Below are 57,671 nucleotides of genomic sequence, written 5' to 3' on the forward strand. Positions count from 1 at the left end.
AGGGCCTCTCCCCGCGCTACGGCAGCAACAGGCCGCCCCAGCCGGAACCAGTCCCGGGCAGGAACATCGCCTTTCGCAATCGCGAAGAACGAAGCGAGCCGTGCTTCAGACGCAAGCAGGTCGTAGCAATTGTCGTCCAGAACCCCGTCATTGACGACGTACCCAATCGACAGCAGACCACGCTCACGATTACGGAGAAAGCCAAACTCCATATCAAGCGCCATTGTCCGGGCCTGCTCGGCCAGTTCCCGCAACAATCCGGCTGTCTGTTGTACGGTGGCGCCGTCTCTCTGATCGCTGCGGATGGTGTTCTGTGCAGCCTGCAACCAGAAGAGGACACCCTCTACTCCTCCTGCCAGATCAATATCCCTGTCAGCCACCTTCTGCCCTCTGCTCCCGTTCAGAGACTGCGCTGCTTCCCCCGCACGCGCGACAAGAGCCATCAGCTTTTGTTCTACAAAAATCTGCCCGGCAGCATTCTCCAGCAACTCATGCAGCAGCGACCGGATATCCTGCGCAATGCTGGTCATACGAAAAGCGTTACCATTCGCGGACAGTTCTTCCTGAGCCAGAGTCAGAGCGTCCTGAACACCCCGTCTCCAGCCGTCAGGCGAACGGCCCTTATGCTCCCATTCCACAAAGGTCCGGCCCAGCGTGATCAGATGGCCTGCCAGATTGCCGCTATCGACAGTCGAGACATATACCGGTGCGAGAACGGAAAGGTCTTCCGTGCTATACCAGTTATAGAAATGGCCCCGATACTTCGGCAGACGGGCCATCGTCGTGAGCGTTTCCTCCACGCGCTCCACCGCTTCCGCCATGCCAATCCAGCCAAAATCATGCGCGGCGACAACGCATAGAAGATACAGTCCCATATTCGTGGGCGATGTTCTGCGTGCAAGCAGAGCAGCGGGCTCTTCCTGGAAATTGTCGGGTGGCAGGAAATGATCCGATTCCGTGACGAAAGTCTCGAAATACTTCCATGTTCTCCGCCCCTGAAGGCGCAGAACAGCCGTTTCGTCCACGGTTGCTTCAAGCCTGCGGGCTGAGACGCTGTACTGGCTCGTCTTCCAGGCAAAAACCGGCGACAGAACCCAAACACAGGCAAATGGCAGAATCACAATCCACACAAGAGGAGCCATCAGAGGCATCAGGACAAAGGCGAAAGCGCCGAGAAGGATGGCTCCGCCCATCTGGCGCACATATCCCATCAGGCTTTCCCGTGGTGCCTCGGCAGCCTGTGCCGCCGTCACCCATTGCAGGAGATGCCTCCGTGTGACGAACACCCTTGCAAGTGTGCGAACGATCGCATCTCCCATCAGGCATGCCTGATCGGCCAGAAACACCAGGCAGAGCGCGGTGGTCAGAACGGTGCGTTTCAGGTCTGTGCCGAGCAGGGCCAGATAACTGTCAAGCGTTTCTCCCTGTCGGAAGCGAAACGCGTCAATCAGCAGTGGCAGAATGGCGGGAATGGCGACGGTTGCAACAATGCACATCGTCCAGACGAACGCATCATGGCCTCCCAGCATCCAACCTGCGAACAGGGCCGCGACGGCCATGGGTGCGGACAAACTGCGCCGCAGATTATCGAGCATTTTCCAGCGCGCGATACCCGTCATAGGCGTTGAGCATATACCGATCGTCGGAAGCCGTCCCATCCATGAAAAAATCCATGGCAGAAGCTGCCAGTCCCCCCGTGCCCACCGGTGCAGGCGGGAAGCTGAAACCAGATAGTCCGTCGGGAATTCTTCGATGACCTCAATATCGGTTACAAGCCCGGCGCGGGCGAAAACGCCTTCAAACAGGTCATGACTCAGCAGTGTTCCTTCAGGCACGCGTCCGGCCAACGCAGCCTCGAACGCATCGATGTCGTAGATCCCTTTTCCGGCAAATGAGCCTTCAGAAAACATGTCCTGATACAGGTCAGAAACAGCGGCGGTGTAAGGTTCGATCCCGTTGGGGCTGGAAAAAACCCGCTGAAACAGCGTGCTGCTCCGCGCCTTCGGCAGAGAGGGCGTCACGCGCGGCTGGAGGATGCCGTAGCCTTCCACGACAGCACCCCGCTCCGGATCGAAGCTCGCCTTATTCAGAGGATGCGCCAGTTTACCGACCAGACGCCGGACCACTTCGTAAGGCAGACGCGTGTCGCTATCGAGCGTTACGACATACCGAACTCCTTCTGGAATCCGTTGCCCAGGAAGCAGCATGAAACTCGTATCCTGCGCCCCACGCAGAAGACGGTTCAACTCATGCAGCTTGCCACGCTTACGCTCCCAGCCGATCCACTTGCCTTCGCCTTCCGACCATTTCCTGCGACGGTGCAGCAGCAGGAAACGGTCGGGAGCACCATCAATCGCTCCGTCAACCCGTCCGTAAATCCGGTTCAGCCGCTCAATACCCTGCGCGGCCTGATCCAGCAGATCTTCATCTCCGGCGCGGTGTTCGGAAGACCAGTCCGTCCAGTCCGTCAGCAACGCAAAACAGATATCTCCGTCCCGGCTGGCGAGGTAATGTTTTTCAAGACGATCAACCATTTCCTGGACCGCCTGACGGTGCGTCAGAAGGGTCGGCACCACGACCATTGTCCTCAGCTCCGCCGTAATGCCCTGTTTGAGTTCCAGCGCCGGAAGTTCTGAAACCGTAATGGCCCACATCAGAAAACGGTTCATTCCGGAAACCACGGCATCCGAAGCCGGGATGAAGCCCAAAACAAGCAGAAGCAGGAACGCGCGTCCCGGCAGATAGCCGTTCATGAGCGACAGAAACGCCGCCAGCAGAAGAAGTGTCAGAAGCGTAACCGCAATACTGTAGCCGGTAATGCCAAGCTGGCGGCTGATCTTCCCGACCTGAACCCGCAACGGCGCACGAAACCCGAGTTCCTGCTCAAGAGCCGGACGTCCCTCCGCAATCAGATAATATCCGGGGTCAGCACGCCGTGGCTCCGCAGGGTATTCAACGCGGGCGTTCTGCGCTTTTGCAACCGCCAGAGTGGCAATGTCACATTCTGAGAACTGTGATCCTTTCGCGAGTTTTTCGACAGCCCGGCAGTAGAGGTGGCGCGTCGTCAGATCCATCCCGGCAAATTCGCCGTGGGCCGCCAGCGTCCTGCTGACGAGGCTGACATCCTCGACCAGATCGTTCCAGTCGGTCGTCGTCATGAGCCGGATACTGTTGATGATATTGCGGATTGTCGCGTTCAGTCCCCCCTGCTCCTGCATCTCCTCATGAACGATCGTCTCCAGATCTGTTCCTTTTTCTTGGAGCACTCCGTCAAGCCACAGAAAAGCAGGGTCCTTCTGCGGGTCATGTCCTCGCAGACGATGGGCGAACTGAACGAGAAAAGCGCGCGAGAGCGTGCGGATCTCAACGCCGGCCAGAACCTGCATGGTCTGCGGACCATTGGCGCCCCCGTTTTCCGTCAGGGCATCGACAAGAGTATCAGCCTTCTCCCGCGCTTTCAGGTCAGCACTGATCTTCTGTGAAATACGCCGCAGGTTTTCGATCAGAACGATGCGCATATTGATCGGAACGGCCCAGAGTTCCCGGATCAGCAGAGGCTGGGTCTGCTGGTAGGTTTCGAGAAACTCACGGATCGTTTCCGTACTGATATGGCTGTCCGTATGCGCCACCAGCGCCCAGGCGATCTCGAACACGCGGGGCAGGCCGGAAAACGCGCCATCCACCAGTTTCGGGAGGTCACGGTAATATCCGACAGGCAATTCGACCTTAATGGTCTGGATCTGCATATCCATCAGATAATAGTTGTCGATCAGCCATTCGGCTGCTGATGTCAGTTGCTTTCCCTGCTCCGATGCGTGGGACAGAACGATATTGGCGTCCTGCAACACTCGTGCATTGTCGTTCAGACGGGCAATCAGAGGGCTGCCATGAGTGCCAAACCCGGTCCGGGCATGGGAGACCGCCAGACTGTGAGCATGCACCCGCATCCGGTCCATCCCGAACAGATCTGCCCGGATAGGGTTTTCATTCGCCCAGCAGCTCCGCACATACGCTTCTGCTTTCGACGCCCCCCGGAACCGAGAGGAGACCGATGTGAATGATGCCTGCAATTTGAGAATTTCTGTTCTGATCGACATCTTACCGCCTCCATCTCCGGAATGGAGAACCATCCAGACGTCTGCAACCGAATTGAGAAGGCTGTTTTCAGCAACAGGTTCTTGTTATTTCTTTTGTGACTGATCACGTTTCCTTGCTGTTGAGGAAATGTCTGGTAAAAACTGCAACTGTTTGAAAGCGTTACTGGAGATACTTCAGAACTGTCTGACTGCGGGGATGACGAGACATTGTACGATACGAAGCAAAAACGACCCACGGCCATGGTCGTCAGAGTGTTCGCAAGCGCCTTGGTGGGTGTCGCGCTAACGGTTATTTCATCCCATGCGGAAGCAGCGCCCGACCGCACCCTTCAGCCCCTCGCTCATGCCGAGTTGGAAAATAAATCCCATACCACCCTCTCCGCGCGGGGTATTGTCGCGGCACTGGATGTCAGACACACAACAAACTGCAATGTGCCCGTCGTCTGGGCGGATGCGAATTCCAGCCCGACATCTCCTTGCAGCATGGCCTTTCTAACACTTCGCACGCCCGGCGACACACAGGCGCACGCATCTTCTTTTCCGCTGACGCCCTACGGAACGGAAGACGACGGCATGGCGCAGCTCAGAATGTCTTTTCGGCAGCTTGACGCTTCTTCACCGTTTCCGCAGGTCATGGTCTCCGCCTATACGGGTGGGGCGCATTGCTGCTCCCTCACCTCCATTTTCGATCTGCGTTCCAACGGGCGCTGGCAGCATCTCGAACTGGGATCCATGGACGGTGATGGTGAGCCAGAGGTTGTAGATGTCACGGGGAATGGGCAGCAGGAGATCCTGACCGTTGATCAGTCTTTTCTCTATGCCTTCGCATCGCATGCTGGATCGGAAGCACCTGTTGTGATTTCGCGTTATCATGATGGCGTTCTGCAAAACGTGACACGCGATCCGGCCTACCGGGACTATCTTGCCAAAGATCTGGCAGACAGGCGCCGTAACTGGATACGATCCGGGCGTTTCGAGCCGAATGGTTTTCTGGCCTATGAGGTCGCGACCATGGCCAATCTGGGCAAATTCTCCGAAGGCTGGCGCGATATGCTGGCTCATGCGCAATCTACGAAAGAGTCCGGATTTGGGCTGTCGTTATGTGATCTCAAGCCCGCCGCAGAAAAACAGAATGGCCACGGCTGCTCGGTCAAAGAAAAAGAACTGCTTCCGTTTCCCGAAGCTCTCTCGGCTTTTCTTGTCCAAAGCGGCTATATAACGCCTGAACAGGCTGCTTCGGTCAGAGAAAACCAGAGTTCTGCTAGCGCGCCTCCACCGTCAATGGCATCCGCCCCGCAGAACCCGCCGCCCCCATCATCTGCGGTCGCCCGACCTACGGCAACGGATTCCGACACCGCTGTTTCGGAAAAATCGACCAAATCCGGCAGCTTATTCGTCACTCTCGCCGGCTTTGGACTGGCTCTTTATCTTCTCCCAATCCTGATCGCTTACAAACGCGATACTGTCGATCAACGAAAAATTGCGATCATAACGGTCCTGCTGGGCTGGACGATCATCGGATGGATCGCAGCTCTTGTCATGGCTCTCACCCAGCATTCACGAAAAGCATAGACAGCGCTCAGTTTCTGCTTCGCGCCTCTCGCAGCGTCATGGCCCCGACCCGCTGTGAGAGGTAAATCCCGGTCTTTCCGGAAAAAGCGCAGGCCACGAAACATCCGATCGCGAAATAGGCGATATCCGCTGCCCCAAATAACTCCACACCCATTAGAGTACAGGCCAGAGGCGTGTTCGCCGCGCCAGCAAAGACCGACACGAACCCCACAGCAGCGAGTAGGTCCACCGGCATATGCAGCGCATGGGCAAGAGCATTGCCCGACGCAGCCCCAAGAAAGAATAGAGGCGTGACTTCCCCGCCCTTGAACCCGCTCGCCAGAACAACAACCGTAAACACCAGCTTCCAGAACCAGGACCAGGGATAGAATGCAGGCCCGAAAAAACTGACAATGGACGCTCCACTGGGTTCTGCCGGAAGAACGCCCAGCCCAAGATAATCCCTGTTCCCAACGACCATCACCAGAAGAATGGTCGCAATCCCCCCAATGGCCGGGCGCAGCCATGATCTCGGACAGTTTTTTTTCATGAGCGCCGCCAGACGATGCACGCTCTCGGCAAAGATCCAGCTCAGGCAACCGAAGACAACAGCCGCACCTGCAACCTTCGCAGCCAGCACAGGATTAACGTGCAACAGCGAGCCGTCGGCGGTCAGTGTTCCCTGAAACATCAGAGGATAAAAAACGTGGTGCACACCCCATGCCCGGCAGGACCAATCGGCTATGACAGAGGTCATGACCGCAGGCAGAAGAAACCGGTAGTCAAGCCGACCGAGTGTCAGAACTTCAAGAGCGAAAACCGCTCCTGCCACGGGGGTTCCGAAGACGGAACCAAATCCGGCAGCAATGCCACAAACCAGCAGGGCGCAGCGTTCTGAAGAACGAAGTCTGAGCAGCCGCGCCGTCGCACTCGCCAGACTGCCTCCAACCTGTATAGCGGTCCCTTCCCGCCCGACAGACGCTCCGAAAAGATGGCTCACAACCGTCGCGATCAGCACGAAGGGCGCCATTCGGAGTTGAACCCCGGCCCCCGGCTCGTGGATTTCGTCCACGATCAGGTTTGCCCCGCCTTCCACATCCCGCCCGAACCAGAAATACCATAGCCCGACGGCCACCCCAGCCGGAGGAAGGCCAAATAGCAGAACCGGATGAGCGATCCTGCAAGCAGTTACGACATCCAGAAGCCACAAAAACAGGGCGCAGACGCTGCCGATACACACCGACAGCATGATGAGGACAGCACCCATCCGGCAATAGTCGAGAATACTGGAAAAACGGAACTGATTTTGAACGTCGTTCATGGCGGACGCATGTCTCCTGTCTTGTGCCGCGCAGGGCGCTGGACAGGAATCATCAGCTTCCGGATGAAGCGGTTCGACCGTGAACGGTCAGGCAGAATCCATTGCCTTCAGATAGGAAAAAAGCCTCTCAACGCCCGATCTGTCAAGAGATCCGCTCGCCCGGCAGATGACAAGGTTTTAAGGGGACGGCACTTTCCAGCATGACAGGGGTATGCCACCGTAACCGTAACAAAAACGAACGGCCCGATCCGTTCTTCCATCCGGCTGATTTTAAGGATCTGCATATCATGCGTCGCCTTCTGGTTCTCACCACCCTTCTGGCAGGGCTACCCTTCACGGTCCCAGCGCATGCCGAAGGAACCTTCTCCTTCGCCACGACACCGGGGCAGCTTCCCAAAACCGTTGTCCCGACGGATTACGTCATCGACCTGACGACCGACATGGAGCATCTGACCCTTCAGGGTGAAGAAATCATCCGGATCGAAGTCCAGACCCCGACTGCGGATATCACGCTCAATCAGGCGGGCCTCAAGCTGGCGAGCGCTCTGCTCGACAACTCCGAGAAAGCCGTCATCCATCAGGACGACGCCGCAGAGACGGTCACACTGCACTTCCCGGCCCCCGTTCCGGCTGGCGTGCATACGCTGGCCATCAAGTATTCCGGTCCGATCCTGAAGACGCCCAACGGCATTTACGTTGACGACTACACGGACCCCAAGGGCAATCCGCAGCGGATGCTTGTCACACAGTTCGAAGTCGCCGATGCCCGCCGCATGTTCCCCGGATGGGACGAACCGGCCTTCAAGGCGACATACCAACTGAACGTGACGCTTCCGTTCGAATATGCTGCCGTGAGCAACATGCCGATCATCGGCACGACACAGCAGGATGAAAAGACAAAGCGCGTCTCCTTCACCGCGACCCCACGCATGTCGAGCTATCTGCTGGCACTGGTGGCGGGCGACATGGCCTCCGTCGATGGCAAGGCAGACGGCACACCTCTGCGCGTCTTTGCACCGACCGGCCTTGAAAATCAGGGCACCTACGCTCTGGGCGCTGCCGAAAAGATCCTGCCCTATTACAACGACTATTTCGGCATCAAATACCCACTGCCGAAAATGGATATGCTGGCCATCCCGGGCAACTATCAGGCCGGTGCGATGGAGAACTGGGGGGCGCTGACCTATATCGACAACGTCCTGCTGTTCGATCCGAAGAACAGCACGCCCCGCACTCGTGAACTGATCTATGAAGTTGTCGCACACGAAATGGCGCATCAGTGGTCCGGCGATCTGGTGACCATGGGTTGGTGGGATAATATCTGGCTGAACGAAGGCTTTGCGTCGTGGATGGAAATCAAGGCGACGGACAAGATGAACCCGGAATGGGACATCTGGCCGCGCCAGCACGAAACCCGTGAAAGCACGATGGCGACGGACGCCCTGTCCACCACCCATCCGATCCAGCAGACCATTCACAATGTGAGCGAAGCCAACTCTGCCTTTGACGGCATCAGCTACGGCAAGGGCGAACTTGTCATCCGCATGATGGAAGGCTGGCTTGGCGAAGACCATTTCCGTGACGGAATGCGCGCCTACATGAAAGCCCATGCTTACGGAAATGCCACCAGTCAGGACCTCTGGAACGCCCTGTCACAAGCGTCGGGTCAGGATGTCGGCAAGGTGGCCCGCAGCTTCACTGAACAGCCCGGCATCCCGCAGGTCAATGTCGCGGCGGTCTGCCAGAATGGCCAGACGACATACACCCTGACGCAGAGCCGTTTCACGATCCACGATCCCAACGCGAAAGCCCTGACCTGGAACATTCCGGTTGTCGCGGGCGGTCCTGGACTTGAGACCAAGAAGCTGGTCCTCGGTGCTGAGCCCGTAACCTTCACCCTCCCCAGCTGCAACGCCCCCCTCAAGCTCGATCTGGGCGAGAGCGGTTATTACCGCGTGCATTACGACGACGTCGCCTTCGCACCGATCGCCGCCTCGATTTCGAAATTTGCGCCGGTGGATCGCGCGAATATTCTTGGCGACCAGTTCGCCCAGTTCCGGGCTGGCCATGGCAACCTGTCCTCCTATTTCGATCTTGTGGACCGACTGACGGCAGCGCATGAGAGCGACATCGCCACGCTTGAGGAAATCATTGGCAAGCTGGAAACGCTTGATACCTATGAAATCAACAGCCCGGACCGCGCGGCATTCCAGGCCTATGCCCGCAGCCGCCTCGCTCCCGTGCTGAAGCGTCTGGGCTGGGACCAGAAGCCACATGAAAGCGTGCTGGACACCATGCTCCGTCCGTCCGTGATTTCGGCTCTTGGGAACTTCAACGATCCCGCAGTCCTTGCAGAAGCCAAGCGCCGTTTCGCGGCATGGCTCAAAAACCCGGCCTCCCTGCGTCCGGATCTGGTTGGCACAGTCTCGGCTCTGGCGATGAAACATGCCGATGCCGCAACCTATGACATCATGGCAAAGAAGGTCCGCGATACGCAGGCCACGGAAGTCAAACTGCGTCTGTTCCAAGCTCTTGCCAACGCCACGGACCCCGATCTGATCCGTCGCAATGTCGAACTGGCCTATAGCGGCGCTATCCCGAACGGTCGTATTTCAATGGCCCTGTCATCGATCGCCTCTGCCAGCGAAAACCCGGATCTCGTCTGGAAGCTCGTTCGCCAGCATGAAGCCGAAATCCGCACGCATCTGGCCCCTTGGTCACAGGACGGGTTCCTTCCAGCCATCGCAGCCCATTCCAACAATCCGGATATTCTCGCCGAACTGCAGAAAGACCCGTCTTCCAGCATGACAACCGGTGCGAAAATCGCCACGGCCCATGCAGTCAATGCCGTTTCAGCCCGCAAGGAAGCCGTTCAGGCAGCCCAGAACCAGATCCACGACTGGCTTGCCGCTCACACTCACTAACACTCCAACGAGGCGGAAAAGATCCGCCTCGTCCCTGTCCGGGGCGGTAAAACTGCTATAGACGTGGCTCTCTTGTTTTACCCGCCACCGGACCATCCTGCCCCATGCTTCAGATCGAAAACCTTGTCTTCAACGCCTGGGGACGACAGTTCTTCAATCGTGCAAGCGCGAATCTTCCCAACCCATCCAAGGTTTCGCTGGTTGGCCGGAATGGCGTCGGAAAATCCACGCTTTTCAAACTCATCAAAGGCGAGCTTCAGCCGGATTCTGGCGAAATCGTCATCCCACGTGCTGCCCGTGTCGCAACAGTGGATCAGGAACATCCCGCCACCCCCATCAGCCTGATCGATACGATCCTCGCAGCCGATACGGAACGCGCGACCCTCATGGCAGAGCTGGAAACAGCCGATCCTGAGCGGATGGGCGATATCTGGATGCGCCTGATCGAAATCGATGCAGACAGCGCCCCTTCCCGTGCGGCAGAAATCCTGAATGGTCTAGGCTTCTCCACGGCAGACCTCGACCGTCCGATGGCCGAATTCTCGGGTGGCTGGCGGATGCGCGTAGCCCTCGCCGCTGCCCTCTTCGCCGAACCCGATCTGCTGTTGCTCGATGAGCCGACGAACTATCTCGATCTTGAAGGCGCCTTATGGCTGGAAGCGCGCCTCGCCCGCTATCCCCATTCCGCACTCATCATCAGCCATGACCGCGAACTTCTGAACAATTCCGTAGACTTCACCCTGCATGTTACGGAAGGCAAGCTGGAACTCTACACCGGCGGATACGACGATTTCGAACGTCAGCGGGCCGAGAAAATCCGCCTGCAAAGCGCCACCCGCGCCAAGCAGGAAGCCGAACGCGCGCATCTTCAATCCTTTGTAGACCGCTTCAAAGCGTCGGCCGCAAAGGCGGCACAGGCCCAGAGCCGCGTGAAGCGTCTCGCCAAACTGGCTCCTATAGAAACCACGATCGAAGCCTCCGTCTCACCATTTCTTCTCCCGTCCCCTGCCCGCCCACTCGCACCGCCCCTGATCCGGCTGGAAAACGTCGAAGTCGGCTACGGAGACGACCCCGCCATCCTGCGCGACCTGAATCTCAGACTGGATGTGGACGACCGCATCGGCCTGTTGGGCGTTAACGGTGCCGGTAAATCCACCTTTGCCAAAATGATCGCAGGCGCTCTTGAAGTCCGCTCCGGAGAAGTCTCGCGCTCTCCCCGCATTGAGGTGGGCTGGTTCCATCAGCACCAGATCGAGGCGCTCGACCCCGAACAGACCCCTCTCGATATCATGCGTGAGGCCCGCCCCACAGACAGTGATCAGTCTCACCGCTCCCGTCTGGCTCAATTCGGCATCCACTTCGAAAAACAGGGTACCAAGGTTGAAGCCCTGTCTGGCGGTGAACGTGCCCGCTTGCTGCTGAACATGGTGGCTATGGCTGCTCCGCACCTGCTGATCCTCGATGAGCCCACCAACCATCTGGATATCGACAGCCGCCGCGCCTTGCTGGACGCCCTGAACAGCTACGAGGGCGCAGTCATTCTCATCACCCATGACCGTTCGCTCATGGAGTTGGTCGCAGACCGTCTCTGGCTTGCGGCAGACAACCAGATTGTGCCTTTCGACGGCGATATGGACGACTACGCCAAATTCGTTATCGAGCGCGCAAAAGGTGGAACATCTGCTCCGTCTCAAAATGCTGCCAAGGAAAAACGTTCAAAGAATAAGAAAAATAAAAGCAAATAATAATATTGATTTGAAAAAAAATAAAGTGATCTACAGAAAACGTAGATCACTTCAATCCATCTAATGAATATAGGTTATAATAATATAATTCCTATTATAAATTATATTTTAAGAATTATTTCAAAAAAAACCGAAATTAAATTTATTAAACATTAATTAAGAAGAAAATATAATTACCAAAGTTATTCAATGCCACATCGATATCATTTACCATAACACATTGAAGCTATAATGAGTATTTTATAAGATTAGCACAACCCGCACATCAGACACTGTATCGAGAAAAATCAAGATAGGATGTCAGCCTGTTTAAGAGCATTTCTTATCTATTATTATAATAAAAAATATGAAATATCGCCCTGACAATCAAAACAAAAAACCTTCCAAACGATAGAAGAGTATTCGATCATCCTAATACGGACCAAGCGTGCACGTATCAGCATTAACGGGATTAAATCAGTTATTATTCACCCTTCAAAATACTCATACCATCAATATTTTACAAATTTCGTGCTTACATCACATACTAGATCATGTTGACAAAATGTCTATACGATCTGCGTGAGATCTGATTCACTGTTTGCTTCAACGAAGGCGATAAGGTGGAGCGGGGATGGCACGAGGGGATCTGACGGATCGTGAATGTGCGCTGATTGGTCCGCTTTTGCCATCCGAGCGCGGGCGTTGGGCTCGTCCAGCCGGAGACAACCGCCGGTTTTTCAATGGCATGTTGCATGTTCTGCGCACAGGCTGCTCCTGGCGGGACATGCATGAGTGCTACGGCAAGTGGAACTCGGTCTATGTCAGGTTCCGGCGTTGGGCTGAACAGGGTGTCTGGGATGCCCTGTTGCAAACCTTGGTAGATCTTGGGCTGACCGATAACTGGCAACATATGGTCGACAGTACGGTAGTCCGCGCCCATTCACAGGCCGCTGGCGCAAAAGGGGGGCTCATTCGGAAGCTTTTGGTCGATCACGCGGCGGCTTTACGAGCAAAATCCACGCCCGATGCGACAATCAGGGGCGTCCTCTCGGGTTTGTCCTCACCGAAGGACAGGTCTCAGACTACAAGGCCACAGGTGCCCTGATGGCACTGCCTGTTCCGAACCTCAGAGCCATGCTGGCCGATCGGGGTATGACAGCGACTGTTTCCGCCAGGATCTGCTGATCCACGGGATCCTGCCGGTCATTCCATCACGAAAAGGCCGCAGCGCTCCACAGAAAACAGACTGGCGGCGTTACAGGGACCGCAACCGCATCGAGCGGATGTTCAACCACCTCAAGCAGATGCGCCGCATCGCAACCCGCTACGACAAGACCGCCTTGTCCTTCATGAGCTTCCTCGATCTCGCCGCCGCAAGGCTCTGGATCAGTCTTTTGTCAACGTGATCTAGGCTCAGGACTCATTCTTTGAGGTAGAAGATGAAGGTTGCTGCGATATGGATTGCGGACATGAAGATATGAGCGCAGCGGTCGTATCTGGTCGCAATACGTCGCCAGTCTTTGAGTTTCGCGAACATGTTTTCGATGAGGTGGCGCTTTTTATACAGATGCCAGTCGTAAGGCAGCTTTGATTTCCGGTTCTTTTTCGGGGGAATACAGGCAGTGATATTGCGTTCTGCAAGCGATAACCTGATCCGGTTGCTGTCATAGCCTCTGTCCCCGATGACTTCTTCTGTCTCTTCGGGGAGATCTGCCAGCAGCACGTCTGCGCCTTTGAAGTCACTGACTTGTCCTGCTGTCAGATAGAGGCGAACAGGCCTGCCCTGACTATCGCACACGGCATGGAGTTTTGAGTTCAGGCCGCCTTTTGTCCGTCCGATATGGCGGGGAAAAGCCCCTTTTTGAGTAGAGACGCCGCCGTTCTGTGTGCCTTGAGGTGTGTTGCATCGATCATCAGGCGCTTTGAACGGCCAGCCTGTTCTGTCAGGGCGACAAAGATCCGGTCGAAGACACCCAGGCGGCTCCAGCGAATAAAACGATTGTATAAAGTCTTGTGCGGGCCATACGCTTTCGGAGCGTCTTTCCACTGAAGCCCGTTGCGGATCACGTAAACGATTCCGCTCAAAACACGCCGGTCATCCACACGGGGCACTCCATGCGGCAGAGGAAAAAACGGCTCAATCCGCTCCATCTGGCGTTCAGACAGCAAAAATACGTCACTCACAGCCTTACCTCCATCGGTAAGCCTGTGAATCACAACGTCTCGCTCAGTTCAATATTTTAATAGGTCCTGAGCCTAGTTACATTGACCAAAGGCTTGTCGGTCTGGGGCAAGATCCGATTCACTATTTGCCTCTGTGAAGACAGAGAGGGCTCTGGCCCCATTGTTTTGAGGTGGAAAACCTGTTTCAGGCTCTGCAAAGAGACTGAAGATGAGTGACCTGTTTTGGCTGACGAATGATGGATGGCCTGCCTGCTGCGATGGCCGGACTTCGGGCCATAATGATTGATCCGACCCACCTCAAAACACACGGGACGGATCCAGCGCTGCGGTTAAAGGATGGGGCTGAATCCTGAGCCTGAGCCGCCTGATCGGTCGCACCAAAGGCAGTATAAACACAAGGCTACCATGCAGTCACCGATCAGAACGTACGACCTCTGAGCTTTTTCATGACAGACGGACACGCCAGTGATTACATCGGAGCCTCTGCTCTGCTGGACAGCCTTCCCATGGCACAGTGGATGCTGGCGGACCGAGGGTACGATGCTGACTGGTTTAGGAATGCCCTAATGAAGAAAAAAGTAATCAAGCCCTGCATTTCGGCAAGAAGATTTCGCGAAAACCAGTCAATACGACAAGCGAAAATACAAAAGACGCAATCGTATTGAAATCATGCTCGGTCGCCTCAAGAACTGGCGGCGGGTCGCAACACGTGCTGACAGATGTCTAACAGCCTTCTTCTCAGCCATCTGCCGCGCTGAAACCGTCGTTTTCTGACTATAATTCCTGAGTCTACCGACCGTTCAAAAATGAGAAACCTTTCCCCTCACACAAAAGTGGCGCGCCACGACGTGCAAACGGGTCCAGACTTAGTGCCCAATGTAATGGCGGGGCGGTAGATGTATATCGGAATCGATCTAGGTACATCGGGAGTAAAGGTGGTGCTCGTGGACGAGGCACAGCGTGTTCTGGCCTCAGAAACAGCAAAGCTGGAGGTCTCGCGCCCGCATGAAGGATGGAGCGAACAAAACCCGGAGGACTGGCTCGCAGCTACGCTCGCCGCCATAGACGCGCTGGCAAAGGCGCATCCGTCCGAAATATCGCAGGTAACGGGCATAGGGCTGTCGGGACAACAACATGGCGCCGTGTTGCTCGACGGCGAGGGCAAGGTGCTTCGGCCTTGCATATTGTGGAATGATACGCGAGCAGAGGCTGAGTGCGCGGTATTCGAGCAGCGCTTCCCCGCGAGCCGCGCGGTGACGGGCAACATCGCCATGCCGGGCTTCACCGCGCCAAAGTTGATTTGGGTGGCGGAGCACGAAAAAGACGTTTTCGCAAAGACACGTCTCGTACTTCTGCCCAAAGCATGGCTACGCTTTGCCATGACGGGAGAGACGATCGAGGACATGTCCGACGCATCGGGCACGTTATGGCTGGATGTCGGACGGCGTTGCTGGTCAGAAGAGGCTCTGTTGGCGACTGGGCTGTCATTGTCTCATATGCCGGAATTACGAGAAGGAAGCGAAGCTGCTGGCTTTCTCAAACCCGCACTGGCGCAGCGCTGGGGAATGCGAAAGACTCCCATTTTTGCGGGAGGCGCTGGAGATAATGCGGGTGGAGCGGTTGGGTTGGGCGCCACCAAGCCGGGTGACGCCTTCCTCTCGCTCGGTACCTCCGGCGTGGTATGGGTGACGACAGATTCGTATCGCGGTGGTGGTCGAGATGCGATTCATGCGTTCTGTCATGCCGTACCTGGGGTATGGCACCAGATGGGCGTGACGCTCTCGGCGGCAGCGTCGCTGGCGTGGTGGTCGCGGGTGACAGGTATGAAAGAGGCAGCGCTTCTGGCCGAGTTGCCTGAAAAGCCAGTGGGGCCTTCCCCCGTCCTATTCGCCCCTTATCTTTCGGGCGAGCGCACGCCACACAATGACGGAGCGGTACGGGGCGGCTTCGCACTCCTCTCGCAGGACACGACCCGTGCGCAGATGACACAGGCTGTGCTGGAAGGCGTCGCGTTTTCGTTCCGCGATGCGTTGGAGGGGTTGAGGGCGTCCGGGTCTGAAGTAACGGAGGCATCGGTAATCGGCGGTGGGTCGCGCAGTGCCTTTTGGGTGAAGATCCTCGCCTCAGTACTGGGAATTTCCTTGCATCGTTTGACGCATGGAGAGACAGGGGGCGCATTCGGCGCAGCGCGATTGGCGCGTCTGGCTGTAACAGGCGAGGCTGTAGAAGCAGTATGCTTGCCCCCAGAACGCGCGGGTATTGTTGTTCCGGATGTGTCGCTGCGTCAGGCGTATGACACTGCCTATGCGGGATACCGCGCGCTGTATCCTGGTCTTGCAGCAGTGAAAACAGCTTCTTCGAAAAAGAAGGAAGGTATCGTCCCCTGATTTCGGGGCTGATGGGCTTTAATGGATGGTTCTGCTTGCTGAATCAGTCATGATGAAAAAAAGCTGTCAGTCTATAAGTGGTGCAGGAAAAATTTGCTGAACAGGCGTTGCGGTGTGCGCCATATTTCTTTCCCCAAAACGGCGAAGCCGGAGCCGATCGTGCCGGCTGAGTCTTGAGCCTGAATTTGCGGTCCCCATTGCAAGCGTGTCGTATCGATATAAGCTTGGATGACATTTTTCCTCTCCTACATCCGAGCCAACGGGAGATTGATATTCATGCCAAGCCCATCGCCTGATTGCCCTCAGCCAATTTCTGCATAGGTTGCATTCAGGAATAATACGTCTAAAAAACAGTTTGCATCTCTTAAAAATACAAACTTATTGATCCAAATCAATATTTAAACTTCTGCGACCGCGTAAGTATTCTCTGCGACTGTGTCCGCCGATAACTCTTGCGAGATGCAGACGTGAAGCATGGTTGAATGTGTAGAAAGGATAAAATGTGTTTCCTTTTGGTGGCCTGAAGATCGTAGGGCAATATCTGCCCAGACGGTGCAGACTGCTATTGAGTGCTGCAATTTTCATCGGGGGGCCCACGACGGCATTTGCCCAAAGCACTGACGACCAGGAACTGGCCGCCATCAAAGCCGAAATGCGCATGCTGGAAGGCAGGTTGCAGGCTATCGAGGAGCGTCGACATGCTACGACAGCTTCACGAACAGTCCATCCCGGAACCATAAAAACACCTTTTGCGGCCCACAGTATGACAGCAGGGTCCGAAAAAAAACGCATCGCGATGCCTCCTTCACCTCACGGAACCGGGGTTATACCGGTCTCAACGACAGGCATTTCTCCGACCAGCGTACCTGCGGCTTTTACTCCCGCCCCTGCCCCCACGCATCAGACACCACCACCGCTTTTTCAGTGGTTGGGAAACCAGCATAACGAAGCTCACAGAACATCCATTGACCTGACGTCATCCAGCCCACTGGCAATCACACAGACGGAAGTGGATCATCTTCCGCCCGTTTTCCAGATCGGCAACCTGACCGTGCGTCTTGGCGGATTCATTGATTTCTCCAATATCTGGCGAAGCTCCAACCTGACCAGCGGACCGGCAACGGCGTGGAATGCTTTTCCTTATGCCAACAGTCCCAATCACGGATTGAGCGAAGAGCGTTTCTCCGCACAGCTCACGCGCTTCTCCACCCTTTTGGAAGCGAATCCGACCAAAGCCGTTCGCCTTCAAGCCTATGTCGAGGCCGATTTCGGTGGGTCCGGAGGCACGACGAACAGCGTGCAGATCAACGGCTACACCCCTCGGCTGCGTCAGGGTTACTTCACCTTCACTGAGAAGGACTGGGGCGTACATGTTCTCATGGGACAGGCATGGAGCCTTACAACCAACTACGCCAAGGGCGTCATTCCCCGCCAGGAGCAACTTCCTGCCGTTACGGATAACAACCAGATCCCAGGCATCACCTTCACCCGCGTTCCACAGATCCGCATCGCCAAGGACTGGGACAAGAAGTACTGGCTGGCGCTGTCAATTGAGGACCCTCAGGCTACAGTTGGTTTTTCGGATGCTCTCAGTTCAGGCGGCACGCTTCCGGCAAGCTATGGTCGACTTGCAGGACCACGCGTCTTTTACTCCAATGCAGGGGGTGTATTGCTGAATCCCAACACGCAGTACAGTTACAATCCAGCGCCCGACATCGTTCTCAAGACGGCTGTTGATACGTCTTTCGGACATTACGAAGTCTTTGGGCTGGCCCGATGGTTCCGAGGGCTGATCCAGCCCTCAGGTGAGAATCACACCCATAAAAGCACCCAGTTCGGTGGCGGTGTGGGTGCTGGCATGACCGTCCCTCTCGGAACGGACAAGCTACAACTGACAGGTAACGTACTGGCAGGTCAGGGCGTGGGGCGTTATGGACCGACCCTCATTCCCGATACGACATTCGACAAAAACGGAAATCCCAGCCCAGTCCCGGAAATCATGGGTTCTCTCGGGCTTGTCGGCCATCCGGCGCGCTCAGTTCTACTTTACACCTATGGGGGTGTGGAAAGTGCAGGACGTCGCACCTATCTGGGCGCGGACGGAATCCAGCACGGCTATGGCGCAACAGACCTGAACCTCTCCGGCTGCGAATACGAATTCGGAACATGTTCCGCTCAGACGAAAACATTAGCCTCCCTGACAACGGGCGGCTGGTGGCATTTTCTGGACGGTCATTATGGCAGCGTCATGGGAGGTCTTCAGTACACCTATATCCGGAAATTCGCCTTCAAGGGTAATGACGGTGCAGACCATGCCGTCGATCCCACGACTTATGGACATACAGTGTATGTGACATTCCGTTACTATCCGTTCCAGCAATAATATCAGGTGAAATATCCATAACCCCTGAAAAATAACCTCCTTTCCCCAATTAAGCCGTCGCGCCACTCACGATCATGCTGTCCGGTCTGACTGACCGTCCATGACATACTGGAGAATTTCATGTCTGGTACATTACCTCAGGCGGCTTCCCAGCCCCTGAACCCGTCACCGGCGCAACCACAGAAACTTCAGCCGCTCTACGTGCTGTCATGGTTCTTGTGCGCGCTTTTCTATTTCTATCAGTATGCCATCCGCTCTGCTCCCGGGATCATGCAGGATGAACTAACCCAGGCTTGGGGCAACAGTCATCTCGGCCTGATGATCGCATCCTATTACATCGTTTATGCGCTAATGGCGCTTGCCGTGGGCGTGCTGCTGGACCGGTATGGCGCACATGCGATCATGCCGATGTTCATTGCCGTAACAGGTGTCGGGTGCCTGATTTTCGGTCAAGGCAGTTTGGTCGCCGGTATTGGCGGCTATATCATTCAGGGTATTGGCGCGATCTGTGCCTTCGTGGGGGCGTCCTATGTTGCGGCGCGGTATCTTCCGGCCCGGACGCTGGCTCTTTTCGTGGGGCTGACGCAGTGCATGGGCATGGCAGGCGCCGCTTTCGGCTCCAAACCGACCCGCATCCTGATTGATCCGCACGGCTCGTTCCATCTCCCCTGGCAGTCCGTCTGGCTGGGCTTCGGAGTTATCGGTCTTCTGCTGGCCGTCGCCGTCTTTTTCGTCATGCCACGCGATACCGGAGACAGCGACCACCATCACGGCGACATGTCCGTTGGAAACCTGCTGCGTCCTTTCAAAATCATTTTCTCCAACCCACAGAGCTGGATCGCGGGACTTGCGGGCGGTCTGCTATTCGTACCGACGACGATCGGCGCACTGGGCTGGGGTGCTCTGATGCTCAGCAAGGGCGAGCATACGACGATGGGTTTCGCAGCCACGGACGTCTCGATGGTTCCCATCGGATGGGTCATCGGATGCCCGCTTCTGGGCTGGATTTCCGACAAGATCGGCCGTCGCAAACCCGTTCTGATCGGGGGCGCAGTGGTCCTGCTGGCAGCGTCGCTCTGTGCGCTTTACGTCCCGGTCGGCGTTCTGCCGCATTACTCCGTGGCGCTGATCATGGGGATCGCATCGGGTGCCGCTATGATACCGTTCTCTTCGATGAAGGAAGTCAATCCGCCAGAGGTCAAGGGAACGGCCGCAGGCGTCATGAACTTCCTCGTTTTCGGCACAACCGGCATTATGTCTCCGCTCGTCTCCGCCCTGATGGGCAAAACGGCGCCCGAGACGATGGAACAGTTCCATACGGCTTTTCTGCCGCTGGTCATCGGGATCGGAATTGCCATTGTTCTGGGGTTCTGTCTCAAGGAAACTGGCTGGAAAGTCCGCAAGGCTTCCTGAGTGTTTCGGACAGACGAAACAAAAAAACGGCCCATGGAAATGGGCCGTTTTTTTGTGTTACTTCGCAACCGTCTTTTCAAACGCTCCGGCAATCGTCAGCGTCACGTCATCACCGACATAGGGAACATATTTCTTCACCCCGAAATCGCTCCGATGGATCGTTGCCTGAGCCTGAAAGCCAACCGTATAAGCCTTGTCCATCGGATTGACGCCTGCTCCCACGAAATGGACGTGCAAAATTTCGGGATGCGTCACGCCATGTAGCGTCAGGTTACCAGTGACCAGCGCTTCATCCGCACCTGTCTGGCGAACCTGCGTCGAGACAAAGGTTGCCTCCGGATATTTCGTAACATCGAACCACTCGCTGTTTTTGAGTTCGTCCGTCAGAACCGTGCTCGTCGTCGAAACACTTGAAACCGGAATGGTCACGTTCAGATGCGAGGCATCGGGATGAGCAGCATCAAGCTGGAGCGTTCCCGTAACGCCGGAGAACTGGCCGGAATAATAGGTGAAACCAAAATGCAGGACGGAAAATCCGATCTGCGTATGGCTGGTCTCGACCGAATAGGCGCCCGACGGCACGCTTGCTGGCGTGGCAGCGAAAGCGCTGGAAGATAGAAGTGCCGCAGCGAATACGGCACCAACGCTCTTAAGAAAATACGTGTTCATGAGTTTGCGATCTTTCATGTGTGAAAAGGTAAAGGCGTCAGCCGAACCGGAAACCGGACAGGGCTTTTCCCATAATGACATCGCTATAATCGCGATGCCCCGTATCAGTTCCCGCGGCTCCCGCGGCAAACATCAACGGCAGAAGATGTTCAGGCTGAGGATGGCAATCCCGTGCGAAGGGAGCATGCTCCCAGTCCACAAGACGACTTCTGCGAAGGTCGGAGGGCGCTTCGATCGCGCTCTGAAGCCAGTTATCAAACGCGACGGACCGGGCATCTGAAACGACATCAGGCCGCATCAGATAATGCATGTTGTGATACGTCATGCCGGTGCCCACCAACAGAATGTTTTCACTCCGCAAAAGCTCCAGAAGCTGTCCAAGCCGCAGGACATCCGCCGCATCCATCGTTCTGGGCAGGGAGATTTCCACGACCGGGATACTGGCATCTGGAAAGGCCAGCATGAACGGAATAAACACCCCATGATCCAGCCCTCGGTTGGCATCTGCGGCGCAGTCGACCCCTGCATCCTTCAGAAGACCGAGCACTTTTTCCGAAACATCAGGGGCACCCGGCACAGGATATTCAAGCTGGTAGGTATGAGGAGGGAAACAGTAATAGTCGTAGATCAATGACGGATGAAGGGCGGACCCAATACGCATTTCGTCCGTTTCCCAATGTCCGGACATAACAACAATGGCGTCCGGCCGACGAGGAAGCGTTCCACTGACAGAGCGAAGATAAGCGGCCATGCGGTCCCATGTGTTGCCCCACTCCATGAAGAAACATGGGCCGCCACCATGCGGCAGAAAGAGAACAGGCTGTCGGCTCTCCTGATTGTCCGGCGTCATCTTCATGGCCTCCCTCATCCTTCGGCAAAGCAGATGTTGCCATCATGCGCTGGAAAGAATAATTCCCTGTTTTAGAAAATGATCTGACACCAGGAGTGTGAGATAAATGCTCGATCGTTTCACCAGCATGCAGGTGTTTGCAAAAGTTGTGGCTCAGGGAAGCTTTTCCGGAGCGGCGCGCGCACTCGGCCTGTCCCAGACGATGGTCACGAAACATATCGCTGCTCTGGAAAGTCGGCTTGGCATCTCGCTGTTTCACCGCAGCACGCGCAGGCTTTCCCTGACGGAACCCGGACGCCTGCTGCTGATCCACACCCAGAAGATCCTCACGGATCTTGAAGAAATGGAGCAGGAAGTCTCCGCAGAAAATCAGGAGCCCCGGGGCGTTCTACGTCTGAATGCGCCGGTCTCGTTCGCTATCCGGCATGTCGGCCCCATCATGCCGCAATTCAGCCAACGCCACCCCCTCGTTACGGTCGAACTTGGGCTTGATGATCGAAGGATTGATCCGATCACGGAAGGATGGGACCTGACCCTCCGTATCGGGCGAATGCCGCCAAGTGCATTACGCTCACGCCCTCTGGCCCGGGTAGATTTCGTGGTCTGTGCCGCACCATCCTATCTTGAACAGCATGGCACGCCTCACACCATTGCCGAACTTCAACAGCATCAATGTCTGGGCTACACACTGGGCCAAGAGATCGGTGCTGCCCGCTGGAGCTTTGGCCCGAAAGGCGAACGGACTGTCACGGTCAGCGGGCCGATGAGCGCCAATAATGGCGATATCTTGCGAGAAGCCGCCGTTGCGGGACAGGGGATCATTTATCAGCCGCTTTTCATCGTCTCAGAAGAACTGAAATCCGGCAGCCTCGTGCCGCTGTCACTGGACGTGTCCACGATGACAGGGCCGGAACTGCACGCAGTGTATGCCCCGACGCCTCATGTCCCGCTCAAGATCCGGGCGATGATCGACTTTCTGTCAGAACAGTATGGGCCGGTCCCGCCTTGGACACTCTGACGGAACCGGCAAAGACGCGTTAGTGAACGGTCGAAGGCGCAGTTTTCTGGCGGATCGCTGCGAATTCCGAACCGGCACTCCACTGCGGCCAGTCATGCGAGAACGCCACGTCATGCCCGACCTTCCAGACGGCCCAGACGTCCTGCGCAGCGCCCCTGACATCCCAGTCCGGGCTCCAGGCATCACAGGCCTGATGATAGCAAGCCATATAAGCCGTCAGCCATTTCCCGCCCGCTTCCGTCCCGCCTTTCACGAGATCAAACTTCCCGGCCATATCCATCACCGCGAGAACCGGTACACCCGCGCGTGCAAACGGCAGATGATCGGCGCGATAGAACGCCCCGCGCTCAGGCATCGCTTCCGGCTGGGTCGTGCGCCCCTGAAGGGCCGCAGCAGCAGCGAACTGATCCTGCAACGTGTTCTGCCCTGCCCCAATAATGAAGGCGTTATGCGCAGGCCCAGCCATCTGAAGAACATCCATCGTCAGGTTGGCCGCCGTCTTATTCAGCGGGGCTAACGGATGGGCCACATACCAGCCTGAACCCAGAAGACCCCGCTCCTCGCCCGTCCAGGCTACGAAACTGACCGTCCGATCGGGTTTCGGTCCAGCTTTGAAAGCCCGGGCGATTTCAAACAGCGCCGCAATGCCGGAGCCATCGTCAATCGCACCGCGCCGAATGACCGTGTTGCCTTGGGCGTCCGTGCTTTTGCCGTAAGCATCCCAATGCGCGCCGAACATGACCGTCTCGTCCGGATATTTCGCACCCGTGATCTTCGCGAGTACGTTCTGGCTCTTGAGGCGATCAACCGTGACCGGAAGATCGGCGGAGAATGCTGTATGCTCCAGAGTGACCGGTCGGAAATCCTCCGAACGCGCCTTGATGCGGAGCGCTGCAAGATCCAGACCCGCCTGACGGAACAGTGCATCTGCGGCTTTCCCCTCAAGCCAGCCCTGAACGGGCACGGGGCGGCTTTCGCTGGCCGTGTGTTCCACGTCATAGGCTTCACCGCCCGGCGCCACGACAGTGCTCCAGGGGTAGGAAGCCCCTGCCGTATCATGGACGATCAGAGCCGCAACCGCACCACGACGGGCAGCTTCCTCGTATTTATACGTCCAGCGCCCGTAATACGTCATGGTCTTTCCGCCAAAGCGCCCGGCCACGGGCTCGCCGGGAGCGGCATCGAAATCAGGGTCGTTCACAAGGAAGATCGCGACCTTGCCCTTGAGATCCACGCCTTTGAAGTCATCCCAGTGCCGCTCCGGCGCATGGGCACCATAGCCGACAAAGACCATCGGCGCGTTTTTAACCTTAAGCCGATCCTCAGGCAGCAGGGTTGAAAGATAGATATCTTTGAACTGGACCAAGGAGAGCGTCTTGCTGCCCGTATGAGCGGCAATCGATCCCGTCGCCCCCGTTCGGGTTCGGAGCATGGGAACATCCTGCGTCCATCCCCCGTTTTCCCCGGCAGGCTCAAGTCCCAGCGCTTTGTATTGTTCGATCAGCCAGGGAACCGTGATCTTCTCCCCATCTGTTCCCGGAGCACGGCCTTCGAACCGATCCGAAGACAGGACTTTCATCGTCTCCGACATGCGCGACGGACTGATATCGGCAGAAGGGTCTGCATATCCCATGACGGGGGTTAGCAAAGCGGCTGTCAGCACAGTTGCAAGAAAGAGAATGCGGCGGGAAGAGGTTTTCTGCTTCATGACAGACGATACTTTCAATGGATATTTTGAGACCGTAAGGCCGGGTCTCCGGCTTCTAAGGCGTCACGCTCCAACCGGTCGCGGCGGACATAGACACTCTTTTCAACCGGATCGCGCTGATAGTCGCGCGCAAGAATTTTCAGAACGCAGGGCATGTAATCTGCTGCGCTCCATCGCCCCCAGACACGATAATCGTCAAAATATATGACGGGCGGAAGGTCACGTGGAAGATCCACGCATAAATCACGCTCATATCCAAACCAGGGATGGCGGGCATAGTCTGCTTCCCACGGAAGATATTCATGGTATTTCTTCATGGAAAGACGACCGGCATAAATATAAACATCCGGATTATACGGAATAACCAGAATACGTTCCTGCGGCCCGGAATATTTCTGAATGACTTTGACAAATCCGACAGTCGCATTTTCATGAATGGGATGGAATCCAGCCTGCCGCTGCTGCGCACGATTCATTCCATAAGGCGAGGACGTCGCCTGCCGCACGCCCAGAACAAACATGAGGCAGAACAACCCTGCGATCAAAGCTCCTACGACCTCGCGAGACTGCGTCACCCGCATCAACATCAGAACGCAAAGCGTAAGGGCTCCCATGACGAATGCACCATCCTGAAAACCAAAGGCACCACGCACCTGTGTCATGAGGATGCCGCCCAGAAGCAGCAGGACAGCCACCCTGTGCCGGGATGTCACAAGCAGAAAAATACTGCCGCAATAAAAACAGATCGTCGCCAAGGACTGAACGAGAGCCTCATGCTGAAGAGAGGGAATCAGACTCAGCACCAACGGCTTCAGGCCAACATCAATATAAGGTGCGTAATAGAACTGGTTTGCAACGAAATGATAGGCGATCATTCCTCCCAGATCGCCATAGAACAACATCCACACCAGACAGGCCGCAAGCGCTCCTCCAGCCCCAGCTACAAGGTTAGGGATAATGCTCCTCGATCCGCGACGACGAGTAGCCAAAGCAGACAGAACCAGCAGAATAGCAGTCGGAGCAAAAGAATAGGCTGTCAGAGGTAAAAGTGCGAGACAGGCACCTCCACATCGCGCCTGCCAGCGTCCGATGTCTTCTCCGAGCAAAAGCGGAAGAGCCACAAGGGCTATCACACCGCCAAGAAGATCTCCGCCAACGGTCCAGTAGCTGTCCATGTTGAAAGCCTGAACGGTCCATTGGGCACCCATCGCAGCAAACCACATGCCAACAGCAAGATACCGTGCAGAGTTTTTCTGAAGTGCAGGAGAGCAGAATACTGCGATAGCGGCTCCTATCGTGCAGAGGATAGGAACAAGACGCATCAGATAAGCGGAGTGGAAGTCAGCAAACAGACCAACACACCATGACAGAATAAAAATCAGGGGACCATGAGCGTCGATATAGTCCCGATACAAGACATCACCTTTCGCTACGGCCAGACCGCCCAGGATATGTCCGGATTCATCTCCGAAAGAAGGCGTTCCCAAACCATAAAATGCCTTGAGAGCAAAATACAGCACACCCAGAAAAGCGAAGAGTGGGCCACAAGACGACAGGACGTTCATTCTGCGCATGGACATCGTCTATTCTACGCCTTGAACGAAAAGTTGGGAAGGAAACTGTAGTCCCCTTCCCAACTGCGATTACTTACCCGTTTCTGAAACAAGCCCGCGATGCACAAGCATCGGAGTGATGTCAGGATCTTTGCCGTAGAAAGCTTTGAACATGGGGCCGTAATCCATCGTATGTCCCTTGGAGAGGATCATGTCGCGAAAGCGCTGTCCATTCTCGCGCGTCAGACCCCCATGATCCTGAAACCAGGCGAATGCGTCCTGATCCAGCATTTCCGTCCACAGATAGGCGTAATATCCTGCGGAATAACCATTGGACCAGATATGCAGGAAATTGCTGGAACGATAACGCGGCGGAACAACCGCAACGTCCAGTCCCGTGCTATCCAGTGCTTCATTTTCAAACTTGTCCACGTCCTGACGCGGAGCTGAAGCCGGCAGGCTGTGCCATTTCATGTCCAGTTCAGCGGCCGCAACGATCTCACCCAGCGCATAGCCCTGATTGAAATGCGCAGCCTTGCGGATTTTCTCGACCAGCGCCGCTGGCATCGGAGCGCCAGTCTTGTAGTGACGCGCGTAGTGCGACAGGACTTTCGGGTCCAGCGCCCAGTTCTCGTTGAACTGCGACGGAAACTCCACGAAATCCCGTGCCACACTGGTGCCTGAAAGTGACGGATAGGTCTGGTCTGCAAACAGACCGTGCAGGGCATGGCCGAATTCGTGGAACATGGTCGTCACATCGTCGGACGTGATGAGCTGCGGCTGCCCCGGAGCAGCCTTGGTGAAGTTGGCGACGTTATAAATGACCGGTTTCGTTCCCAACAGCTTCGACTGCCCAACGAAGTTGGACATCCAGGCACCGCCAGACTTGTTGTCACGCTTGAAGTAATCGAAATACATCAAACCAAGCGGTGATCCATCCTTGTCATGAACTTCGAACACCATGACATCCGGCTGATAAACAGGAATGTCCGTCCGCTGCTGGAATGTAATACCGTAGAGCTGATTGGCAGCGAAGAACACGCCATCCGTCAGGACCGTCTTGAGTTCGAAATACGGTTTGATTTCATCTTGGTCGAGGTTGTATTTCGCACGACGCACCTGACCGGAATAATATTCCCAGTCCCAGGGCTTCAGATCGAACTTGCCACCATCCTTGCGGATGGTCTCCTGAAGAACCGCTGCTTCACGCTTCTGTTCCGCAGCCGTGGCCGGCACAAGTTGCTGCATGAAGTTTTCCGCAGCTTCCGGCGTCTTGGCCATCTGGTCATACAAAGTATAGGCGGCAAAGTTCGGGTAACCGAAAAGCGCGGCTTTCTGCGCGCGAAGTTCTGCAAGCTCGGCGATCGTGGCGCGGGTATCGTTCTCGTCCCCTTTCTCCGCGCGTGTCCAGCTCTGGTCGAACAGAGCCTTGCGCGTATCACGGTTAGTCAAGGAGGACAGATCAGGCTGCTGCGTCGTGTTCTGAAGCGGAATAACCCATTTTCCGCTCAGTTTACGCTCCTGTGCAGCCTTGGCAGCGGAAGCGATCGCATTGGCGTCCATGCCTGCCAGCGCTTTTTCGTTATCTACAACCAGAGCACCGGCCTTGGCACTCGCGATCAGCTTCTGTTCATACTGGGTTTCGAGATTGGACAGCCGCGTATTGATCGCACGCAGCTTCGTCTTGTCTGCCGCAGAAAGCTGCGCACCAGCGTGCACGAACTGCTGGTAATAAATGTCGAGAAGCTGCGCCTGTTCAGGGGTCAGCGTCAGCTTTTCCCGACGATCGTAAAGAGATTTCACACGCGCAAAGAGCTTGGCGTTCAGATAGACTTCATCTTCATGAGCCGTCAGGCGCGGGGCTTCTGCGCTCTGAACCTTATCCAACACGTCATTCGTATTGGCCTGATAGACGCCATCGAACGTCATCTGCACACGGTTGAGAGTCTGACCGGCCCGCTCCATCGCCCCAATGGTATTGTCGAAAGTCGGAACCGCGCGATTATTTGCAATCGCATTGATCTCGCGCAGATGCTCAGCCATGCCACGCTCGAACGCCGGGGCGTAGTCGCTGTCCTTGATCTGATCGAAGCGGGGTGCCTGAAAAGGCAGCGTACTCGCTGAAAAAAACGGGTTTGTTGCAGCCGCATGTGCTTCAGCCGAAAGAGAGAAAGCTGAAACCGCAACAACTGCGGCGAGCCTGAAATTGAAAACCATGAAATCGCCTGTGACATTCGTGATGATGCCGAACCGTATGGTGTTCACAGCGGATCGTCAAACGCGAGCCCCGGCCTTGGGAAAAGATGCAAAACCAGTCAGTTGGTACTTGACGCCATTTTCTCCTTGGCGCGCGCGAACGCCCCTCCCTAGACCGTGAATGTGTGTTGGCACAGCCGCCTTCGGGGCGGTGTTTTCATCATCGGAGACAACAATGGACTGGACATCGCTGTTCCAGACAATTCTGCCTTATCTGCCCGCCAGATATGCTGGCGATATCGTTTCAATCGTAACCTTCCTGATCGCTGCCGCTGCCTTGGCTCTTCGCTTCTGGAAACCGCCCTCCAGCACCTCGAATCTGTTACCTCTTTTTCGTCTCGTAAGCGCCCTGGCACAGGCCAAAGGCTGGAACACCAGTGCATACCAGCCAGGAGCAAAGGCCATCATGGTGCCGGTCGGATCGTCACGTGCGAATGAGGCGGCAAAGCTGGGTCTGGATACGACATCGACACATCCAAAAACTGGCGGAATCCCTAAATCCGCCGAATGATTTTCAAAATTTTTCATTGATTGCAGCCGCCTTTCAGGCGGCTTTTTTTATATGTGGAGCATTTGATGATGCGTAATCGCTTTATTGCCCTGAGCCTTGGCACTGTTCTGCTCGTTTCCATGAGCGCCTGCACCACCACCGCGAATACGGCCTCGTTCAACACCGCTGCCCTGAGCAGCGATGCGGCGGCCATTGCCTACGCGGTTCAGGCAATCGAAAGCATTCCCGAACTGGAAAACCACCTTTCCGCCAAAGACAAGGCAGAATTCGACAACCTGATCGCCCAGATCAAAAGCGTTTCGGCACAGGTCGCGGCCAATTCAAACGGTACGATTACGGTCACGACCGGAAAAGACTGGGCCAAGAGCCTCGGAACGGATTTGCAGACTCTGCTAACCATCGCAACGCCAATCGTGAAGGTCTACTCGCCGTCGACAGCGGGTTACATGTCCACAGTTTCTGCCATGATTCCGCTGATAGAAGCTCTTGCTGGCGTGACGGCCGCTCCCTTTGCCGCACCAACGGAAACGCCGGAACTGATCCGCGCCCGGATCTATCAGGGCGTCTGAACCGCAATCCAACTGTCGAGATACGGGAGCGGTTCATCTGAACTGCTCCTTCCCGATGTTCCTGCCCCTGCTTCTCTGCTGGAGTTTCCCGATGTCCCGATGCCTTGGCAAACGCGCGCCCAAGCATGATCCACGCACCTATCGTCTGGCACCCATGCTGGCCTCACGCCTCCCAGCCGCTCCGGCGCAGAAGGACTGGTCTGCTGGGGTGCCCTATCAGATGTGGGGCAATGACCGGTATGGGTGCTGTGCTTTTGCCGCGCAGGCAGCATTAACGGCAACCTGGACCCAGGCCGCACAAGGGCTGGTCGTGCTGCCCACGAGTATGGTGCTGAACAATTACGCAGCTGTTACCGGTTTTGATCCTCAGACAGGCGCACGGGACAACGGGACGATACTGCTGGACGAGCTGAATTTCTGGCTGCGCGAAGGCCTTCACCGACCAGGCCAGACACTCGACTACCTAACGGCCTATGGCACGATTGATCCGCAGGACTGCAACAGCATCCGTCGTAGCATCTGCTATCTTGGGGGTGTACTTGCGGGCGTTCAGGTTCCACAGGGATTCATGGACCTTCCCCTCGGCGCGACGTGGGACTGGAACACAATTTCCAACAGAACCCCGGTTGGCGGCCATGCCATTGCGTTGGTGGGCTACGATCCCGAAGGACTTTTCTTCAACACCTGGGGAACACGGACCTTCATGCCGTGGGATACATTCACGAAAATCGCTGATGAAGCCTATGGTCTGCTTTCGCGCCAGAACTGGGTCGGCATTCCCGGAACATCTCCAAATGGAGAGACGTTCGACGCCCTCCTTGCGGAAGTGAGGGGGCTATGAAAAACACCACTTCCATAGGTCATCTCAGTCTCGCGATTGTGGCTACTGCGCTGCTGAACGGCTGCTCTACTGGAACGGTTTCTCCCGTAACGATCAGTGAAGCCCTCTCTGGCATCCAGATGAACCTGACGAAAACAGGCGTCGTCAGTACGTCCCATGTTCAGGACTGGACGGCAGAACAGGAAGCCGCCTTCGACACAAACGTTCAAACCCTGCAATGCAACCAGCATGCCTCAGACCCGGTTGTGGCCATGATTTCCGGGCCAGTGGTGCTGTCGCTGTCTGGAAGTTTCACATCCTCGGGCAGCTTTTCGGTTGGACATTCCGGCACGATGCCAGTTTTTGGCCTTCAGGCGGATGCGAGCCGCACAAAGACTCAGGACCTGACCCTCCCTGTCCAGTTCGTCCCACTTTCAGCGCTGCCAGATGCAGAGATGGCACGGGAAGTAAACTACGCTGGAGCTCTTCTTGCTCAGAGCGATGGTGTTCGCGAGACTGAAGGACGACGGGTCACAAGCAGCCGTGACGCACTGGCCCGCCATGTGCAGAAGCTGATTGGTCAATTCTCTGGCACATGCCCTGAAGGCCCGACCCATCCTTTTGTAGGAACCTTTAAACGGGAGCGTTGAGGCCAAGCGCCCTTCCAGCTACCGTAGCAACATCATGACGCAGTCTTACGACGCTGTGCCCCCCCGCAGGATGAACCCTGTTGGTCAGGATCAGGACGTAGCTGTCACTGTCAGGATCGATCCATAATGATGTGCCGGTAAAACCGGTATGACCAAAAGAGTGTCGGGAAAACACATCGCCACGCGGGGAGGAATAATGGGTGTCGATATCCCAGCCCAGTCCCCGCAGCTCCGTTTTCCCGGCCGGCTGATGCGGCGTGGTCATGAGCACAAGCGTTTCCTGCCGGAGTGGAAAGCGGCTTGGACGCCCTTTCAACCGGTCCAGAAGGGCTTGCGCGTAAAGCGACATATCCTGTGCATCCGAAAAGAAACCGGCATGTCCAGCCACGCCTCCCATCCTGCGGGCCGTCGGATCATGTACCACACCGCGCAGCATGACGCCCTGTTCATCATACTGCGTAGGAGCAATAAGCGGTCTTAGGCCGGAGGGCGGCAGGTAGCCGGACTCCTTCATCCCCATAGGCTCAAGGATATTGAGGCGCACATACTGGTCGAGAGGGAACCCGCTCAGCTTTTCGACCAGAAGCCCGAGCATGATATAGTTGATGTCACTATAAACAAATTTTTCACCGGGCGGATTGATGAGTGGGGACGTCATGGCACGCCTGACGCCCTCCACCTTGCCCGTCCATGGATCATTCAGAGACACATCGGGCGGCAGACCGGAATAATGAGTCATCAGCAGACGGATGGTGATGTCACCTTTACCGTTACACGCAAATTCCGGAAAATACTGACTGACCCGATCTTCCAGACCTACCCTACCCTGCTCAACAAGCTGCATTACCGACAGAGCCGTCATGGTGGGTTTGGTCAGAGACGCCATATCGAAATGCGTGTCCCAGCTCAGAGGCTCAGAAACGGGAAAAATCGCCCGCCTCCCATACACGAACCGGTGCACAATCTTTCCGTCATGTCCGATGACGACAACGGCGCCCGGCGCTTCCCCTTTTCTGACGGCATCACGAACCAGAACGTCCACCGCATCGAAAGACCGTGCCGGCCGCGCACAGGCTACAACCTGACTGAAACAGACCGCCGCACCGCCCAGCAGGACATGCCGGCGCTTCAGAGGAACGCATGTTTTTTGGGCGCATCTGTCTGACATATTCCTGCTTTTTACCTCTCTGATCCTGCGCCTGAAGAGTAGCCGGTTTTTTCGGGCACGCAACAGAATGGCCAGCAAGAAACCATCAGTCATGGTTTTGAAAAAGCTTCTCCTGTATGACGCCATTCGGTCCTGAAATAACCTTTCAATGCGAGTACCGTCATTTGTCTGAAAAGCACCTGATCCTAAAGCCATCCACAAACAGGTTTGCAGTTTACACGCTGTCATTAATGTTTGGTCTTTTTCAGGCGCTGCAATGCTTTCCATTAGCGTTGATCCGTGGAAAACTGCCGAGTTATGCTTCAGGAGATTTCGCCCAGCACATCATTGGGCAGATCTATTTTCTGCGCCAAGGATGGCACTGGCCACTTCTACTGGACCAGAAACTGGATGTTCCTTCGGGCACCAATATTGCCCTGACGGACAGTATTCCTCTGGAAGCGCTCCTTCTGAAAATCGCTCATCCAGTCTTTCCGAACATGCTTCAGGGGATTGTTCTCTATCTCGCCCTATGCTGGACACTACAACCAGTCTGTGCGGTTTTTGCGCTGCGGTCTTTAGGCGAAAAACGATTAATCCCGGCACTGGCAGCCGCTGTTTTCGCTGCCTGTTTTCCAACTTTCATCTTCAGGATTGGGCATGCTGCCCTTTGTGGACAGTGGATTTTACTGCTCGCGATTGGTCTCTATTTCAGAGCTACTCGACCCGGTTCAGGTTCTGGACCCGTCTGGCTGCTGACGCTCATAAATACTTTGACGCTTCTGGTCCACCCTTATCTAATGGTCATGACTGGTGCTATTCTCGGCGCTGCCCCTCTGACGCTCCTGCTGCGAGACAGAAACTGGAAAACCTGCGCGCCAGCTATGATCGCCACAGCGACGTCTGGAGTGGGCATTGTCGTCATAGGCTCAGTCTTGGGATACTGGGGCGGCGCGAGCGGCGGCGGCTACGGGTTCTACTCCATGAACCTCGCCTCTCCGTTCTGGCCAGTTCACTCCAGTCTTTTTCCTTCCGTTTCCTCCAGTCTCGTAGAAGCAACGGGCGGCCAGTATGAAGGATATCAATATCTTGGCGCTGGCGTATTGCTGGTCCTTGGAATGCTCCTGCTGAGCCGTCGAGGTATTAAGCTTCTCACACAACTTCCGAAACAGCATGCTGGCCTGCTTCTGGCCTGTCTGGCGCTGACGCTCATCGCAGCGTCAAACCGCATCTACTTTTTGCACGTTCCGGTTTTACTGACACACTTCAGGGTTCCAGGCGCAGAACAGATGCGGTCTTCAGGACGAATGTTCTGGCCGGTTGCCTATCTGATAATGCTCGGGGGTATTTACGGTCTTTGCCGGGCATGGCCCCGGATATGGCCTCTCGTGCTACTGGCAGGAATAGCACTTCAGTGGCAGGACACTCGCGACATCCGCTTCAGCGTTCATCAAACTGAGCTCGACCTTCTTGCGCCCCCGTCAACCGAAAGCAGACAGCTTGTTTCGCTGATGCAGCCTTTCGACAGGATCGAAATCCACCCGCGTCTGGAATGCGATGGCGTTGACTCGCCTTATGTCATGCAATTTTTGTATGTTGCCGCGCTAAAGAATGCGCCGGTTAATACGATGTACACGGCCAGAACGACGTCAGAATCTGCCTGCCTGCCTTCAGCAGAACAGCCTCACCCCTTGGATCGGCAGACTCTTATAATCCTGACCGGCGCCTCGCAGCGCCTTCAGGCCCTGCGCTGGAACAGCCTGCAACACGCACAATGCGGCGTCAGGGACAAAGCCATGTTCTGCGTCGCAGCCGATGTGCCGCTTCCGGCAGGTCTATCCTCCCCGCCACCGCCCCCTGTCCTACCGATCGATCAGGAGATTGTTACGGCCGGTCGGCAACTCAAACATAACGAAATTCTCGAAAGTGGATGGTCCAACCCCGAAGACTGGGGCGTATGGAGCGAGGCGCCTGAAGCCAGTCTTTATTTTAATTTACCCACCGACGTCCGCAAGGCAGGTCTCGTAATGCGGATGCACTCCACGCCCGGCACTCCCCAACACGTCCGGGTTCTCTTGAACGGCACGCAGATTGCCGAGTGGGACGTAAAACCCGAAGATGCCGATTACCAAACTGCGTTCTCCCTCCCTTCAGACATACAGGCTACAAGCCTGAAACTACAGATCAGCAATCCGGTTCAGATCGGACAGGACCCGCGCCTTCTCGGAATCGCGCTCCTCAGCCTCAAAGTCACCAAAATGGATTGAAAGCTTTGGAAAACCGGGCATGGTCACGCCCGGTATGCCTGTTTAGTATTTCCGGCGCAGAACATAGATCGGCCGCTGCTTCGTCTCCATGTAGATGCGGCCGATATATTCCCCAAGCATTCCGATACTGATGATCTGAACACTGCTGAAAAAGATGATTGCCACGAACAGTGACGCATATCCTGGCACGGAATTGCCCCAGAATATCGTACGGAACACGATGAAAATTGCGTAAAGAATGGCGAGAAAAGCACCGATTGTGCCCAGATAAGTCCACAGCCGAATGGGAACCGAAGAAAAGCTGGTGAAACCTTCAAGGGCAAAATTCCATAACGAATAACCCGAGAATTTCGTTATTCCTGCAGCTCTGGGCGCACGGACGTAATCGATGGTGACCGTCCGGAAACCAACCCAGGCAAACAGGCCCTTCATAAAGCGCTGACGTTCGGGAAGCCTGCCCAAAGCTTCGACCACACACCGGTCCATCAGACGGAAATCCCCCACATTTTCGGGAATCCGGATATGGGCGAGTCGATTATGCAAAGCGTAAAACCACGATGCAGTTTTGCGTTTGAGTATACTATCGCTGGACCGGTCAATTCGCTTACCTAAAACGACTTCTGCCCCCTCCCGCCAGGCCTGCACCATTTGAGGGATAACTTCGGGCGGGTCCTGAAGGTCGGCATCAATGATGACAACGGCACCCCCCGTCGCCGCATCAAGCCCGGCTGTCAACGCAGCTTCTTTCCCAAAATTTCGCGACAATTCAAGAACCCGGAACCGCCGGTCAGTTTCCGAAAATCTGACCAGTTCCCGCAAGGTGCCGTCACTGCTTCCATCATCTACACAAACAATTTCCCAATCCGTCTCAGGAATACCGTCGATAACAGGAAGGATACTCTTCACAAAGTGACCGATAGCGGCCTCTTCATTGTAAAAGGGAACAATCAGGGAAAGCTTGCTGGCCATACAGGTTTTAACATTCCAAATCGTGAACGTCTGATTCTATCAGAAATGTCCTGACAGCATGCAGGTTTCACTTCACTCAAAACATAGAAATAATCCAAAAAAATACACTTAACGGTTTCGACTTAACGGGAGTATTGATCTTTCCCCTGCAATCGATAAGGTGCTCCTTCAAGATAGCCGTATGCCTTATCTTGCCGTTTCGCCCGTCAGCAACCATCGATTTTTTTTCAAATGTTACCTCCAGCCAGCCTTTCCGTTCTTTTATAGAATCAGGAAATGTCAGGACCGGAAATGCAGAGTCCATGACAGACAAGACCAATACAGGACCGAGTTCCAATGCACCCGAAAATGCCCCGCAATGGCGTCTTGAAGGTGAACAGAACGCCACTGTGATGGTGCTGAGTGGAATATGGCAAGCCAGAACCGGCACAATTCCGGTCTTTCCAAAAGAAGGGCTGCCCAAAACTCCAGAAGGGCATCTGTCTTTCGAAACTTCCGGCATTCAGGCGTGGGACACAGGGCTGATCGCTTTCCTGTGGGATCTCAAACGCGTCGCTCATGACGCCGGCATCAGTCTCGATATGCAGACACTGCCCGGCCCGATGCGCCAGCTTCTGGAGCTTCTGCCGGAAGCCCCCGACGATCCGGTCCACCACAAGTCACCCCGCCCCCCTCTTCTCGAAGCCGTCGGGCGCAGTTCCATCGCCTCAATGACGGAAGTGGGCGTGGTGTCCGAGCTTGCGGCACTGACAGCAAAAGGGGCCGTTCAGACCATCCTCGGCCGAAGCCGGATGCGCCTGAGCGATCTTCTGGCCAACACCAGCGATGCCGGCCCCTATGCCCTGCTGATTGTGGGCATCGTCAATTTCCTGATTGGTGCAATTCTGGCCTTTGTCGGAGCCGTTGAACTCCAGAAATTCGCGGCCGGAGTTTATGTTGCCAGTCTGGTCGGAATTGCGATGGTGCGTGAAATGGCTGCCGTCATGACCGCCATCATCATGGCCGGGCGAACGGGGGGTGCCTATGCCGCTCGCATTTCCACCATGCAGGGGAACGAAGAAATCGACGCGCTGAATGTTTTTGGCATTCAACCCTCGACCTATCTGATCCTGCCCGCTGTCCTGTCCCTCATCATCACGATGCCGTTCCTCTACCTGTACGGATGTCTTATCGGGATGCTGGGTGGCTTCGTCGTCTCCATTTCGATGCTCGACATCACGGCAGCAGGCTACTTCCATCAGACGGTCACATCCTTTGGAATCGGCCAGTTCATTTTCGGTTTCGTCAAAAGCATCGTTTTCGGTGCCTTCATCGGCCTGACAAGTTGCCGGATCGGCCTCAAGGCCGGACGTTCGGCTGCAGATGTCGGTATTGCCGCCACACGCGCCGTCGTTGTGGGAATTGTGGGCGTCATCGCCATTGATGCAATCTTCGCCGTCATCGCCGATGTTCTGGGGATCTGACCGACATGCCTGACCAGACCGTCCTATCCCTGCGCGACGTTACACTCTCCTTCGGTCCGAAGATCATTCAGAAGAACATCTCTCTTGATGTCCGCAAAGGCAGCATCTTCGCGGTCATGGGCGGTTCAGGTTGCGGCAAAAGCACGCTCCTCAAAAGCATGATCGGCCTCCTGCGCCCCTCTGTCGGCGAATACCACGTTGGAGATGAAAACTACTGGGCTGGCAGCGACGCCCATCGCACCGATCTGAACCATCGCTTTGGTGTGCTGTTCCAGAGCGGCGCGTTATGGAGTTCCATGACCATCGGCGAGAACATCGCGCTGCCTCTGCAGATGTTCACGAACCTTAAGCCCCCCGTCATCCGTCGCCTTGTGGAACTCAAACTGGGTTTCGTCGGCATGTTGCAGGCGATTGATCTTTATCCGTCAGAAATCAGTGGCGGCATGCGCAAGCGTGCCGGTCTGGCGCGTGCTCTGGCCCTCGATCCGGACATCCTGTTTTTCGACGAACCTTCTGCCGGTCTCGATCCGATCACATCAGCCCGCCTCGACGACCTGATTCTGAACCTGCGGGACGGCCTTGGTGCAACAATCATCATCGTCAGCCATGAGCTGTCGAGCCTGTTCCATATCGCCGATGACGGCATCTTTCTGGATGCCAAAACCAAAATTCCCATCGCTCATGGCTCCCCCAGAGATCTGCGCGACAACTGTACGGACCCACAGGTGCATGCCTTCATGCACCGCGAACGCGACGAAGAAGGAAATAAGTGATGAACAGGCAGGCTCTTGTCGGTGCTTTCGTCCTTGGAGGGACAGGCCTGCTCGTTGCAGCGTTCGTCCTGTTCGGCAATTTCCATCCTTTCGCCCGAACGACGAAAGCCGTTCTGGTGTTTCACGGCGCGTCGTCGGGTCTGGCTGTGGGCTCTCCCGTCACATTCCGTGGCGTTCAGGTGGGTGCGGTGGACCGCGTCGTCATTGAATACAACCCGGCCACAAAAGACGCCTATATCCCGGTCTACGTCACGATGCGACCAGACGACATCATCCTGACCAACAGCACCCGCCATCTTCCCAACCTGCAAGAGCTTATCAAGCAGGGGCTACGCGGCGAGATGAATCTCAAGAGCTTCGTGACGGGCACATCCGAAATCGATCTGGATTTCTCTCCGTCAACGCCTGCGGTTTTTCATCCCGACATCGCCCGCATCACGGAAATCCCGACCAAACAGTCCACCATAGCTGCCATGACACAGAGCCTTCAGGACCTGCCCCTGAAACAGATCGGCGATAACGCCGACGCCACTCTAGCCTCTGTCCGTCAACTTTCAGACAAACTCGACAAGGATCTGCCAGCCCTGATCCAGAGCATCCGCGAAACCTCGGATCACAGCCGCGACATGGTCGATGCGACCCGCAAGGCGATAACGGAGTTCGAACCTGCCATAACACGCACGCTTCTTAGCGTGGACCGTCTGGCCAATGAAGGAACGACGCAACTCGATGCGCGCGGACGTGAACTGCGAACGGTTCTCCAAAGCAGCAATGAGGCGGTTCAGCAGGCCACGAAAAGCCTCGCCAATCTGGAAAACATGACCTCTCCACGCTCGGCGGACCGGACCAATCTCGAAGCCAGCCTGCGTGATATCGCCGCGGCGGCCTCGGCCCTGCGTGGATTCGCCACAGACGTCGAACATAACCCGCAGCTCCTTCTCACAGGACGCCGGCAGTGAGCCGCACCACCCGTCTTTCCCCGATTTCTCCGGAGACCACCCCCGTGACACGGCTCATGATACGATCTGCGGCTCCTTCCGCCCTTCTGACGCTGACCCTGCTGTCGGGCTGTGCTGCCCCGCCAGTGCAGTTCTATACGCTTGGCGCACCGGCCATTGCCCAGACCAGCAACACTGCCCTTCCTGCCGCGGCTCCGGTCCTGAACGTCGCGCGTGTTGCTCTACCGGATTATCTGGACAATCAGGACATCATGACCCGTCATGGCGACCAGCTTGACCGCAGCCCTAACGGACGCTGGGGGAGCCGCCTGTCGCAGGGCGTGACGGACCTTCTGGCCGCCCGTCTGGGTCAGGACTGGCCCCATTATATCGTGACCACACAGCCACTGGCCGAAACCCCCGCGCTGCGGCTTGCTGTCAATATCAACCGGCTGGATCTCGACAGCAGCGGTCAGGGCTCTTTGCAGGCCGACTGGGCTTTGGTCCCCTCGGACACCCATCGCCCCATCCTGCGCAGCCGGGGCTCTTTCACGGCACAGGGTTCCGTAACGACGGATGCAGGAAAAGTCGCCCTGACGCGAGACCTCGTGGAACAGCTTGCCTCCCGGATCGAGAGCACAATCCCACATCCCTGAAAGCCCCCTCTTTCACTCAGGCCGCGAACGCCCTATTTTCCGTGTCCCTGCGCCCTGAGGCTGCAAGTTCGCGGAGCGCCTGATTGAAAACCCTGCTGACCATTCTGCCATTTCTGGTGATGAGCCTTACTGGGTTTACCCGGGCGGCTGATACACGGGATACGCTTTCGATCGGTCTGGCCATCGAGCCACCGGGTCTCGATCCCACACGCGGCTCGAGTGAAGCCATCGGAATGGTGACCTACAACAACATCTATGAAGGGTTGGTACGTCTGGACGAACAGGGCGTCATCAAACCGCTTCTCGCACAGGACTGGAACATTTCGCCAGACGGCCTGATCTACGATTTCGCACTCCATGAAAATGTGCATTTTCACGACGGAACGCCCCTGACCTGCGAGACTGTGAAATTTTCCCTTCTTCGCGCAGGAGCGTCAAGCAGCACCAATCCGGACAGGAACACTTTCAGCCAGATTGCCGATATTTCCTGCCCCGACAGCCTGCACGTTCACATCCGTCTTCAGCGCCCCTATGGGAGTTTCCTGTACCAGTTGGCATGGAACGACGCGGCCATCCTTTCGCCAGCATCTGGAGCGCAGAACATCAGCCATCCTGTCGGCACGGGGCCTTTCGTTTTTGGCGAATGGCAACGCGGCGATCACCTGACGCTGACCCGCAATCCGGAATACTGGGGCGCCAGACCTGCCCTGCGCTCCGTAACCTTTCGCTTCATGCCCGACCCACTTTCGGCCAGCAACGCGCTTCTGGCCGGAGAGCTGGATGCGTATCCGTCTTTCCCGTCGCGAGAAATCCTGAGCCGTTTTGCCAACAATCCGCAGCTTGAGGTCGTCCGGGGAAGCTTTCCCTTCAAGGCCATTCTCGCCCTCAACAATACCCGCCGCCCGTTCAACGATCTACGCGTCAGACAGGCCATTGCACAGGCCATTGACCGGAAGGCGCTGATTCAGGCTGTAGCGGAGGGCGACGCAAAGCTCCTGCAATCACACATGGCGCCGGATGATCCCGATTACGTCGCCCTGCCCGACCGTTATCCCTACGACCCCGACCATGCCCGCGCGCTTCTGAAAGAGGCAGGGATTGCACCTGGTCTGCATCTGACGCTGGCATTTCCACCCATCGGCTATGCCCGCGACAGCAGCGAACTCATCGCCGCCTATCTGGAACAGATCGGACTGAACGTCACGCTCCAGCCTGTGGAATGGCCCGCATGGCTCAGCCAGATTTACGGACAGGGCGCCTTCGACATGACCGTCATCGCCCATACGGAGCCGCATGACATCGCGATCTATGACCGCACACCAGTCTATTTCCACTATCACAGTCCCGTCTTTCATGACCTTCTGGGGCGCTACGAAGCCACGGCCGATCCTGCTCTGCGCCATGCGCTTTCCGCGCAGATGCAGACACAACTTTCACAAGACGAACCAAACGTCTTCCTGTTCTCGATCCCCCGTGAGACCGTTCTGAATCGCCATCTTAAAGGCCTGTGGACCAATCAGCCCATCGCAGGCTGCCCACTGGGCAGCGTGTTCTGGCAGCCATGATGAGAAGGAACGTCCTGTTTCTGCTCTTTCAGCGGCTCCTGCTACTGGTCGTTGCAAGTCTTGTCATTTTCGCAGCCATGAACCTGCTGCCCGGCGACCCGGCCTCCGTCATGCTCGGACTGGATGCAAGCCCGGAAAGCCTCGCTGCCCTGCATCATCAGCTCGGGCTGGATACCGCCCTGACCACACGATATGCGCACTGGATCAGCGATTTGATGCGCGGAAATCTGGGTCACAGCTACGTTTACGATGTCCCCGTGAGCAGCCTGATTGGCGAACGCCTGCAAAGCACTCTGCCCCTGATTCTGCTGGCCATGCTGCTCTCGCTCGGCGCAGGCATCCCGCTTGGCATGACCGCCGCTGCAAACCGAGGGAAAATGCCCGATATGGGCCTTATGGCGATGCTTCAGCTTTTGAAGTCCATTCCCGATTTCTGGCTGGCAATGATGATGACGTTCCTGTTCTCCCTGACCCTGCACTGGCTGCCAGCCAGCGGGTTTCCGGGTTGGGGTCATGGATTTTTCACCGGCCTGAGAGCACTCATTCTTCCGGCTGTCGCACTCGCCGTGCCGCAGGCCGCCATCACCGCACGTTTTATGCGCTCCTCCCTGATCGAAACCCTATCGCAGGATTTCGTTCGCACGGCTCGCGCGCAGGGCTACAACCGCTCTGGCGTCCTGTGGTGCGTTGCGCTGCCCAACGCCCTGATTCCGGTTCTGACACTGGCCGGAATTCAGCTTCCGGTTCTCATAACAGGGAGCATCATCGTCGAAAGCGTGTTCAGCCTGCCCGGCTGCGGAAAACTTCTGCTGGAAGCCGTTAACCAGCGTGACCTGCCGGTCGTGCAAAACCTCGTCATGCTGATCGTCACAGCCGTCATGATCCTCGGTTTTCTGCTCGCCACACTGGTTCGCGTTCTGGACCCGCGTCTTGGGGAAGAGCGTCCATGAACACGCGCGCCAACACGACACTCTGGATAGGAAGCGCGTTGCTCGGCATCGTTCTGCTCCCGGCGTTCGTCACAGCCCTGCTCACCGGCGCCCATGCACCGGCCATCAACGTCATGCACCGCTACGCCCCCCTCTCCCTGTCACACCCGCTTGGAACAGATCCCTTCGGCCGCGATCTTCTGACCTTCGTGCTTTCCGGAGCGTTCAACAGCGTCCTGATCGCAGCGATGGCCGTGTGTGTCTCCACAGTCGCGGGGACGGCACTGGGGCTGATGGCAGCAGGGAAACCACCCAGACTCATTATGGGACTGGCCGATCTGGGACTGGCGTTTCCACCCGTTCTGATCGCCGCTCTTCTGGTCACGGCGCTCGGAGCGTCGGCCACGGGAGAAATCTTCGCCATCGCCCTGTTCGGCCTTCCCGCCCAGATCCGCATCACCCGACAGGCCGCACGTTCTGTTCTGATTCAGGACTATATCGCGGCCTCCCGCCTCGCAGGACGTAGCCCCGTTTCCATTCTGCGACGGCACGTCCTTCCCAATATTCTGCCACTTCTGACGGTTCAGGCGACATCCTCGCTCGCACTCGCTATTCTTTCCGACGCAGGACTGTCTTATCTGGGGCTGGGCGCGCCTCCACCGCGTCCAGATCTGGGCCGGGCGCTGGCCGCCTACCAGATCCATATTTTCGATCATCCCCTTCTGGTCGTCGTACCGGGCCTGACGATCATGTTGCTTGTGCTAGGATTCAACATGACTGGTGATGGATTGCGCGATGCTCTGGATGCCCCGCTAGAAGAACGCGCACCATGAACCCGCTTCTTCAGGTCAGGGATTTGAGCATTCACAGTCCGCTCCAACCCATCCTTCACGCCCTCTCTTTTACGCTTGAGCCAGGAAAGATCCTTGCCATCATCGGCGAGTCAGGTTCGGGGAAATCCACACTGGCTCTGAGCCTCATGGGGTTATTGCCATCTGGATTTCAGCCTCAAGGGGAAGTTCGTCTGAACGATAAAAATCTTCTGACGCTCACCGAGCCTCAATGGTGCCAGATCCGTGGAAAAACGCTCGGCATGGTCTTTCAGGAACCCATGTCAGCGCTCAACCCCACGCGAAGGATCGACGCACAGATTGGAGATACACTCCGACTTCATACAGCGCTCACCCGCCATGAAATCCGTACACAAACCCATATTCTCATGGAACAGTTCGGCCTCCTGCAATTCGGTATGAGCGAACGCTCCTATCCGTACCAGCTTTCAGGAGGGCAGAGACAACGCGCGCTTCTCGCCATGGCGCTGGCCTGCAGGCCCGATCTTCTGATTGCGGATGAATTCACCACAGCCCTCGATGCCCGTACCCGGGCAGACGTGATGGCACTCGTGCATCAACACACCGCAATGCATCGCATGGCCGTCCTGATGATTTCCCACGATCTCGGGCTGGTGCGCCATCATGCTGACAACGTTCTCGTCCTGAAAGATGGGATCTGCGTGGAACAGGGCCCGACTGCCTCCATATTCGACGCACCAGCCCATCCCTATACGCAGGCCCTGCTCGCCATGTCTCTGCATGGCGCAGCCCATACTCCCCTGACCCGCCTGCCCGTTTATACGGTACCGGCATGACCCCGATCCTTCAGGCCCGGAATGTGACGTTCGGTCACTCCGGACGACAAATCCTGCATCCTGTCAGCCTCGATATCCTGCCTGGCCAAACGCTCGGCGTCATCGGCGCTTCCGGCAGCGGAAAATCAACGCTCTGCCGTCTCCTCAGCGGCCTCGTACCTCCCGATGAAGGGAAGATCCTGTATCAGGGACAGGATCTCGCGACAGCTTCCCGCGCCAGACGGAAAAAGATCCGTCCCGCTATCCAGATGATCTTTCAGGACCCTTATGGTGCCCTCGACCCGCGCCAGACGGTCCGTGAAATCGTGGGGGAGGCTCTTAACCCCGCACCCGACCGGGAAGCGCGCATTCTGGCAGCCCTTGCCGAAGTCGGACTCTCCGCCGAAAGCGCAGCCCGCTATCCCAAAGCCTTCTCGGGCGGCCAGAGACAGCGCATTGCCATTGCCCGTACCCTGATCACACGTCCTTCCGTCATCATCGCCGATGAAGCCGTCTCGGCACTGGACGTCTCGACACAGGCTATCGTTCTGAATCTTCTGCTGGATCTGCAACAAAAACACGGACTGACCTATGTTTTCGTCAGCCACGATCTGGCGGTCATCCGGCACATGTCGCACCATATTGCCGTTCTGGAACAGGGACGGATCGTGGAATCCGGATTAGCCTCCATCGTCCTGAATGCCCCGACCCGGCCCGAGACGCGGGCATTGCTTGAAAATTCCTTCTGACCGACGAGGCCGCATGACCAGCCTGAACCTGCTCACCGACATCCCCGGAATCCGCGTGGGCCATAGTGAAGATCTGAGCCTGCGCACGGGGGTCACGGTCATCCTGTTCGACAGGCCGGTCACTGCCTCTGGCAGCTTTCCTGGCGGCGCTCCAGCCCTGCGGGAAACTGCGTTGCTGGAACCCGAAAATCTGATCGAGCATATCCATGCGGTCGTTCTGTCAGGCGGGTCCACTTACGGTCTGGATGCCACAACGGGAGTTCAGGCGTGGCTGCGGGAACAGTTCGGAAGCGCGCCCCTTCCACCGGGCACGATCCGCGTCCCCATTGTCGTGCAGGCCAGTCTCTATGACCTGCCTGCTGGCGGACAGCCTTCATGGGGTCGTTACTCCCCCTATGCCGAGATGGGATATCAGGCTACCGAAAACGCCCGTGATGGCTGTTTCGAACTGGGTACGGCGGGCGCAGGAACAGGCGCTACAACTGCCACACTTCGCGGCGGTCTCGGTTCAGCCAGTACCACAACCCCCGCAGGACACCGCGTCGCCGCTCTGATCGCCGTAAACGCCGTCGGAACGGCCACGATTGGCGATGGCCCCCATTTCTGGAGCGCGCCTTTCGAACAGGGACACGAATTCGGTGGTCTGGGCATGCCCATGCACCTCAAGTCCGAAGACCTGCGCCTGCGCTCCAAATGGGCCTCCGTCACCGGCACCACGATCGGCCTGATCGCGACAGACGCAACCCTCACCAAGACACAGGCCAAACGCCTTGCCATTCTCGCACAGGATGGCGTGGCGAGAGGCGTTTTCCCGGCCCATCTGCCTTTGGACGGAGACGCCATGATCGGGGTCTCAACACGAGCAAAGCCAGCGCCCGGTCCGCAGGAATGGACGGAAATCCTGCATGCCGCCACGCAAGTCACGGCGCGCGCCATCGCCCGTGGCGTGTACGAAGCAGGCACTCTCCCCGGCGCCACATGCTTGCCCACATGGCACGAACGGTTCGGAGAAAAAGAGAGACAGGTTTCAGATACGATATAAAAATGATCCGGACCCCCGTTTCATATATTTTCTTCATGATCGTATATGATTATAGGACTCAGACCGAGTATTCTGCCTAAGGCTGAGTTCATGTCTTCTGTTGTGCCGTTCTATCCCGTCCGCTCTCCCCTCCGTCAGGCCATTGCAGCAGGCATGCGCAGACCCGAAGCGGACTGTATTCTTCCCCTGATCGAGCAGGCCACGCTGACCGAGACGGAACAGCAGAACACGTTCGACGTCGCCCGCCACCTGACCCGTACTTTACGCACCCAGCGTCGTCCGGGCGGTGTCGAGGCTCTCGTGCAGGAGTTTTCACTTTCCTCCGTCGAGGGTGTGTCCCTGATGTGTCTGGCCGAAGCGCTCCTGCGTATTCCTGATGCCGCCACACGCGACGCGCTGATCCGTGACCGGATCGGCACGGGGGACTGGCTGTCTCACATGGGCGGCAAAAAGACCATTTTCGTAAACGCCGCCTCATGGGGCCTGATGTTGACTGGCAAGCTGACCAACGACACCGAGGAGGGCCTTGCCGCCACGCTGTTCCGCCTCGTCGGACGGGGCGGTCAGCCTCTGGTCCGCCGTGCGCTCGACATCGCCATGCGCATGATGGGCGAACAGTTCGTCATCGGCGAAACCATCGAGGACGCGCGCAAGGTCAGCACAGAACCTGAAGAGCGCGGCTTCAAATACTCCTATGACATGCTGGGCGAAGCCGCGATGACGGAAGCCGACGCCCTGCGCTACCGCCACGATTACGAACGCGCAATCGACGTCATCGGCCAGACCGCACGCGGTGCAAATGTTTATGAAAAAGCCGGCATCTCCATCAAGCTCTCCGCTCTTCACCCACGCTATGCCTTCGCCCAGCGTGAACGGGTCCTTGAAGAACTGGGCCAGACCCTCAAAGATCTCGTCATTCAGGCCCGCCGCTATGACATCGGCATCAATATCGACGCCGAAGAAAGCGAACGGTTGGACCTCTCGCTCGACCTGATCGAAAACCTGTGCCACTGCCCGGAACTGGACGGCTGGAACGGCATAGGGATCGTGGTGCAGGCCTATGGACGGCGTGCCCCAAAGGTTCTGGATTATTTGATCGACCTCGCGCGCCGCAGCAGACATCGCCTCATGATCCGGTTGGTGAAGGGGGCGTACTGGGACAGCGAAATCAAGAAGGCGCAGGTCGAAGGCCAGACGGATTTCCCGGTCTATACGCGCAAATGCTACACCGATGTCAGTTATATCGCCTGCGCAAAAAAACTTCTTGCCGCCCGCGACGTCGTCTTCCCGCAGTTCGCCACACACAACGCCCGCACGCTGGCCACGATCTATACGCTGGCAGGACTGAACTTCCAGAGTGGCGACTACGAGTTCCAGTGCCTGCACGGCATGGGTGAGACGCTCTATAATGAAGTCGTTGGGCCACAGAAGCTCAACCGCCCATGTCGCGTCTATGCCCCGGTCGGCTCGCATGAAACGCTTCTGGCCTATCTGGTGCGCCGTCTGTTGGAAAACGGCGCAAATTCCTCGTTCGTCAACCAGATCGGCGATGAGAGCCTACCGATCGAAAGCCTGATCGAAGACCCGGTCGCACTGGCCAAAGCCATCCAGCCACCGGGTGCCGCCCATCCGGCCATTGCCCTTCCGAAAGACCTGTTCGAACCCGAGCGGACCAACTCGCGCGGACTGGACCTGACCGACGAACACACCATTACTGCTCTGGCCGAAGCCATCTGTACGTCTGCCGAGCGGGCTTTGCAGGATACATCCTGTTCGGGCGAAGCGCAGGATATCCGCAACCCCGCCAGCCATTCAGACCGGGTCGGCACCGTCCGTTTCGGAAACGAGGCCGATGTCCGCAAGGCCATCGACTTTGCAGAAAGCGAGATGTCGGCATGGGCGGCCCTTTCCGCCGACGAGCGAAGCGCAAAACTCGACCGTGCGGCTGATCTTCTGGAGCAGCACCAGAAAGACCTTATCGCCCTTCTGGTCCGTGAAGCTGGCAAATCCTACGCCAATGCGCTTTCCGAAGTCCGCGAGGCCGTGGATTTCCTGCGTTATTATGCCGCACAGGCTCAGGACATCGCACGGACGGGCAACAGTTCGCCGCTCGGCGTCGTCGCCTGTATCAGCCCATGGAACTTCCCACTCGCCATCTTCCTTGGACAGGTCGCGGCAGCCTTCGCGGCTGGCAACACAGTCGTTGCCAAACCGGCCGAGGAAACACCCTTCATCGCCCTGCGCGCCGTCGCCCTTCTGCGTGAAGCAGGGGTTCCGGAAAACGCACTCCGCCTCGTTCCCGGCGCGGGCGAAACCGGTGCGGCCCTCGTGGCCGACACCCGGATTGCTGGCGTGATGTTCACCGGCTCCACCGCCGTTGCGGGTCTGATCGCCAAAACCCTGGCCGGACGTACCGGCGCGGACGAACAACCCGTTCCGTTCATCGCAGAAACGGGCGGACAGAACGCCATGATCGTGGACAGTTCCGCCCTGACTGAACAGGTCGTGGGGGATGTTCTGGTCTCGGCGTTCGACAGCGCGGGCCAGCGTTGCTCCGCCCTGCGCGTCCTGTGCGTGCAGGAGGACTGTGCCGATCGCGTCCTGACCATGCTGCGTGGTGCGGTCGAAGAACTGCGGGTCGGAAACCCCGCGGAACTGCATACCGATGTCGGCCCCGTCATCTCCGCCGAAGCCCGCTCAGGCATTCAGACCTATATTGACGAAGCACGCACGAAAGGCCGCGCCGTCTGGTCCCTTCCGCTGCCGGAAGGCACAGAAAACGGCACATTCATCGCCCCTACGATTATCGAAATCGACAGTCTGGCAGATCTGAAGGGTGAGGTTTTCGGGCCGGTGCTCCACGTCCTGCGCTTTGAATCCAGCGGCTTTGAAGCCCTGCTCAACGCCATCAACCAGTCCGGCTATGGTCTGACATTCGGCCTCCACACCCGGATCGAAAGCCGTATGGCGCATGTCACGTCCCGCATCGAAGCCGGAAACCTTTACGTGAATCGCAATATGGTTGGCGCGGTTGTCGGCAGCCAGCCTTTTGGCGGCGAAAAACTGTCCGGGACAGGACCGAAAGCCGGTGGTCCACTAATCCTGCGCCGCCTGATGAGCACCACCCCGCCCCATACTGGTTGGGAAAAACAGGAGCTGCCTGAGCCCGCCCGGCTGTTCCTGTCCTGGCTGATGCAGAGCAGTTTTCCGCTTTATCAGAAGATCGTGGAAAGCATGCAGCACGGCCTGTGCGGCGCCACACGTGAACTGCCCGGCCCCGTTGGCGAGACCAATCTCTACCAACTTCTGCCGCGCGGTGCTGTCCTGTGCGTCGCCAGTGACCGGGAGACCATGCTTCGCGCCGTAGGACTTGCCCTGAGTGGGGGGAACACGGCCTTCGTTCAGGGCCCCAACGTGGCCTCGGACTGGGTCTCCGACCTGCCGCATGCCCTCGCTTTGCATATCCGTCGCACTCAGGGCGGCCGTGTCGCGGGATGCCGGACGATCCTCGCATCTCCCGAAGAGAGGCAAATGGCCGAACAGGCCCGCGCGGCCCTGTCGCGCTCGGGCATGGTCGTGCAGCTTTACATGCTCGATGCGAAAAGCCCGATCCGGCCCGAATGGGTGCTTCAGGAAAAGGTCGTCAGCACGAACACGACGGCCGCAGGCGGCAATGCCAGCCTGATGACGATCGGATAATATCCCGCCGATAATATCCCACGGGCATGATCGTTTGTTGCGATCATGCTATGAGGGCCGCCCCACTGACGGATAACCGACCTCATGAGCGATACCGCACCGATTTTCACGCCTGTTGATACGAAAAGCGGCTCGGCCTCGCTCGAAATCGCGGACGCCCTGCGCCATGCCATCACGGACGGCATCCTGACCGATGCGCAGCCCCTGCGTCAGTCCGAACTGGCCCGCAATTTTGGCGTCTCCACCATTCCGGTCCGCGAGGCGCTCAAACAGCTTGAAGCAGAGGGGCTGATCGCCTTTCTGCCTCATCGCGGCGCCGTGGTGACGGGGATGAGCGAAGCGGACATTCTGGAATATTCGGACATCCGCGCTTCGCTGGAAAGCATGGCGGCAGGATTGGCCATGACAACCCTCACCCGCGTTGATCTGGCCCATATCGAGGACGCCTACGAAGCATTTGTCAGCGGAACAGGCGGCAGTCACGGTATGGCCCAGTCCGGTCGGCTGAACTGGGAGTTTCATGGTGCCATTTATGCGGCTGCCCGTCGCCCGCGGCTGTACGGCATGATCCACGACCTCCATTCGCGCCTCGACCGCTATATCCGCGCCCATCTGGAACTCCCGGGCAGAAAAACTGCAACGGACGCCGAACATTTCCAGATCCTTCAGGCCTGCCGCAAGCGCGACGGCGACGAACTTGGACGACTGACAAAGCAGCATATTCTGGAAGCTGCCCGCCTGTCTCTGGATGTCCTTCGCGACCGAACGGCCTCCTGATCGTCACCCTGCCGGGTTAGCCGTTACCAGCTTCACAGTCCCGCGTTCGTCAAACCAGCAATTTAGCGGACCATCCGCATGGAAAAATCCCGGAATGCTGTCGATGATATGCGCGATCTGTTCCAGACAGGCCACAAGACGGACGCGAAACATATCCTCCATGCCAGCTCCAGTCTCGGAGCCGATTAGTCGGGCCGCCTCTCTCAGAGATGCCGCCGTACCGGACGGATTCCGACGCAGCATTCTGAAAGACACAAGAGCCGTGTTCAGGACTTCCGTCTGAGCAGTCGTCAACCCCGCCTTCTCCGCAGCCCGCCTCAAGCGGATCAGCAGGCGCCCGAGGGATAAAGCGGCAAATGCCCCATCGACATAGCCCTGCCGGTCGATCGGAGTAGAGACCAGAGACAGCCGCATCAACAGACTGGAGACCTTCTGGATCTGCGCGCCTTCCCACGCCATCCATGAGGGGACTTTCGCATTCGGCTGACTTGAAAGGCTTTGCAAACTGCGCCCCAGAGACAGCACAAGCCGGGACGCATACAGTCTCTGATCAGCAGGCATGATCACCCGAAATACCAGAACAAGCAGCACGCAGCCCATCAGAATGGCCAGCCACGTATTGATGAGCGTGATGTCATCCACAACCATGGTGTTCGTCACCATCAACTGCATGGCCAGAAAGACCGTATAGCCAAAAGCGCCGATCCCGTAGCGCGGATGAAACTGGAGCCACACGCCCGGCAACATGCAGGCACAGATCGACAGCCAGAGCATCGGATACCCATCCACGCGAGGCAGTGCCATGATATGACACAGCCAGCAGGCCGGGACCGAAAGCGCCGTCCCGATCGCCATCGGCACACTGGCCCGGGCAGCCGATGGTACGGTGGACAGCAGGCTCGATGCTGCCACCACATACATGATCATCATCGGACCGGTCGGGAAATACGTGATGTACCAGATCATGCAGGCCAGAAAGGCGATGAGCATTCCGCGCAATCCATTATAGATCGCGGACATCCATTCCACATGCAGCCCGACCCGCACCCGGACATGCGCGCCACGCGGGCTCGACAGATCAAGCACGATTTCCCGAAGCTGAAACAGGATATCGCGGGTATTGTCGACCGATGCCTGTGCTTCTGGCGATATCACAGAACGCTCCAGACTCTCCAAGCGCTCCAGAGCGTCTTCCAGACATGCGAGCACGCTCTGCGGTTGCTCGATCCACCCTGCGCTTTCCGTCAAAGCAAGGATCCGGGTCAGTGTGTCGCGGATTTCACGATGCACGTCTGCCGAAAGCGGGTTCGCGATCCCAAGGTTACGCCAATATGGATGATAGGACGCGACAAGCCCCGTCATGCGACTGACTGCCAGCCTGTAGCCCCTCACCCCTGCATGAATATCCGGATTATCGGTCGCCGCGTATTCAATGGCGGGCCCCAGCCGCGCAAGCTGCCCCAGAAGGCGCTGCCTGCCATCGTAAAGGGTCTGCGGTAATGTCCGGAACGCCCCTTCCGGAATGGCTGGTTCTGCATTCTGAACTTCCTGCGTTTCAGCAGGACGAACCAGTCCTTCATGAAACACCAGCGCATGACGAAGGGTCTCACGAAACACGCTCGACAGCGCGTCCATCGTCCCCTGACGCCGCCGGGGCGACGTCACCATGAAGACAGCCGCCGTCACCACGATCCCGAGCGCCACATCCGACACCCGCATCATCGCCGACAGGAAAATATTTTCGGGATGGGCGAAAGCCGGCACGGCCACAATGATAATCGTATATCCGGCCAGAACTGCCGCATAAGCCCTGAAATACCGCAGGCACGTCGCCGTCATGCAGGCTAGTCCAACAAAGACCGAAAGCGCCATGAAGTACAGGACGGCAGACTGCACGTACATCGCCATGACAGCGGTGCTCAGTGCTGCCCCGATCACCGTTCCGGTCATGCGCCACACACTTTTGGACACCAGCGCGCCCACGGTCGGGTTGGCCACAATCAGAACGGTCGTGACCGTACTCATTGGCGATTCAAGCTGGATCATGAACGCCAGAAAGAGCGCAATCCCGATGGACAGGAAAACACGCGCCGTGAAAGCTGCCGTCGCAAGAAAATTCCGCCAGCGGAGGCTGCTGCGGTCAAAAGAAAACATCTGACGGAAAAGGTTTTTCATATGGGATCGCAGTTTCAGCAGGACGATACATCGGACAGGGAAAATCTGCTCTCCATCATGCCAAGCTGATCCCGCAGCATCTCCGCCGCATCATCGGGCAGCCCTTTGGTCAGCCGGGCCTCAAGTTCGGCCGCAATCTGCTGGAACCTGCCACACCGTGCCATCCCTGCTTTCGTCAGCGTCAGCAGGTTGGAGCGCCGGTCATGGGGATCAGGCTCCCGCGAAATCAGCCCCTCTTGTCCCAACTGATCCAGAACCCGAACAAGTGCCGAACTGTCCACGCCCATAACGGAGGCCAGATCGCTCTGTTTCAGCCCGTTTCCCATCACCATCAGATAGGCCATGGGCCGCATGGTCGCGAGTGTCATGCCTTCTGGCCGCAGAAGACGGTCAAGCTGCGCGCGCCAGAGGCTCGACAGACGCATGACGTGAAAGGTCAGCTCCATGTCATGAAAACTGCTCTCCCGAAGAAGGGACGCACCATACTGGACAGCCATTTCCAATGACACCTCAACTGTTGACATATCAATAGATTATATGACAACATAAAAATTGAAAACAGATCCTGTTGACATTTTCGTCAGGAGGTTCAGTTTTTGATCCATATCATCCGCTGACTGTCCTTCGCATAATGAAGGAGTCGTTGTGTCTGATTGAGGAGCGTTGTGGGCGAGTTGTCTTACAGTGTGGCGTTTGGCAGTCTGGTGGTTGACGCTGGAGCTGGTTTCTGATGCTGGCTGAAGTTAACCTGTTTGGCGTTTTCGTTGCTCCGCTTTCCATTTATGCCGTAGCGGCGGTCTTTGTGACGTTACTGCTTCGAAGCATTCTGTGGCGCACGGGCGCCCTGGGGTGGTTTTGGCACGTCGCTCTCTTTGAAATAGCGCTCTATGTCTGTGTTCTCTGTCTGCTCATCCTTTACGTATAGGAGGGGTCAGCGATGAACTGGACCCGCAGTGTAATCCGTGTCCTGCTGACCCTTGTGGTGCTGGCGCTCGCCATCGGCCTGGGGCGGACGATGTGGGACATCTATGTCCTCGCCCCCTGGACCCGTGACGGCCGCGTGCGCGTCTATGTCGTGGACGCGGCTCCCGAAGTCTCGGGCACGGTTGTCGCCGTACCGGTGGTGGATAACCAGTTCGTCCATAAGGGCGATCCGCTCTTCGTGCTCGATCCGGTGCGCTTTCGCCTTGATATCGATGCAGCCCGCGCCCGTCTGGCCGGTGCCGAGGAAGACCTGAAGCTCCGCAGTTCCGACGCCAAACGTCGTATGGGACTGGGCGGCATCGTCTCGGCAGAAGAGCAGGAAGACTTCAACTCCAATGTCGAGACCCAGCGCGCCAAGGTCAACGCAGCCAAGGCCGAGTTGAACACCGCCCTGCTGAACCTCCAGCGCTCCACGGTCTATTCGCCGGTGGACGGCTACATCACCAACCTGAATCTGCGCGTGGGCGACTACGCGCATGCTGGGCAGCCCGGTATGGCCGTGATCGACGCACACAGCTTCTGGATCAACGGTTATTTCGAAGAAACCAAGATGCACGGCGTGCATGTGGGGGACGAGGCCCGCATCAAGCTGATGGGCTACAAACAGATCCTCATGGCGCATGTCGTGAGCATCGGCCGCGGCATCAACGATCAGAACGGCGTGTCCGACAAGCTGGGCCTGCCGGACGTCAATCCGATCTTCACCTGGGTGCGTCTGGCACAGCGTATTCCGGTGCGTCTGGAACTCGATAACGTGCCGCCGAACATCACGCTGGCGGCCGGCATGACGGCCACGGTGACGATCGGACGTGAAACGCCGGGCGCGCGCGGCCGTCTGACCACCTGGCTGCAGAACCACCTCTGACATGTCCCGCAAACTCCTGATCCTTGCCCTGAGTACCTGTCTGTCGCTGACGGCGTGTACGGTGGGGCCGAACTTCACGCCGGACCGGATCAAGGTGCCCGACGCCTTCGTCGAGCAGCCCCATCCCGCCACGGCCGATGCGCTGGCGCAGTCGGCGGCGGACATGAAGGACTGGTGGTCGCAATTCCATGACCCCATGCTCAACGAGCTGGTGGACCAGGCGATCAAGGGCAATTACGACCTGCAGATCGCCTCGCAGCACATTATTGCCGAGCGCGCTGTCCGCCGTCAGGCGCAGTCGGCCTGGTATCCACAGCTCGATGTGGCCGCAGGTGGCGGCGATGACCGTTACTCGATCAATATCGACAACTGGCCGTTGCGACCGGGCAATCCGGCCAATCACCCCGAAGCCTCGGTCCTGACCTATGGTGCGCGGGCGAGCTGGGAAGTCGATCTGTTCGGGCACATTGCCCGGCAGGTGGAAGAGCGCAAGCGGATCGTCGAGGAATCGATCGAGAACCGTCGCGGCGTTCTTCTGGCCCTGCTGGCCGAGATGGCGACGGATTATGTGACGCTGCGCTCGGTTCAGGAGCGTCTGGGCGTCACCGAACGCGCCATCGACGTGGCCGTGCGCTCGCGCGAACTGACCGAAAAGCTCTACACCCACGGTCTTGGCAACACGCTGGCCGTGGCGCAGGCGCAGACGGAAGAACATCTCGAACGCGCCCGTCTGGCGCCGCTACACGAGCAGGAAGAGCGGCTGATGCATGCCATCGCCGTCCTTGTCGGCGACATGCCGGGCCAGCTTGAGGAAGAGCTGGAAAAGCGCCGCCCGATCCCGGATCTGCCGCGCTTCCCCGACAGTCTGCCGTCGATCGTGCTGGCCAACCGCCCCGATATCCGCGTGGCCGAGGCCGAATACGCCGCCGACACCGCGCGCGTAGGCATTGCGGTCTCGAACCTCTATCCGAAATTCATGATCCCGCTCACGTTCAATCCGAACGCGTCCGCCGCCTATCAGGCGTTCCAGGCAGGTGGCATGGCTTGGAGCTTCATGATGATGGCAACGCTGCCGGTCATCCATGGCGGCCGCTACACCGCCGCGATCGCGCAGGCCCGGGCCGAGGCCGAGGGCAGCCGTCTGAACTACCGCAAGACGGTGCTCAAGGCGTTTGCGGATGTCGAGGACGCGATGGGCGACTGGCGGCATAATGCCGAACTGGTCGAGCAGCTGAATCAGGCCTCCGTCGATGCCGGCCTCGCCCGTGATCGCGCCCAGAAGCTCTTCGGGGCCGGTCTGACCGGTTATCTGAACGTGCTGACGACCGAACAGACCGCCCTGTCCGCACAGGACCAGGCCGTCGTCGGACGCCTCGCCCGCGTCCGCAACGCCGTCGCCCTCTACATCGCCCTCGGCGCCGGATGGCAGGGAAAAGCCCTCACCGACACAAGACTCCCCGTCGAAGTCAAACAGCAAAACGCCTTCGTCAGAGCCTTCACTCGTTAACCCTGAATGGACCGATCGCATAAAACCATTTGGGTTTTATAACACAACACGACAATATCTGTTCAGGACTCCCTGACCACTCAGCAAGGATCAGTGATGGGCAGACTGACCTTGTGGCGCAATATTCCCGTATTAGCGGCAATTACTCTCGTGCTTTGCTCACCTGCGCACGCTCGAAACATCCATGACTGTGTCACGATGAGCGAAGTCCTCCCCTTCCTCAACCCGGCTGGCGCTCCCGTTATTCATGTCCAGATCAATGGCCATGATGTCGGATCTTTTTTCTCAACATTCACAACCCGAACCAGCGTCTGGGATGCAAAAGGGTTTGATTTCTACCGCCTTGACCCTATCAGAACCATGTCCGTCACAGGAACGGGCGGAAACTATTCCACCACGATCAAAAGCCTCCAGGTCGGTCAATCCGTGCTCAAGGACATGACAGCCCTGCTGGTCAATGAGCGCCCACCCAAAACGCCGGATGGCCTGCTTCTGATGATGGATCTCGGATGGGACATCCTTGGGCAATATCATCTACTCATCGACAGATATTCGCAGAAAATCGGTATTTTCACTTACGATACTGCTGCGGATTGCCCGGATATCGGAACCCTCCTGAAAGACACAGGACCTGTCATTCCCCTGACATCCCTTGATGATGAGTCTCCGCAACTCAATCAGGTGACGGCTCTGCTGGATGGTCACAAGGTGGACATGCAGATCAATACCAGCGCCAACCGCTCCATTATCCAGCAATGGGTAGCGCGGAAGATGGGGATTTCACGCCACCTCCTCAAACAGGACGACGAAATCCGTGTTGGCGCGGGGGAAGTCCTGCTCGGACACAGACATCACTTCAACACGCTGCAACTTGGTTCACACACACTGCACGACATCACGCTGGATGTCGTCCCGGATGCGGAGTTCAATATTCTTGGGATGGACGTGCTCAAGCACTTCAACATCCTGATCAATCCCATGGCCGGTAAACTCTGGCTTGAGGACTATGTGCCCCCGCCCGGCCATGTGGAGGAAAAGGCTCTTCCCTGGTCCCCCACCCATGACCGGCTCAGCATCACCCATGCCAGCGAGGAAAAGCAAACACCCCCAGCCTCCGCCGGAAAGCCCTGAGGGTCAGCCCCCGTCCACATCAAACGTCACACCCTGTGCCAGAGGCAGGGTGCGCCCATAATTGATGGCATTGGTCTGGCGACGCATATAGGCCTTCCATGAATCCGAACCGGACTCACGGCCACCGCCTGTCTCTTTTTCACCGCCAAACGCCCCGCCGATTTCCGCACCGGACGGCCCCATATTCACGTTTGCAATGCCACAATCCGATCCCCGCACAGACAGAAACTGCTCCACTTCCCGGATATCAGTCGCAAAAATCGAAGATGACAGCCCCTGCACCACGTCATTCTGAAGAGCTACGGCCTCATCGAGCGTGTCATATTTCATGACGTACAGGATCGGCGCGAACGTCTCTTCCAGCACAGGCCCCACCTGAGACGGCATTTCAACCAGTGCCGGGCGCGCATAAAATGACGCCTCCCCGTTCACATCGACGCGGGTTCCGCCATGAACCGTACCGCCCGCATCCACCGCAGCCTTGAGACTACCCTGCATCATTGCGAAGGACGCCGCGTCAATCAGCGGCCCGACAAGCGCCGCTCCTTCGATCGGATTACCAACCGAAATGCTTTTGTAGACATTCACCAGCTTGGGCACGAGCGTGTCATAGACGCTGGAATGGACGAACAGACGCCGCAATGTCGTACAGCGCTGACCAGCCGTTCCCATCGCGCCAAACGCGACGGCCCGAAGCGTTAGATCCAGATCGGCCGAAGGTGTGACGATGGACGCATTGTTACCGCCGAGTTCCAGAATGGAGCGCCCGAAACGGCGCGCCACGCGCTCGCCAACGTCACGTCCCATACGGGTCGAGCCGGTTGCGGAAATGACCGGCACGCGGCGGTCTTCCACCATCAATTCGCCAATATCGCGTCCGCCGACCAGCAATGTGCTGAGCGCGGTTGGTGCGTCATTCCCGAAACGTGCTACCGCCTTCAGGAACAAAGCCTGCGTGGCGAGCGCGGTCAGCGGCGTCTTTTCCGAAGGCTTCCAGATCACGCTGTCTCCGCAGACCAGCGCTAGAGCCGCATTCCACGACCAGACGGCGACCGGAAAGTTGAACGCCGAGATGATGCCGACCGGCCCAACGGGATGCCACTGTTCCGTCAGGCGATGGTCCGGTCGTTCGGAGGGGATTGTCAGACCGTAAAGCTGGCGAGAGAGACCGACCGCGAAATCGCAGATATCGATCATTTCCTGCACTTCGCCCAGACCTTCGGACGGTACCTTGCCGACTTCCAGTGTCACCAGCCGCCCGAGCGCATCCTTGTTCGCCCGCAATTCCTCACCCAGCAGGCGGACCAGTTCGCCACGACGCGGCGCCGGAACTCTGCGCCAAACCTTGAACGCCTCTACCGCACAGCCGATAGTCGCTTGCGCCTCTTCCGCGCTGATTTCCGCAACTTCAGCAATCCGCTCGCCCGTTAGCGGCGATGTAATAGCGAGAGTGCCTCCCGAGTAGAGATCTGCCGACACGCCAAGGCTATCGAGAAGCGTTGTGACTTCGGAGCGGAGAGAGGCAGCCATTGTTCTTCCTGTCTGGGTTTCGTAGAGGTCACAGAACATGGATCGTCCTGCATTTATCTATTCACAAACCGTTACGACCTGCGCGTCAAGGTGACCCAGAAAACAACACCTGCAAGCTTAAGCAGAAGGCACCTGTCAGGCGTCAATATTCTGCAGGACCTGAAACCCTTCAAAAACAGGTGGGCCAATCGTCAAAACCGCCCCTTGTCCCGCTCCGACATGTGCGACACGAAACTCTTCGGAGCGGGTCCAGCCGATAAATGCCTCGTAAGAGGTCCAAACGGTAT

The 57,671-nt window shown here is 57.3% G+C and carries 44 protein-coding genes, 2 pseudogenes and 1 riboswitch (2 of these 47 cut by a window edge); of the genes and pseudogenes, 32 read left to right on the forward strand and 14 right to left on the reverse strand.

Features of this window, described 5'->3' with window-relative positions; genetic code table 11:
* Positions 1 to 4,097, reverse strand: the start of a protein-coding gene (locus ABDK74_RS02655) for a GH36-type glycosyl hydrolase domain-containing protein (protein WP_346002601.1). Its footprint begins 4,489 nt before the window's first position; 4,097 of the gene's 8,586 nt are visible here — the first part of the coding sequence; its start codon is at positions 4,095 to 4,097; its stop codon lies beyond the left edge, outside the window.
* A gap of 240 nt (positions 4,098 to 4,337) precedes the next feature.
* Here ABDK74_RS02655 and ABDK74_RS02660 point away from each other — a divergent pair, with 240 nt between their 5' ends.
* On the forward strand, positions 4,338 to 5,669 hold the full coding sequence (locus ABDK74_RS02660) for a superinfection immunity protein (protein ID WP_346002602.1): 1,332 nt from the start codon (positions 4,338 to 4,340) through the stop codon (positions 5,667 to 5,669).
* Between the two features lie 7 nt (positions 5,670 to 5,676).
* Here ABDK74_RS02660 and ABDK74_RS02665 read toward each other — a convergent pair whose 3' ends face one another.
* The gene (locus ABDK74_RS02665; protein WP_408874455.1) at positions 5,677 to 6,969 is read right to left on the reverse strand and encodes a voltage-gated chloride channel family protein; all 1,293 of its coding nucleotides are present in this window, start codon (positions 6,967 to 6,969) and stop codon (positions 5,677 to 5,679) included.
* A gap of 36 nt (positions 6,970 to 7,005) precedes the next feature.
* Positions 7,006 to 7,084, reverse strand: a riboswitch (Fluoride riboswitch).
* 172 nt (positions 7,085 to 7,256) lie between these two features.
* On the opposite strand from ABDK74_RS02665, the gene ABDK74_RS02670 reads away from it, so the two are divergent.
* The 5 genes and pseudogenes from ABDK74_RS02670 (at position 7,257) to ABDK74_RS15885 (ending at position 13,026) form a co-directional block, all read left to right on the forward strand.
* On the forward strand, positions 7,257 to 9,893 hold the full coding sequence (locus tag ABDK74_RS02670) for a M1 family metallopeptidase (RefSeq protein ID WP_346004141.1): 2,637 nt from the start codon (positions 7,257 to 7,259) through the stop codon (positions 9,891 to 9,893).
* 104 nt (positions 9,894 to 9,997) lie between these two features.
* The gene (locus ABDK74_RS02675; RefSeq protein ID WP_346002603.1) at positions 9,998 to 11,638 is read left to right on the forward strand and encodes an ABC-F family ATP-binding cassette domain-containing protein; all 1,641 of its coding nucleotides are present in this window, start codon (positions 9,998 to 10,000) and stop codon (positions 11,636 to 11,638) included.
* A gap of 613 nt (positions 11,639 to 12,251) precedes the next feature.
* A pseudogene (locus ABDK74_RS02680) lies at positions 12,252 to 12,572 on the forward strand (IS5 family transposase); the annotation flags it as partial.
* 62 nt (positions 12,573 to 12,634) lie between these two features.
* On the forward strand, positions 12,635 to 12,805 hold the full coding sequence (locus ABDK74_RS15880) for a hypothetical protein (protein WP_408874492.1): 171 nt from the start codon (positions 12,635 to 12,637) through the stop codon (positions 12,803 to 12,805).
* Positions 12,806 to 12,825: 20 nt separating this feature from the next.
* The gene (locus ABDK74_RS15885; RefSeq protein ID WP_408874493.1) at positions 12,826 to 13,026 is read left to right on the forward strand and encodes a transposase; all 201 of its coding nucleotides are present in this window, start codon (positions 12,826 to 12,828) and stop codon (positions 13,024 to 13,026) included.
* 14 nt (positions 13,027 to 13,040) lie between these two features.
* Here the strand turns inward: ABDK74_RS15885 and ABDK74_RS02695 are convergent.
* Positions 13,041 to 13,804, reverse strand: a protein-coding gene (locus ABDK74_RS02695; protein ID WP_346002506.1) for an IS5 family transposase whose coding sequence is annotated in 2 segments (ribosomal slippage) — positions 13,041 to 13,471 and positions 13,471 to 13,804 — 765 coding nt in all. Because the reading frame shifts where the segments join, the coding sequence is not laid out codon by codon here.
* A gap of 230 nt (positions 13,805 to 14,034) precedes the next feature.
* Between ABDK74_RS02695 and ABDK74_RS02700 the strand changes: the two are divergent.
* From ABDK74_RS02700 to ABDK74_RS02715, 4 genes and pseudogenes are all read left to right on the forward strand, one after another.
* Positions 14,035 to 14,578: pseudogene (locus tag ABDK74_RS02700) on the forward strand (IS5 family transposase); the annotation flags it as partial.
* A gap of 122 nt (positions 14,579 to 14,700) precedes the next feature.
* Positions 14,701 to 16,191, forward strand: a complete 1,491-nt coding sequence (gene xylB, locus ABDK74_RS02705; protein ID WP_346002605.1) for a xylulokinase — start codon at positions 14,701 to 14,703, stop codon at positions 16,189 to 16,191.
* A gap of 559 nt (positions 16,192 to 16,750) precedes the next feature.
* Complete coding sequence (locus ABDK74_RS02710) at positions 16,751 to 18,574, forward strand: hypothetical protein (protein ID WP_346004142.1); 1,824 nt, start codon at positions 16,751 to 16,753, stop codon at positions 18,572 to 18,574.
* 120 nt (positions 18,575 to 18,694) lie between these two features.
* Positions 18,695 to 19,987, forward strand: coding sequence for an MFS transporter (locus ABDK74_RS02715; protein ID WP_346002606.1), 1,293 nt, complete (start codon positions 18,695 to 18,697; stop codon positions 19,985 to 19,987).
* Between the two features lie 57 nt (positions 19,988 to 20,044).
* Here ABDK74_RS02715 and ABDK74_RS02720 read toward each other — a convergent pair whose 3' ends face one another.
* Positions 20,045 to 20,656, reverse strand: coding sequence for a YceI family protein (locus tag ABDK74_RS02720; protein WP_346002607.1), 612 nt, complete (start codon positions 20,654 to 20,656; stop codon positions 20,045 to 20,047).
* A 37-nt stretch (positions 20,657 to 20,693) separates the two neighbouring features.
* Positions 20,694 to 21,512 (reverse strand): DODA-type extradiol aromatic ring-opening family dioxygenase, encoded by an 819-nt coding sequence (locus ABDK74_RS02725; RefSeq protein ID WP_408874456.1) that lies wholly within the window; start codon positions 21,510 to 21,512, stop codon positions 20,694 to 20,696.
* A 100-nt stretch (positions 21,513 to 21,612) separates the two neighbouring features.
* On the opposite strand from ABDK74_RS02725, the gene ABDK74_RS02730 reads away from it, so the two are divergent.
* Positions 21,613 to 22,524, forward strand: coding sequence for a LysR family transcriptional regulator (locus ABDK74_RS02730; protein WP_194256033.1), 912 nt, complete (start codon positions 21,613 to 21,615; stop codon positions 22,522 to 22,524).
* Positions 22,525 to 22,543: 19 nt separating this feature from the next.
* Here ABDK74_RS02730 and ABDK74_RS02735 read toward each other — a convergent pair whose 3' ends face one another.
* The 3 genes from ABDK74_RS02735 to ABDK74_RS02745 all read right to left on the reverse strand — a co-directional run bounded on the left by ABDK74_RS02735 (position 22,544) and on the right by ABDK74_RS02745 (position 28,002).
* A complete protein-coding gene (locus ABDK74_RS02735; RefSeq protein WP_194256032.1) occupies positions 22,544 to 24,232 on the reverse strand; it encodes a M28 family metallopeptidase in 1,689 nt (562 codons plus the stop codon).
* A gap of 14 nt (positions 24,233 to 24,246) precedes the next feature.
* Positions 24,247 to 25,812, reverse strand: a complete 1,566-nt coding sequence (locus ABDK74_RS02740; protein WP_346002608.1) for a hypothetical protein — start codon at positions 25,810 to 25,812, stop codon at positions 24,247 to 24,249.
* Between the two features lie 63 nt (positions 25,813 to 25,875).
* Positions 25,876 to 28,002, reverse strand: coding sequence for a M3 family metallopeptidase (locus tag ABDK74_RS02745; protein ID WP_346004144.1), 2,127 nt, complete (start codon positions 28,000 to 28,002; stop codon positions 25,876 to 25,878).
* 214 nt (positions 28,003 to 28,216) lie between these two features.
* Here ABDK74_RS02745 and ABDK74_RS02750 point away from each other — a divergent pair, with 214 nt between their 5' ends.
* The 4 genes from ABDK74_RS02750 to ABDK74_RS02765 all read left to right on the forward strand — a co-directional run bounded on the left by ABDK74_RS02750 (position 28,217) and on the right by ABDK74_RS02765 (position 30,591).
* The gene (locus ABDK74_RS02750) at positions 28,217 to 28,552 is read left to right on the forward strand and encodes a hypothetical protein (protein WP_346002609.1); all 336 of its coding nucleotides are present in this window, start codon (positions 28,217 to 28,219) and stop codon (positions 28,550 to 28,552) included.
* A 65-nt stretch (positions 28,553 to 28,617) separates the two neighbouring features.
* Positions 28,618 to 29,121, forward strand: a complete 504-nt coding sequence (locus ABDK74_RS02755; protein ID WP_194256030.1) for a hypothetical protein — start codon at positions 28,618 to 28,620, stop codon at positions 29,119 to 29,121.
* Between the two features lie 91 nt (positions 29,122 to 29,212).
* Entirely contained in the window at positions 29,213 to 29,962 is a 750-nt protein-coding gene (locus ABDK74_RS02760) for a hypothetical protein (RefSeq protein ID WP_346002610.1), read from the forward strand.
* Positions 29,959 to 30,591 (forward strand): hypothetical protein, encoded by a 633-nt coding sequence (locus ABDK74_RS02765; protein WP_346002611.1) that lies wholly within the window; start codon positions 29,959 to 29,961, stop codon positions 30,589 to 30,591. Before ABDK74_RS02760 ends, ABDK74_RS02765 begins: the two co-directional genes overlap by 4 nt.
* Here ABDK74_RS02765 and ABDK74_RS02770 read toward each other — a convergent pair.
* Positions 30,575 to 31,759 carry a serine hydrolase domain-containing protein gene (locus ABDK74_RS02770; protein ID WP_346002612.1) on the reverse strand — a complete coding sequence of 395 codons (1,185 nt, stop codon included), beginning with the start codon at positions 31,757 to 31,759 and terminating at the stop codon, positions 30,575 to 30,577. The two genes, ABDK74_RS02765 and ABDK74_RS02770, sit on opposite strands and share 17 nt — an antisense overlap.
* Before the next feature lie 230 nt (positions 31,760 to 31,989).
* Here ABDK74_RS02770 and ABDK74_RS02775 point away from each other — a divergent pair, with 230 nt between their 5' ends.
* Positions 31,990 to 34,005 carry a DUF6311 domain-containing protein gene (locus ABDK74_RS02775; protein WP_346002613.1) on the forward strand — a complete coding sequence of 672 codons (2,016 nt, stop codon included), beginning with the start codon at positions 31,990 to 31,992 and terminating at the stop codon, positions 34,003 to 34,005.
* A 42-nt stretch (positions 34,006 to 34,047) separates the two neighbouring features.
* Here ABDK74_RS02775 and ABDK74_RS02780 read toward each other — a convergent pair whose 3' ends face one another.
* Positions 34,048 to 34,974 (reverse strand): glycosyltransferase family 2 protein, encoded by a 927-nt coding sequence (locus ABDK74_RS02780; protein ID WP_346002614.1) that lies wholly within the window; start codon positions 34,972 to 34,974, stop codon positions 34,048 to 34,050.
* Between the two features lie 302 nt (positions 34,975 to 35,276).
* On the opposite strand from ABDK74_RS02780, the gene ABDK74_RS02785 reads away from it, so the two are divergent.
* The 12 genes from ABDK74_RS02785 to ABDK74_RS02840 all read left to right on the forward strand — a co-directional run bounded on the left by ABDK74_RS02785 (position 35,277) and on the right by ABDK74_RS02840 (position 49,192).
* Positions 35,277 to 36,437: an ABC transporter permease gene (locus ABDK74_RS02785; protein WP_346002615.1), complete on the forward strand. Its 1,161-nt coding sequence runs from the start codon at positions 35,277 to 35,279 to the stop codon at positions 36,435 to 36,437.
* 5 nt (positions 36,438 to 36,442) lie between these two features.
* The gene (locus tag ABDK74_RS02790) at positions 36,443 to 37,210 is read left to right on the forward strand and encodes an ATP-binding cassette domain-containing protein (protein WP_346002616.1); all 768 of its coding nucleotides are present in this window, start codon (positions 36,443 to 36,445) and stop codon (positions 37,208 to 37,210) included.
* Positions 37,210 to 38,169 (forward strand): MlaD family protein, encoded by a 960-nt coding sequence (locus ABDK74_RS02795; RefSeq protein ID WP_194256022.1) that lies wholly within the window; start codon positions 37,210 to 37,212, stop codon positions 38,167 to 38,169. The genes ABDK74_RS02790 and ABDK74_RS02795 overlap by 1 nt, the downstream gene beginning before the upstream one ends.
* Complete coding sequence (locus ABDK74_RS02800) at positions 38,166 to 38,804, forward strand: PqiC family protein (RefSeq protein WP_346002617.1); 639 nt, start codon at positions 38,166 to 38,168, stop codon at positions 38,802 to 38,804. The genes ABDK74_RS02795 and ABDK74_RS02800 overlap by 4 nt, the downstream gene beginning before the upstream one ends.
* Before the next feature lie 83 nt (positions 38,805 to 38,887).
* A complete protein-coding gene (locus tag ABDK74_RS02805) occupies positions 38,888 to 40,369 on the forward strand; it encodes an ABC transporter substrate-binding protein (protein ID WP_346002618.1) in 1,482 nt (493 codons plus the stop codon).
* Positions 40,366 to 41,319 carry an ABC transporter permease gene (locus ABDK74_RS02810; protein WP_346002619.1) on the forward strand — a complete coding sequence of 318 codons (954 nt, stop codon included), beginning with the start codon at positions 40,366 to 40,368 and terminating at the stop codon, positions 41,317 to 41,319. Before ABDK74_RS02805 ends, ABDK74_RS02810 begins: the two co-directional genes overlap by 4 nt.
* The gene (locus tag ABDK74_RS02815) at positions 41,316 to 42,131 is read left to right on the forward strand and encodes an ABC transporter permease (RefSeq protein WP_346002620.1); all 816 of its coding nucleotides are present in this window, start codon (positions 41,316 to 41,318) and stop codon (positions 42,129 to 42,131) included. The genes ABDK74_RS02810 and ABDK74_RS02815 overlap by 4 nt, the downstream gene beginning before the upstream one ends.
* Positions 42,128 to 42,946 carry an ABC transporter ATP-binding protein gene (locus tag ABDK74_RS02820; protein ID WP_346002621.1) on the forward strand — a complete coding sequence of 273 codons (819 nt, stop codon included), beginning with the start codon at positions 42,128 to 42,130 and terminating at the stop codon, positions 42,944 to 42,946. Before ABDK74_RS02815 ends, ABDK74_RS02820 begins: the two co-directional genes overlap by 4 nt.
* A complete protein-coding gene (locus tag ABDK74_RS02825; protein WP_346002622.1) occupies positions 42,943 to 43,674 on the forward strand; it encodes an ATP-binding cassette domain-containing protein in 732 nt (243 codons plus the stop codon). The genes ABDK74_RS02820 and ABDK74_RS02825 overlap by 4 nt, the downstream gene beginning before the upstream one ends.
* A 13-nt stretch (positions 43,675 to 43,687) precedes the next feature.
* Positions 43,688 to 44,716 carry a P1 family peptidase gene (locus tag ABDK74_RS02830; protein ID WP_346002623.1) on the forward strand — a complete coding sequence of 343 codons (1,029 nt, stop codon included), beginning with the start codon at positions 43,688 to 43,690 and terminating at the stop codon, positions 44,714 to 44,716.
* Between the two features lie 90 nt (positions 44,717 to 44,806).
* Positions 44,807 to 48,415, forward strand: a complete 3,609-nt coding sequence (putA, locus tag ABDK74_RS02835; RefSeq protein ID WP_408874457.1) for a bifunctional proline dehydrogenase/L-glutamate gamma-semialdehyde dehydrogenase PutA — start codon at positions 44,807 to 44,809, stop codon at positions 48,413 to 48,415.
* An 84-nt stretch (positions 48,416 to 48,499) separates the two neighbouring features.
* Positions 48,500 to 49,192 (forward strand): GntR family transcriptional regulator, encoded by a 693-nt coding sequence (locus tag ABDK74_RS02840; RefSeq protein WP_346002625.1) that lies wholly within the window; start codon positions 48,500 to 48,502, stop codon positions 49,190 to 49,192.
* A gap of 3 nt (positions 49,193 to 49,195) precedes the next feature.
* Here ABDK74_RS02840 and ABDK74_RS02845 read toward each other — a convergent pair whose 3' ends face one another.
* Both ABDK74_RS02845 and ABDK74_RS02850 read right to left on the reverse strand, forming a co-directional pair.
* A complete protein-coding gene (locus ABDK74_RS02845) occupies positions 49,196 to 51,367 on the reverse strand; it encodes an FUSC family protein (RefSeq protein ID WP_346002626.1) in 2,172 nt (723 codons plus the stop codon).
* Between the two features lie 14 nt (positions 51,368 to 51,381).
* Positions 51,382 to 51,864 carry a MarR family transcriptional regulator gene (locus ABDK74_RS02850; protein ID WP_346002627.1) on the reverse strand — a complete coding sequence of 161 codons (483 nt, stop codon included), beginning with the start codon at positions 51,862 to 51,864 and terminating at the stop codon, positions 51,382 to 51,384.
* 233 nt (positions 51,865 to 52,097) lie between these two features.
* On the opposite strand from ABDK74_RS02850, the gene ABDK74_RS02855 reads away from it, so the two are divergent.
* The 4 genes from ABDK74_RS02855 to ABDK74_RS02870 all read left to right on the forward strand — a co-directional run bounded on the left by ABDK74_RS02855 (position 52,098) and on the right by ABDK74_RS02870 (position 55,854).
* Positions 52,098 to 52,292: a DUF1656 domain-containing protein gene (locus tag ABDK74_RS02855; RefSeq protein WP_062499659.1), complete on the forward strand. Its 195-nt coding sequence runs from the start codon at positions 52,098 to 52,100 to the stop codon at positions 52,290 to 52,292.
* A gap of 12 nt (positions 52,293 to 52,304) precedes the next feature.
* On the forward strand, positions 52,305 to 53,216 hold the full coding sequence (locus ABDK74_RS02860; RefSeq protein ID WP_194256261.1) for an HlyD family secretion protein: 912 nt from the start codon (positions 52,305 to 52,307) through the stop codon (positions 53,214 to 53,216).
* 1 nt (position 53,217) lies between these two features.
* Positions 53,218 to 54,723, forward strand: a complete 1,506-nt coding sequence (locus tag ABDK74_RS02865) for an efflux transporter outer membrane subunit (protein WP_346002628.1) — start codon at positions 53,218 to 53,220, stop codon at positions 54,721 to 54,723.
* A gap of 198 nt (positions 54,724 to 54,921) precedes the next feature.
* Positions 54,922 to 55,854, forward strand: a complete 933-nt coding sequence (locus tag ABDK74_RS02870) for a retropepsin-like aspartic protease (RefSeq protein WP_346002629.1) — start codon at positions 54,922 to 54,924, stop codon at positions 55,852 to 55,854.
* A gap of 3 nt (positions 55,855 to 55,857) precedes the next feature.
* On the opposite strand, the gene ABDK74_RS02875 is transcribed toward ABDK74_RS02870, so the two are convergent.
* Together ABDK74_RS02875 and ABDK74_RS02880 are read right to left on the reverse strand one after the other, a co-directional pair.
* On the reverse strand, positions 55,858 to 57,384 hold the full coding sequence (locus tag ABDK74_RS02875; RefSeq protein ID WP_346002630.1) for an aldehyde dehydrogenase family protein: 1,527 nt from the start codon (positions 57,382 to 57,384) through the stop codon (positions 55,858 to 55,860).
* Positions 57,385 to 57,519: 135 nt separating this feature from the next.
* Positions 57,520 to 57,671 carry the 3' portion of an antibiotic biosynthesis monooxygenase gene (locus ABDK74_RS02880; protein WP_346002631.1) on the reverse strand. Its footprint extends 163 nt past the window's final position, so only the last 152 of its 315 coding nucleotides appear in the window; the start codon falls outside the window, past its right edge — the gene reads right to left on this strand; the stop codon is at positions 57,520 to 57,522.

The sequence above is a fragment of the Gluconobacter sp. OJB genome, assembly GCF_039638275.1.
Classification (GTDB): domain Bacteria; phylum Pseudomonadota; class Alphaproteobacteria; order Acetobacterales; family Acetobacteraceae; genus Gluconobacter; species Gluconobacter cerevisiae.

Coding starts and splice junctions, on each gene's coding strand:
- ABDK74_RS02725 (WP_408874456.1), bottom strand. CDS start 21,512: ATGAAGATGACGCCGGACAATCAGGAGAGCCGACAGCCTGTTCTCTTT.
- ABDK74_RS02715 (WP_346002606.1), top strand. CDS start 18,695: ATGTCTGGTACATTACCTCAGGCGGCTTCCCAGCCCCTGAACCCGTCA.
- ABDK74_RS02670 (WP_346004141.1), top strand. CDS start 7,257: ATGCGTCGCCTTCTGGTTCTCACCACCCTTCTGGCAGGGCTACCCTTC.
- ABDK74_RS02825 (WP_346002622.1), top strand. CDS start 42,943: ATGACCCCGATCCTTCAGGCCCGGAATGTGACGTTCGGTCACTCCGGA.
- putA (WP_408874457.1), top strand. CDS start 44,807: ATGTCTTCTGTTGTGCCGTTCTATCCCGTCCGCTCTCCCCTCCGTCAG.
- ABDK74_RS02840 (WP_346002625.1), top strand. CDS start 48,500: ATGAGCGATACCGCACCGATTTTCACGCCTGTTGATACGAAAAGCGGC.
- ABDK74_RS02660 (WP_346002602.1), top strand. CDS start 4,338: ATGGTCGTCAGAGTGTTCGCAAGCGCCTTGGTGGGTGTCGCGCTAACG.
- ABDK74_RS02875 (WP_346002630.1), bottom strand. CDS start 57,384: ATGGCTGCCTCTCTCCGCTCCGAAGTCACAACGCTTCTCGATAGCCTT.
- ABDK74_RS02845 (WP_346002626.1), bottom strand. CDS start 51,367: ATGAAAAACCTTTTCCGTCAGATGTTTTCTTTTGACCGCAGCAGCCTC.
- ABDK74_RS02795 (WP_194256022.1), top strand. CDS start 37,210: ATGAACAGGCAGGCTCTTGTCGGTGCTTTCGTCCTTGGAGGGACAGGC.
- ABDK74_RS02765 (WP_346002611.1), top strand. CDS start 29,959: ATGAAAAACACCACTTCCATAGGTCATCTCAGTCTCGCGATTGTGGCT.
- ABDK74_RS02865 (WP_346002628.1), top strand. CDS start 53,218: ATGTCCCGCAAACTCCTGATCCTTGCCCTGAGTACCTGTCTGTCGCTG.
- ABDK74_RS02815 (WP_346002620.1), top strand. CDS start 41,316: ATGAACACGCGCGCCAACACGACACTCTGGATAGGAAGCGCGTTGCTC.
- ABDK74_RS02790 (WP_346002616.1), top strand. CDS start 36,443: ATGCCTGACCAGACCGTCCTATCCCTGCGCGACGTTACACTCTCCTTC.
- ABDK74_RS02820 (WP_346002621.1), top strand. CDS start 42,128: ATGAACCCGCTTCTTCAGGTCAGGGATTTGAGCATTCACAGTCCGCTC.
- ABDK74_RS02740 (WP_346002608.1), bottom strand. CDS start 25,812: ATGTCCATGCGCAGAATGAACGTCCTGTCGTCTTGTGGCCCACTCTTC.
- ABDK74_RS02775 (WP_346002613.1), top strand. CDS start 31,990: ATGTTTGGTCTTTTTCAGGCGCTGCAATGCTTTCCATTAGCGTTGATC.
- ABDK74_RS02730 (WP_194256033.1), top strand. CDS start 21,613: ATGCTCGATCGTTTCACCAGCATGCAGGTGTTTGCAAAAGTTGTGGCT.
- ABDK74_RS02785 (WP_346002615.1), top strand. CDS start 35,277: ATGACAGACAAGACCAATACAGGACCGAGTTCCAATGCACCCGAAAAT.
- ABDK74_RS02855 (WP_062499659.1), top strand. CDS start 52,098: ATGCTGGCTGAAGTTAACCTGTTTGGCGTTTTCGTTGCTCCGCTTTCC.
- ABDK74_RS02665 (WP_408874455.1), bottom strand. CDS start 6,969: ATGAACGACGTTCAAAATCAGTTCCGTTTTTCCAGTATTCTCGACTAT.
- ABDK74_RS02720 (WP_346002607.1), bottom strand. CDS start 20,656: ATGAACACGTATTTTCTTAAGAGCGTTGGTGCCGTATTCGCTGCGGCA.
- xylB (WP_346002605.1), top strand. CDS start 14,701: ATGTATATCGGAATCGATCTAGGTACATCGGGAGTAAAGGTGGTGCTC.
- ABDK74_RS02770 (WP_346002612.1), bottom strand. CDS start 31,759: ATGTCAGACAGATGCGCCCAAAAAACATGCGTTCCTCTGAAGCGCCGG.
- ABDK74_RS02750 (WP_346002609.1), top strand. CDS start 28,217: ATGGACTGGACATCGCTGTTCCAGACAATTCTGCCTTATCTGCCCGCC.
- ABDK74_RS02810 (WP_346002619.1), top strand. CDS start 40,366: ATGATGAGAAGGAACGTCCTGTTTCTGCTCTTTCAGCGGCTCCTGCTA.
- ABDK74_RS02830 (WP_346002623.1), top strand. CDS start 43,688: ATGACCAGCCTGAACCTGCTCACCGACATCCCCGGAATCCGCGTGGGC.
- ABDK74_RS02860 (WP_194256261.1), top strand. CDS start 52,305: ATGAACTGGACCCGCAGTGTAATCCGTGTCCTGCTGACCCTTGTGGTG.
- ABDK74_RS02850 (WP_346002627.1), bottom strand. CDS start 51,864: ATGGCTGTCCAGTATGGTGCGTCCCTTCTTCGGGAGAGCAGTTTTCAT.
- ABDK74_RS02755 (WP_194256030.1), top strand. CDS start 28,618: ATGATGCGTAATCGCTTTATTGCCCTGAGCCTTGGCACTGTTCTGCTC.
- ABDK74_RS02735 (WP_194256032.1), bottom strand. CDS start 24,232: ATGAAGCAGAAAACCTCTTCCCGCCGCATTCTCTTTCTTGCAACTGTG.
- ABDK74_RS02675 (WP_346002603.1), top strand. CDS start 9,998: ATGCTTCAGATCGAAAACCTTGTCTTCAACGCCTGGGGACGACAGTTC.
- ABDK74_RS02780 (WP_346002614.1), bottom strand. CDS start 34,974: ATGGCCAGCAAGCTTTCCCTGATTGTTCCCTTTTACAATGAAGAGGCC.
- ABDK74_RS02745 (WP_346004144.1), bottom strand. CDS start 28,002: ATGGTTTTCAATTTCAGGCTCGCCGCAGTTGTTGCGGTTTCAGCTTTC.
- ABDK74_RS02870 (WP_346002629.1), top strand. CDS start 54,922: ATGAGCGAAGTCCTCCCCTTCCTCAACCCGGCTGGCGCTCCCGTTATT.
- ABDK74_RS02760 (WP_346002610.1), top strand. CDS start 29,213: ATGTCCCGATGCCTTGGCAAACGCGCGCCCAAGCATGATCCACGCACC.